Genomic DNA, 55565 nt, shown 5'->3' with positions numbered 1-55565 from the left:
GACCCAGAAGCTGCTGACCTACGGTTTCCGCTTCTTCGAAACCCAGACCTTCTACCAGAAAGGCACCGAGCTGACCCAGGCCCAGGTATGGAAAGGCGCGACCAACCAGGTGAAAGCCGGCCTGGCCAACGACCTGACCATGACCATGCCTAAAGGCCAATTGAAGCGCCTCCAGGCTTCGATGACCATGAACCCGCAACTGACCGCTCCGATCGCCAAAGGTGACGTGATCGGCAAAGTGGAAGTCAAACTGGACGAGAAAGTGATTCACAGCGCTGACCTCATCGCCCTCGACGGCGTGGAGGAAGCTGGTTTCTTCGGCCGTATGTGGGATAGCATCCGCCTGTTCTTCTACGGTTTGTTCAACTGATACGTGACCTGCACGCCCCCGTGAACCAGGCGGGGGCGATGTTGCTGCCACGGCTTACGAGGCCGTTTCCGCCATGAGCGAAGAAGACGTCAAGTCGCACAAGATCGAATTCCCCTGCGAGGATTACCCGATCAAGGTGATCGGCGACACCGTTGTCGGTTTCCGCGACACCGTGATCGAGATCCTCAGCAAGCACGCCAAGGTCGATCTGTCGACCCTGGCCGAGCGCCAGAGCAAGGAAGGCAAGTACACCACGGTGCAACTGCATATCGTTGCCGAGAGCGAGAACCAGCTGCACGACATCAACAGTGCCCTGCGTGCCACCGGCATCGTGAAAATGGTGCTGTGATGTCCGGCGTGCTCGGTATTCGCGATCTTGGCCTGCAGCCCTATGAGCCGGTGCTGGAGGCCATGCGTCGCTTTACCGAGCAACGCGGCCCGGACAGCCAGGACGAAGTCTGGCTGGTCGAGCACCCGCCGGTTTTCACCCAGGGCCAGGCCGGCAAGGCCGAGCACCTGCTGATCCCGGGGGAAATCCCGGTGGTGCAGACCGACCGCGGCGGCCAGGTCACCTACCACGGCCCCGGCCAGCTGGTGGCCTACCTGCTGCTGGATGTGCGGCGCCTGAGCATCGGCGTGCGCGAGCTGGTCAGCCGCATCGAGCAGACGCTCATCGACCTGCTCGCCAGCTACGGCGTGCAGGCGGTGGCCAAGCCCGATGCCCCGGGCGTCTACGTCGATGGCGCGAAGATCGCGTCCCTTGGCCTTCGAATCCGCAACGGTCGTTCCTTCCACGGCCTTGCCCTGAACGTGGACATGGACCTTGCGCCATTCCGCCGAATCAACCCCTGTGGGTATGCGGGGCTGGCCATGACCCAGCTACGCGACCTGGCAGGTCCGATCGAACTCGACGAGGTCAGGACAAGGCTGCGCGGACAGCTGGTCAGGCACCTCGACTATGCTGAGCAGACGACCCTCACGGGCGGAATCGACTGATTATGACAATTGTGCAAGAAGCCGTGCCGAACCTGATCCCCACGCAAGACGTGACCCCACGCCCTGCGCCGAAGAAAGTCGAGGCCGGCGTGAAGCTGCGCGGCGCCGAGAAGGTGGCGCGCATCCCGGTGAAGATCATCCCCACCGAAGAGCTGCCGAAAAAGCCGGACTGGATTCGTGTGCGCATCCCGGTTTCGCCGGAGGTCGACCGCATCAAGCAACTGCTGCGCAAGCACAAGCTGCACAGTGTGTGCGAAGAGGCCTCCTGCCCGAATCTGGGCGAGTGCTTCTCCGGCGGCACCGCGACTTTCATGATCATGGGCGACATCTGCACCCGTCGCTGCCCGTTCTGCGACGTCGGCCACGGTCGTCCGAAGCCACTGGACCTGGACGAGCCGAAGAACCTGGCCATCGCCATCGCCGACCTGCGGCTGAAGTACGTGGTGATTACCTCGGTGGACCGCGACGACCTGCGTGACGGCGGTGCCCAGCACTTCGCCGACTGCATCCGCGAAATTCGCGCGCTGTCGCCGGGTGTCCAGCTGGAGACCTTGGTGCCGGACTACCGTGGGCGCATGGACGTGGCGCTGGAAATCACCGCGCAGACCCCGCCGGACGTGTTCAACCACAACCTCGAGACCGTGCCGCGCCTGTACAAGGCCGCGCGTCCGGGCTCGGACTACGACTGGTCGCTGGACCTGCTGCAGAAGTTCAAGCAGATGGTCCCGCATGTGCCGACCAAGTCCGGCCTGATGCTGGGCCTGGGCGAGACCGACGACGAGGTGATCGAGGTCATGCACCGCATGCGCGAGCACGACATCGACATGCTGACCCTCGGCCAGTACCTGCAGCCGTCGCGCAACCACCTGCCGGTACAGCGCTTCGTGCACCCGGACACCTTCGCCTGGTTCGCCGAGGAAGGTTACAAGATGGGCTTCAAGAACGTCGCCTCCGGCCCGTTGGTGCGTTCGTCGTACCACGCCGACCAGCAGGCTCACGAAGCCAAGATCAAGCTCTGAACCGGGCTTGAGCGGGACATGCCGATGCGCGCCGGAAGGCGGCATCGGCATTTTTTTGAGCTACAAGTTTCAAGCGACAAGCTGCAAGGAGTGGCGCGATGAATTGCCTGGAAACTGCCGAGTACCTGTTGCCCAAGGCCCTGCCTGACAACGCTCGTTTCGCCATCGTTGCCCCGGCTGGGCCGGCGCGTCTGGATACCGACAAGGCCCGTCAGTGGTTCGAAGACCGTGGCCAGCAGTGCCGCATCTACCCTGGGGTGCTGCAGGCGGATGGTTACCTTGCCGGTAGCGACGAGCAGCGCCTGCGCGATCTGCACGATGCATTCAGCGCCCCGGACATCGACGCCATCCTGTGCATGCGCGGCGGTTACGGCAGCATGCGCCTGCTGGACCGCATCGACTTCGAACTGATCCGGCGCCATCCCAAGCCGCTGGTGGGCTACAGCGACATCACCGCCCTGCATTCGGCGCTCAACCGACATGCCGGGATGCTGGCCTTCCATGGCGCAATGCTCAATGCCGACCTGCTGGGGGGCAAGTTCGAGCCCACGGTCAGCTCACTGTTCGCGCAGTTGCGGGGGCGGCTGGGGGCGGGTGATGCGATTGACCATCCTGTCGAGTTCCCGCTCACCAGTGTGGTGCCCGGGATTGCCAGCGGGCGTCTGGTCGGTGGCAACCTGTCGCTGCTAGGCTCCACGCTGGGGACGTTGGCGGAAGTCGACACCCAGGACAGCATCCTGTTCATCGAGGACGTCAACGAGCCACTCTACCGTGTCGACCGGTTGCTGAGCCACCTGCGCCTGGCCGGCAAGCTGGAGGGGGTACGAGGGGTGCTGGTGGGGGACTTTGCCGGGATCACGGTGGCGGCGATGGCGCCGCTGCTGCTGGACATCTTCGGCCCGCTCGGGGTGCCGGTGCTGGCCGGGTGGCGCAGCGGGCATTGTGATCCGAATGTGTGCTTGCCATTGGGGGCTAGCGTGCGACTGGATGCTGAAGAGCAGAGTCTGGTGTTACTGCAGGATCTGTTTAGGGTTTGAGATTGCCGGGGCTGCCTTGCAGCCCTTTCGCGGCACAAGGCCGCTCCTACAGGTGATCGCAATCTCCTGTAGGAGCGGCCTTGTGCCGCGAAAGGGGCGCGAAGCGCCCCCCTGAGCTTTTAGCGACGCAGGCTATCGAGCAACTTGTGCGTCGGATACCCATCCGCCGGCCAGCCCTGGGCCTGCTGCGCATTGCGGATCGCCTTGCGGGTATTGGCGCCGATGATCCCATCCGGATTGCCTGCTTCATGCCCGTTGGCATTGAGCAAGGTCTGCAACTCGATCCGCTCGCTGCGGCTCAGCGGCAGGTCCTCTTTCGGCCAGCTGCCGGCAATGAACCCCCATCCAGAGAAACGATCCCCCAGCAGGCTCACCGCCAGCGCGTAGGACGACGAGTTGTTGTACTTGAGGATGGCGCGGAAGTTGTCCAGCACCAGGAACGCTGGCCCCTTGGCGCCCGCGGGCAGCAGCAGGGCGGCGGACAGCTGGCTGCTGCCGTTTGGCAGCGTGGTGCCGACTGGCAGTTTCACGCCAAGCTGCAGCCACTCGCTGACGCTCTTGCGCTGGCTGCCATCGGCCAGCCAGTAGTCGAAGCCGGCAGGCACCTGCACCTCGAAGCCCCAGGGCTGGCCACGTTTCCAGCCGGACGCCTGCAGGTAGTGCGCGGTTGACGCTAGGGCGTCGGCGGTGCTGTTCCAGATGTCGCGGCGGCCGTCACCGTCGAAGTCCACGGCGTGGGTCAGGTAGGTGGTCGGGATGAACTGGGTCTGGCCCATGGCGCCAGCCCAGGAGCCGCGCATCGCATCGGGCTGGATATCGCCGTTCTGCAGGATCTGCAAGGCGGCGATCAGCTGGTCCTGGGCGAACTGCGGACGGCGGCCCTCATAGGCCAGGGTGGCCAGCGAGCGGATCACCGACTTGCTGCCCTGGAACTGGCCGAAGTTGCTTTCCATGCCCCAGACCGAGACCAGAACCTGGCGATCGACACCGTAGCGCTGTTCGATGCGGGTCAACAGATCGGCGTTCTGCTCGAGCAGTTTCTTGCCGTTGCGCACGCGTAGCGGCGACAGGGCGCCGTCCAGGTACTCCCACACCGGGCGGGCGAACTCGGGCTGGCTGCGGTCGGCCTTGATCACGTCCATGTCCGGGGTGACGCCAAGGAAGGCGCGGTCGAACAGGCTGGCACTGATACCGGCTTGCAGGGCTTGCTGGCGGAAGCCGGCCTGCCATTGGGCGAAGGTCTGCAGGGGCTGGATTTCACCGTTGGCCTCGGGCGCGGTGCCGGGCAGGGTGACGACGGGGGCGGGCTGGGCGGGCGCCAGCGGCAGGGCGTCGGCGGCGGTGGGTTTCTCGGCGCAGGCGACGAGCAGGATGAAGCTTGTGGCCGCGATCAGCTGGCGGGGTTGCCAGCGGAGAGTGAGACGAGAGGGCATGCACAGATCCAGAATTGCAGGTCAGGTGCCGACCATACCATGCCTGCGCATTTCATGCCTTTCATGCCGCCATAAAGCAGGAAGCCTCCCAATCTCTCGATTGGAAGGCTTCGCGGCGGTAGCTGCCTTTGCCTTTTTCCGGTCGTTCCTGGCGGCAGCGGAACAGCGGTTGGGCGATGATGGACTTGGCCTTGTTGGGGCCGTGCTTTTTCGGCTTTTTGCTCATGGTGGATTCCCGGTCTGGGTGGATGGCGGGCGCACTTTAGGCCTGTAGCGCTGCGTGAGCCAATTGATTGTGTTTATGGTGGCGGGCCTCATCGCGGGTCAAGCCCGCTCCCACAGTGCCTTTGGGAGCCCCGCGATGGGTTTTACTCGGCAGGCAGTGCCAATCGCTGTCCGGCCATGAGCAGCGACAAGCGCGCCAGGCTGGTCCAGGGCGAGCCTTCGGCCTGTCCCTTGATCTGCGCATCGATACGCTGGGCATCCTGCAGCAGCATGGCCCAGCGCTGTGCAGAGAGGCGCTGCAAGGCCTTGCTCACCAACGGACGGCGCTTGTCCCACACCGGTGGCCGGGCCTGGCTGAACGCCTTGTCCAGCGGCACCCCCTGGCTGAACTGCTGGGCGAGCCCCGCCAGCAGGCGCAGCTCGCGGGCCAGGGCCCAGAGAATTACCGGTGGTTCGACGCCTTCGCCGCGCAGTCCTTCGAGCATGCGCAGGGCGTGAGCCGCCTCGCCATTGAGAATGGCGTCCACCAGGCCGAAGACATCGAAGCGGGCGCTGTCGGCGACAGCGGCCTGGACGGTCTCCACGGTGATCTGGTTGCCCTCGGCCAGCAGCTTGAGCTTCTCGATTTCCTGGGCGGCGGCCAGCAGGTTGCCCTCGACCCGGGCGGCGATCAGGTCGACGGCGTCGCGCTGGGCCGACAGGCCGGCCTGGGACAGGCGCTGGTTGATCCACTGCGGCAACTGCTGGGCGTCCACCGGCCAGATCTGGATGAACTGGCAGTGCGTGCCTTCGATCAGGGCCTTGCCCCACTTGGTCTTCTGCGCGCTGCCATCGAGCTTGGGCAGGCTGATCAGCAGCAGCGTGTCCTCGGCCGGGTTGGCGCAGTATTCCATCAGTGCGGCGGCGCCCTTGTCGCCGGGTTTGCCCGAGGGCAGGCGCAGTTCCAGCAGGCGGCGCTGGGCGAACAGCGACAGGCTGGCACCGGCCAGCAGCAGGTTGCCCCAGTCGAAGTTGGCATCGGCGCTGAACACCTGGCGTTCGTCGTAGCCTTGCTGGCGAGCAGCGCCGCGGATGGCGTCGGCGGCCTCCTGGCACAGCAGCGGGTCGTCGCCGCTGACGATGTAGACGGGCGCCAGCTGGCCTTGCAGGTGCTTGTTGAGTTGGGCGGGAGCGAGCTTCATGGGGAGAGGCGGGGCACCTCAGGTGCCCCGATAGGCTCAGGGAGCCGGGACTTCCAGTGGCGACTGCTGGGGCGTCTCGTCCTGGATGCGCTGGGCTTCTTGCATGGCCCGTGCTTCGGCTTCGGCGCGCTCGTTGGCCTTGCGCTGCAGATCGTCGAGATGCGCAGGGGTCAGCTGTTGCAGTCTGGCCATCATGCCTTGTACCAGGTCGCGGCGCATTTCTTCGCGAACCTGATTGGCTTCCTGGCTGGAGCCATTGATGTTGTTGCCATCATGAATGTAGTACTTCTGTACTTGCAGTTTGTCTTCCAGCAAAAGGGTGTCGTTCTGGCCCTCCAGTGCATAGTTGAGCACCGTGGTCAGTTCGTACTCCGCCGAACGGCTACCGCCGGTATAGGTCGCAGCGCGTTGGGTTTCCTGCTCGTTGGTGAGAACAAGCTTGTAGGGGGCACCCGAATAGACCTTGACGTTACTGCTTTCCAGGGTGCGGCGCAGTTGCATGACGGTTGGGCCGTACAGATTGCGGGCGCTGAGATCCAGCTCCTTGATGCTCAGCTCATTGGTGCCGGTGCCGCGCAGCTGGAAACCGCAGGCGCTGAGCAGGACAGCCAGGCCCATTACCAGCAGATTGCGTTTGATCATGTGTGTTGCTCCCTCGTGGACCGATTACGCCCGCCTGCAGGGTGTGCAGGCGGGCGTTGCCATCAGTTGGCGACGATGTTGACCAGTTTGCCCGGTACGACGATGACCTTGCGGATGGTCAGGCCGTCGGTGAAGCGCAGGACGTTCTCGTTGTTGCGGGCGGCGGCTTCGATGTCCTCGCGGCTGGCGGCGGCCGGCATTTCGACCTGGCCACGCAGCTTGCCGTTGACCTGAACCACCAGGGTCACGGTGTCCTGTACCAGGGCGCTTTCGTCGACCGTTGGCCAGGCCGCGTCGATCGCTGCCTGGTCGTGGCCCAGCGCCTTCCACAGTTCGTGGGAGATGTGCGGGGTGATCGGTGCCAGCAGCAGGGTGACGGCCTCGAGGCCTTCCTGCAGCAGGGCGCGGTCCTGGGCGGTGGCCTGTGGCGCCTTTTCCAGCACGTTCATCACGGTCATCACCTGGGCGATGGCGGTGTTGAACTTGTGGTACTGGCCCACGTCAGTGCTGGCCTGCTTGATGGCGGCGTGGATGGCGCGGCGGATGACCTTCTGCTCGTCGCTCAGGGCGGCGATGTCCAGCTGGCCCGGCAGGCCTTGGGCCACATGGGCCTGGGCCAGGCGCCAGACACGGCGCAGGAAGCGGCTGGCACCCTCGACGCCGGAGTCGGACCATTCAAGGCTCATGTCGGGCGGCGAGGCGAACATCATGAACAGGCGGCAGGTGTCGGCGCCGTAGGCTTCGATCATCGACTGCGGGTCGACGCCGTTGTTCTTCGATTTCGACATCTTCTCGGTGCCGCCGATTTCCACCGGCAGGCCGTCGGTCTTCAGGCGCGCGCCAATGATCTTGGCCTTGGCGTCACGCTCGATTTCGACATCGGCCGGGTTGAACCAGTCCTTGCCGCCATTGCTGGCGACACGGTAGTAGGTTTCGGCGACGACCATGCCCTGGGTCAACAGGTTCTTGAACGGCTCGTTGGAGGTCACCAGGCCTTCGTCGCGCATCAGCTTGTGGAAGAAGCGGGCGTAAAGCAGGTGCAGGATCGCGTGTTCGATACCGCCGATGTACTGGTCCACCGGCAGCCAGTGGTTGGCGGCTTTCGGATCGACCAGGCCCTTGTCGTAGTTCGGCGAGGCATAGCGGGCGAAGTACCAGGACGATTCGACGAAGGTGTCCATGGTGTCGGTTTCGCGCTTGGCCGCGGTGCCGCATTTCGGGCAGGTGCACTCATAGAACTCGGGCATGCGCGCCAGTGGCGAACCGGCGCCGTCCGGCACCACGTTCTCCGGCAGGGTGACCGGCAGCTGGTCTTCCGGCACCGGCACGTCGCCGCAGGACGGGCAGTGGATGATCGGGATCGGGCAGCCCCAGTAGCGCTGGCGGCTGATGCCCCAGTCGCGCAGGCGGAACTGGGTGCGGGATTTGCCCAGGTCCTTGCGGATCAGTGCGGCCTCGATGGCATCGAAGGCGCCCTGGAAGTCCAGGCCGTCGAACTCGCCGGAGTTGATCAGCTGGCCGTGCTCGCCGTAGGCGGCCAGCCACTCGTTGCCCACTTCGTCGCCGACGCTGGTGCGCACCACCGCCTTGACTGGCAGGTTGTACTTGTGGGCGAACTCGAAGTCGCGCTCGTCATGGGCCGGCACGGCCATTACCGCGCCATCGCCGTAGTGCATCAGCACGTAGTTGGCGACCCATACCGGCAGTTTCTCGCCGGTCAGCGGGTGCTCGACGCACAGGGAAGTGGCCATGCCCTTCTTCTCCTGCGTGGCCATGTCGGCCTCGGCGACGCTGCCGCTCTTGCACTCGTCGATGAACGCCTGCAACGCCGGGTTGCTCTGGGCGGCCTGGGTGGCCAGCGGGTGCTCGGCGGCGACGGCGACGTAGGTCGCGCCCATCAGGGTGTCCGGACGGGTGGTGAAGACTTTCAGGGTGCCTTCATGGCCAATGCTGGCCTGGTCGTACGGGAACTGCACTTCCATGCCGCGGGACTTGCCGATCCAGTTGCGCTGCATGGTCTTGACCTGCTCGGGCCAGCCCGGCAGCTCGTCGAGGCTTTCCAGCAGTTCGTCGGCGTAGTCGGTGATGCGGAAGTAGTACATCGGGATCTCGCGCTTCTCGATCAGCGCGCCCGAACGCCAGCCACGGCCGTCGATGACCTGCTCGTTGGCCAGTACGGTCTGGTCCGCCGGGTCCCAGTTCACGGTGCCGTTCTTGCGGTAGATGATGCCTTTCTCGAACAGGCGGGTGAACAGCCACTGCTCCCAGCGGTAGTAGTCCGGCTTGCAGGTGGTGACTTCACGCGACCAGTCGATGGCCAGACCCAGGCTCTTGAGCTGGGTCTTCATGTAGTCGATGTTCTCGTAGGTCCACTTGGCCGGGGCGACGTTGTTCTTCATCGCGGCGTTTTCCGCCGGCATGCCGAAAGCGTCCCAGCCCATCGGCTGCAGGACGTTCTTGCCCAGCATGCGCTGGTAGCGGGCGATCACGTCACCGATGGTGTAGTTGCGCACGTGGCCCATGTGTAGCTTGCCGCTCGGGTACGGGAACATCGATAGGCAGTAGTACGTGTCTTTGCCTGGCTGTTCGGTGACAGCGAACGATTGTTGCTCGTCCCAGGCATTCTGGGCGGCGGCTTCTACATCACGGGGCGTGTATTGTTCGTGCATGGCTACTTTGTATTGAGAGGAATAAGAGACATGTTCCAGGCAGCTCGACCTCGCTGCGTCCGGCACTCCGGTATCTTATGAGAGTGAACGCCGTAGCATACATGAGCGCCGCGCGTCGTGGGAAACCCTGATTGCATCGCCCGTCGCGCGGGCCGTTGGTCGCGGCATCCGGCCGCTTTTGCGAGTGACGCTAAGCTCATCTGTGGGGGGAGATATTCTTACCTTCAATGAGGTGAACGGATGGGAGAGTCGCAACTAACCGCAAACAAGCCGGAGCTATACGAACGCCTGATCGACCGTCTGGGCCTGGCACTGGAAGTGGCCAGAACCTCGGTGCGATTGCGCGACGAGATGCCTGCCGAACTGGAGTTGCGTGGCCTGAGCCATGCCGAGTTCGAAGTCATCAAGGCCTACCTGGAATCCCTTCCGGAGGGCCGTTTTGCCAGTGCCGGTGCCTACCCGCAACCGGAGCCGTCCTCGGCCAGGATCGTCTGGCTCAAGGACCGCAAGCGCTCCGGTACCCCAGCCAGCTCCAGGACGTTGCCGTCCCGATAGCCGTTCAGGGTTGCAGGCGCGGATCGACGCGCCGGTTTTCGTAATGCACGTATTGATTGGCGCCGGATGCCCTTGAGCTCCGGTGCCGATCCTCTTAGGCTGCATGCCTTCCATGGAGGTGTGCAATGCCGTTTCGCTTTTTCGTCAAACAATGGTTGATGCCGCCCGGCATTCTCTTACTGCTGTTGCTGGCTGCCTGGTGGTGGCGCCGCCGCCGTCCTCGCCTGGCTGCTGTCTGCTTCGCGGTGGGGCTAGGCGGCCTGTGGCTGATGAGTACGCCACTGGCAGTGCAAAGGGGCGCCCAAGCCCTCGAAACCGAGCCGGCACTCGCGACCGAGGGTTGGACGGACCTGGCGGTCCAGGCTGATGCCATCGTCGTACTCGGGGCGGGGCGCGAGCGGGGTGATCCGGCTTGGGATGGCGCTGACCAGCCAAGTTACCTGGCGCTGGAGCGCATGCGCTATGCCGCTCAGTTGGCCAAAGCCTCGGGTTTGCCGGTGCTGACCAGTGGTGGCCTGCACTACGGCGTGCCACCCAGTGAGGCGCAATTGATGGCTGAACGCTTGCAGGCTGATTTTGGTGTGAAGGTCACCTGGAAGGAAGAGGCCAGTCGCACCACTTGGGAAAACGCTGAGTTCAGTGCAAAGATACTTCAGCCGTTGGGCATCAGGCGCGTGGTGGTGGTGACCCAGGCCTGGCACATGCAGCGTTCGCGCTGGAGCTTCGAGCGGGCTGGGTTCGAGGTGGTGCCGGCGCCAGTGGGCTTCCTCGGGCGCGATCATGCCCGACCGTTCGCGGGGTTGCTGCCGGAAAGCCGGGCCATGTGGCAGAGCGGGCAGTTGCTGAACGAGGCGGTGGGGTTGCTGGGGTATCGGTTGTTCTACTGATGTCCTGCGTACACGGCCCCCTGTAGGAGCGGCCTTGTGCCGCGAAAGGGCCGCAAGGCGGCCCCGGGGTATTGGCGTATATGCACAGATCGTGGGGCCGCTTCGCAGCCCTTTCGCGGCACAAGACCGCTCCTACAGGGGGGCTTCGTCGGTCAGACAGTCTTGGCGATCCGCCCGGCCAGCAGTGCCCAGCCCAGCAACAGCACGCAGACAATCGCCAGCGGCCACGAGCGCCATTGCAGGTAAGGCGTCAGCTGCTGCATCGGCACCACCTCGCCATACAGCACGGCCCGCTGGAACTGCGGGATCTGCGCGGTGATCCTGCCGAACGGATCGATCAGCGCCGTCACGCCGTTGTTGGTGGCGCGGATCATCCAGCGACCGGCCTCCAGGGCGCGCATCTGGGCCATCTGCAGGTGCTGCAGCGGACCGATCGAGGTGCCGAACCAGGTGTCGTTGCTGATGGTCAGCAGCAGGTCGCTGCGCGCGGCAAGGCTTGCGGCGAACTCGGGATAGACCACTTCGTAGCAGATGTACGGGGCGACCTGGTAGCCCTTGGCCTGCAGCAGTGGCTGGTCCTCGGGGCCTCGGGCGAAGTCCGACATTGGCAAGTTGAAGAACTCGATCAGGCCGCGCAGCATGTCCTGCAGCGGTACGTACTCGCCGAACGGCACCAGCTTCTGCTTGAGGTAGGTGCCGTCGCCTTCGCCGGCCACGGTGATGCCGTTGTAGTAGCGGCGTTGGTGGTGAACCATCTGCCGCACCGGCACCCCGGTGATCAGCGCCGAATGCCGTTCAGCGGCAAAGGTGCCCATCATGTCGATGTAGCCCTGGGCCTGGTCCTTGAGCACCGGCACGGCGGTTTCCGGCCAGACCAGCAGGTCGGCGGGTTTCGAGCTGAAGCTCATGTCGCGGTACAGCGCCAGTTGCGCATTGACGTGCGCCGGGTCCCATTTCAGGTCCTGCTCGACGTTGCCCTGCAGGGCGGCGACCTTCAGCGGGTCGCCCGCCGGCTTGGTCCAGGCGTGGTCCTTGAGGGCCAGGCCGAGGATCCACGGCGCCACCAGCAACACCACGCCAATGGCCAGGAACGAGCGACGCTCACGCAAGCGGTGCAGGTTGCACAGCAAGGCCGCGCTCAAGGCCAGGACGAAGGACACCAGCCATACGCCGCCCAGCGGAGCGAGGCCGGCGAGCGGGCCGTCAAGTTGGCTGTAGCCGGCGTACAGCCAGGGGAAGCCGGTGAGGAACCAGCCGCGGAAGGCCTCCTGCAGCAACCACAGGGCGGCGAAGCACAGGGCATCGGCCAGTGGCGCTTCGTCGCGGCGCAGCCAGCGTGCCCAGAGCCAGGCGGGCAAGGCGAAGAAGAACGCCAGGCAGGCGAAGAATGCCAGCAGCAGGGCGATCGCCAGCAGCGGCGAGGCGCCGCCGTAGGTGTTCATGCTGACGTAGATCCACCAGGTGCCGGCGCCATAGAGGCCGAAGCCGAAGCACCAGCCACGGCCCAGGGCCTGGCGCGGCGTCAGTTCGCGCAGGCCGGCGTAGAACAGGGCGATGGACAGGATGGCCAGCGGCCAGACGTCGAACGGCGCCAGGGCCAGGAGGGTGGAAGCGCCGGCCGCCATGGCCAGCAGGTTACCGGGCCAGCCGGGGCGGGTGATCCAGCGCATTTTCGTCCTTAACGGTTGATCGGGGTCAGGCGCAGCAAGTGTATCCGCCGGCTGTCGGCGTTGAGAATACGGAAGCGGTAGCCGCCGATTTCGGTGGTTTCGTTACGCTTGGGCAGGTGGCCGAAGGCGCTCATCACCAGGCCGCCGACGGTGTCGAACTCGTCATCGGAGAATTCGCTGTCGAAGAAGCCGTTGAAGTTCTCGATCGGGGTCAGTGCCTTGACCAGGAAGTCGCCACTGGGCAGCGGCTTGATGTAGCTGTCTTCCTCGACATCGTGCTCGTCCTCGATATCGCCGACGATCTGCTCGAGCACGTCCTCGATGGTCACCAGGCCCGCCACGCCGCCGTACTCGTCGATGACGATGGCCATGTGGTTGTGGTTGGCGCGGAACTCGCGCAGCAGCACGTTCAGGCGCTTGGACTCGGGCACGAAGGTGGCCGGGCGCAGCAGGTCCTTGATGTTGAAGCTGTCGCCGTTCTCCTTGAGGATCAGCGGCAGCAGGTCCTTGGCGAGCAGGATGCCGAGCACATCGTCATGGCTTTCGCCGATCACCGGGTAGCGCGAGTGCGCGGCGTCGATCACCGCCGGCAGGAACTCGCGCGGCGACTGGCTGGCCTTGATGCTGATCATCTGCGAGCGCGGCACCATGATATCGCGCACCTGCAGGTCGGCGACCTGGATGGCGCCTTCGACGATGGTCAGCGCTTCGCTGTCGAGCAGCTTGTTCTGATGGGCTTCGCGCAGCAGCTCGAGGAGCTCCTGGCGGTTTTTCGGCTCATGGGCAAAAGCCTGGGTCAGCTTACCCAGCCAGGACTTTTGCCCGTTGCTCGATCGGTCTTCGCTCATGGCGGTTACTCGTGATCCTTGCAGTGTTCAGTGTGTGATTGATTCGGTTTCGTCATCGGCGTACGGGTCCGGATGACCCAGTTCCGCCAGCAATTCTCGTTCCAGCGCTTCCATCTCCTCGGCCTCATCATCTTCGATGTGGTCGTAGCCGAGCAGGTGCAGGCAGCCGTGGATGACCAGGTGCGCCCAGTGCGCCTCGAGGGCCTTGCCCTGTTCGGCGGCCTCGCGCTCGACCACCGGCACGCAGATCACCAGGTCGCCCAGCAGCGGAATGTCGAGCAGGTCGTCGGGTACATCGGCGGGGAAGGACAGCACGTTGGTGGCGTAGTCCTTGTGCCGGTAGGTGTGGTTCAGCTCGCGGCCTTCGGCTTCGTCGACCAGGCGAATGGTCATCTCGGAGTCGGCCGTGCGCTGGCGCAGGGCCAGCTCGCACCAGCGGCGGAAAGCGGCGTCATCGGGGGCAGCGGCGTCCGTGGCCCGTTGCAGGTCGAGTTCAAGCATCTTTGCCGGGTGCCTCGGGCTTGGCCTGACGGGCGTCGAAGCGGTCGTAGGCCTCGACGATGCGCTGCACCAGTGGGTGGCGCACCACATCCTTGGGCTGGAAATGGGTGAAGCTGATGCCCGGGACGTCCTTGAGCACCTCGATCACATGGGCGAGCCCCGACTTGGTGCCACGCGGCAGGTCGACCTGGGTGATGTCGCCAGTGATCACCGCGGTCGAGCCGAAGCCGATGCGGGTGAGGAACATCTTCATCTGCTCGAGGGTGGTGTTCTGACTCTCGTCGAGGATGATGAAGCTGTTGTTCAGGGTGCGGCCGCGCATGTACGCCAGCGGCGCGATCTCGATCACCTGGCGCTCGATGAGCTTGGCCACGTGCTCGAAGCCGAGCATCTCGTAGAGCGCGTCGTAGAGCGGGCGCAGGTACGGGTCGATCTTCTGGGCCAGGTCGCCGGGCAGGAAACCGAGCTTTTCGCCGGCCTCGACCGCCGGGCGCACCAGCAGGATGCGGCGCACCTGTTCGCGCTCCAGCGCATCGACCGCGCAGGCCACGGCCAGGTAGGTCTTGCCGGTACCGGCCGGGCCGATGCCGAAGTTGATGTCGTTGGCCAGGATCTCCTTGACGTAGCGCTGCTGGTTGACGCCGCGTGGGCGGATGTTGCCCTTGCGCGTGCGCAGCGAGACGCTGACTTCGTTGACCGCCGGGTTCTCGAGGGTCTCGACCGTCGACTCCTGGAGATAGAGATGGACCGTTTCCGGCGACAGGTCGGTGGCCTTGGCCTCGCGATAGAGGCGGCGCAGCAACTGTTCGGCGGCGGAGGTGGTCTTGGGTTCGCCAATCAGTTCGAATTGATTGCCGCGGTTGCGGATCTCGATGGCCAGGCGTTGTTCGATCAGGCGCAGGTGCTCGTCGAACTGGCCGCACAGGTTGGCGAAACGATGGGCCTCGAAGGGTTCGAGGATGAAGCGATGGGGTTGTATGGGTGCGTTCAAGGTCGTTTTTAGCCGCTCGACGGCAATGAATGTGAACTCAAGAATAACCCTTGAGTGGCAGTGGCGAAAGCACTGAAACGATCAAGGGTCGGTGCGACGCTTCCGATCCGCGTGCCGATCATGGCAGGGCAAGTTGACGAAACTGTGATGCCGGTGGGCCGTGCAGGGGCCGGGGCGGCTCAGGGCAGGGGCGAGAAGGGCGTGCGACCTTCGGCGTTCTGCAGTTCCAGCAGGTATTTGCGGAAGATCTGGCCGAGCACCTGGGTGGCGTGCTCGAGCTCGTCGCGGGGCATTTGCTCGGTAACTTCGTCGGCCATGTCCAGGGCGTCTTCGGCACCGTTGACCGCGGCGATCTTGAGCAGGATGTAGGCCTGCACGTTGTTGGCCTTGACCCCTTCGCCATGGAAGAACATCGAGCCGAGACGGTACTGGGCCTGGCCCTGGCCCTGCAGCGAGGCCTTCTCGAACCACTTGAGCGCCTTGTCGAGATGGCGCGGCGTGCCGCTGTAGTAGAACTCGCCCAGCTCGTACTGCGCTTCGGCATCCCCGGACTCCGCCGTCTGTTCGCAAGCCTTCAGGGCGTTCTGCAGGTCTTCGGGCGCGGTATCGAGCGTGCAGCGGCCCGTCGTTGGAATCAGCAACGAGTTACCGCCCTCCGCCAGGGCCAGCAGGGGCTGAAGAAGCAACAGGCAGCCCAGGGTCAGGGCGCGGCCGGTGCGGTTCATGGGGATCGACTTACCTCTGCAAAGCTACGGCCAATGTCTCTGGTGGCACATTATGGGATAAGCAGCGCCTACCTTACAAAGTTTTACTCAGATTTCTACAACGCGGTGAGCAGTGCAAGGGTGTGACGCGGTTATCGCTTTGCTCATTTGTCGCCTGTGGCGGCCCCATCGCGGGGCAAGCCCGCTCCCACGCATGTCGTTATGGCGTGGGAGCGGGCTTGCCCCGCGATGGAACACCCTTACTTCAGCTTGGCGAACGCCCGCTCGGCCGCATCCAGGGTAATCTGCAGCTCCTTGTCGCCATGGGCGATGGAGGTGAAGCCGGCCTCGAAGGCGCTTGGTGCCAGGTACACGCCGCCTTCGAGCATCAGGTGGAAGAAGCGCTTGAAGCGCTCGGCGTCGCTGGCCATCACGTCGTCGAAGGTGACGATGTCGTCGGCGCCGCTGAAGTACAGGCCGAACATGGCGCCCGCCTGGGTGGTGACGAACGGGATGCCGGCGGCATCGGCGCGCTGTTGCAGGCCATCGAGCATGCGGCTGGTGAAGGCGCTCAGCTCGTCATGGAAGCCCGGGCGGCTGATCAGCTTCAGGGTGGTCAGGCCCGCGGCCATCGCCAGCGGGTTGCCCGACAGGGTGCCGGCCTGGTAGACCGGGCCCAGCGGGGCGATGCAGCCCATGATCTCGCGCTTGCCGCCGAAGCAGCCGACCGGCATGCCGCCACCGACGATCTTGCCGAAGGTCGACAGGTCCGGGGTGATGCCGTAGTGGCCCTGGGCGCCACCCAGCGACACACGGAAACCGGTCATCACTTCATCGAAGATCAGCACCACGCCATGCTTGTCGCACAGGGTGCGCAGGCCTTCGAGGAAGCCCGGCGCCGGTGGTACGCAGTTCATGTTGCCGGCCACCGGCTCGACGATGATGCAGGCGACGCTCTGGCCAACGTCGGCGAGGGTCTTCTCGACGGCGGCGATATCGTTGAACGGCAGGGTCAAGGTGTGCTTGGCGAAGTCCGCCGGCACCCCGGCCGAACTCGGCACACCCTGGGTCAGCAGGCCGGAGCCGGCCTTGACCAGCAGGCTGTCGGAGTGACCGTGGTAGCAGCCCTCGAACTTGATGATGGCGTCGCGGCCGGTGTAGCCACGGGCCAGGCGAATGGCGCTCATGGTGGCTTCGGTGCCGGAGCTGACCATGCGCACCATCTCCATCGACGGCACGATCGAGCAGACCAGGTCGGCCATCTCGGTTTCCATGGCGGTAGGCGCGCCGTAGGACAGGCCGTGCTCGAGCTGCCGGCGCACGGCATCCAGCACATCGGGGTGGCCGTGGCCGAGGATCATCGGGCCCCAGGAACCGACATAGTCGACATAGCGCTTGTCATCCTCGTCGATGACGTAGGCGCCTTCGGCGTGCTTGAAGAACAGCGGCGTGCCACCGACGCTCTTGAATGCGCGCACCGGCGAGTTGACGCCGCCGGGGATGTGTTTCTGGGCTTGGGCGAACAGGGCTTCGGAACGGGACATGGATCTTCTCTCGAAATCAGGAAACGAACAGGGCGTTGAAGGCGCGGGCGCGGCGGGTGACTTCCTGCGCGCTGTCGGCACCGAACAGGCCGTGGATCACCGCCAGCAGGTCGGCGCCATGGGCGACCAGCGGGGCGGCGTTGTCAAGGGTGATGCCGCCGATCACGGCGATCGGCAGCTTGACCTGGGCGCGGGCCTGCTCCAGCAGTTCGACGTTGGCGGCGGGCGCGCCCGGTTTGGTGACGGAATTGAAGAAGCGACCGAAGGCGACATAGCTGGCGCCTTCGCTGGCGGCCTGTTGCGCGAGGTCGAGGCTGGCGTGGCAGGTCGAGCCGATGATCGCCTGGCGGCCGAGCAGGGCGCGTGCCGGGGTGAGCGGACCGTCGGTCTGGCCCAGGTGCACGCCGACGCCCAGGCGTGCAGCCAGTTCGGCGTCGTCGTTGATGATCAGCTGGGTGCCGTAGCGTTCGCAGAGCTTCGCCAGCGCTTCAGCTTCGCGCAGGCGACGTCCGGCGTCGTCGCTCTTGTCGCGGTACTGCAGCAGGCAGACACCGCCTTTGAGTGCTGCCTCGACATGGCTCAGGAAACGGCCGGCGAGCAGCTGGCTGTCGGTGATGGCATACAGACCGCGGAGCGTCATCGGATGGCCTCGAGTCAGGAACAGAAATCCAGGGGCAGGCGGCGCGGCACGTACTGGCCCTTGCCCAGTTGCTCGGCGTCGCGCAGGGTCCGCCAGGTGTAGTCCAGGGCGCTGCGCACGGCGCTCTCCAGGTGCTCGCCCAGGGCCAGGCGACCGGCCAGGGCGCTGGCCAGGGTGCAGCCCGAGCCGTGGTAGCTGCCCGGCAGGCGCTGGCAGGTCCAGGTGTGTTGCTGGCCGTCGCGGCTGTACAGGCGGTTGTGGATTTCCACTTCGTCGCCGTGACCGCCGGTGATCAGCAGGTGTCTACAGAACGGCAGCAGCTTCTCGGCGCACTCGTCCGCCGTGCCTTCAGGCAGTTCCGCCAGGATACGCGCCTCCGGCAGGTTCGGCGTGGCGATGGTGGCCAGCGGCAGCAGGCGTTCGCGCAGCGCGTAGCCGACCTCGTCCTTGCCCAGGCGACCGCCGCCGCCGGCGCGCAGCACCGGGTCGCAGACCAGTGGCAGGTGCGGATGGGCGGCGAGTAGTTCGGCGATGGTGTCGACCATCTCGATCGAGCCGAGCATGCCCAGCTTCACCGCGGCCACCGTGGAGTCGGCCAGCACGGCGTTGGCCTGGGCCAGGACCCACTCGCGGTCGAGCACGCGGAAGTCGGAAACGTTGACGGTATCCTGCACGGTCAGGGCGGTCACGGCCGGCGCGGCGTGACAGCCCTGGGCGATCAGGGCTTCGATATCTGCCTGCAGCCCGGCGCCACCACTGGGGTCGTGGCCGGAGAGACAGAGGACAACGGGGCGGGAGCTGTAGGTATTCATGGTCGGCGAGCTTATCACCAAACCTTTTTCTGCGGTTCGCTCGCGGCGAGAGAATTGCTGATCAAGTGGTCAGGTTGAACTGGCTGTATATTCTGAAGCATGCGTTCTAGAGCCTCTACATGCAAATTCAAGGTGGCTGCTGGCCAGTGCTGGAGGCTATGCTAGAGTGCTCGGATAACTCGATAAATGGGTTCTGCCGGATCACGTCGTCTCAAAGGGATGGGAGGCAACCGCGACGCGACCGCACAGGCCATGCTGGGGCTGTATGCGCTATTTGCTGATTGTGCTTCTGGGCTGCTTGCCCATGCTGGCCGGAGCGGTCGAATTCGACGACGCCACCGGACGCCTGCCGCTGGGTCGGTACATGCAGGTCTATGAAGACCACGATGGTAGCGCCAGCATTGCCCAGGTCAGTTCCGCGGCGTTCACCGGGCGCTTCCAGGCGCATCAGGAGGAAGTGCTCAATGCCGGCTACTCCACCTCGGTATTCTGGCTGCGGGTCGATCTAGCCTATGCCGCCGTCCCATCGGCCGCGCCACGCCAATGGCTGCTGGAGCTTGCCTACCCGCCGCTGGATCACCTGGAACTCTACCTGCCGGACGCGCAGGGCACCTATCGCCTGGCCCGGCGCACCGGTGACGCGCTGCCCTATGCCAGCCGGGAGATCCGCCAGAACAACTACCTGTTCGAGTTGCCGCTGCAGCCCGGCCAGGCGACCACCGCCTACCTGCGTCTGCACAGCCAGGGCTCGATCCAGGCGCCGCTGACATTGTGGTCGGCCGAGGCCTACCTGGAAGACCAGCCCACCCGGCTTTATGTGCTGGGCATGATCTACGGCGTGCTGCTGGTGATGCTGGTGTACAACCTGTTCATCTACCTCAGCGTGCGTGATGTCAGCTACCTGTACTACATCCTTTATATCGCTTCGTTCGGTCTCTACCAGGTCTCGGTCAACGGCGCCGGCATTGCCTATTTCTGGCCGGACAGCCCGTGGTGGGCCAACGCCGCCACCCCGCTGTTCATCGGTGCCGCCGGGCTGTTCGGCTGCCAGTTCGCCCGCCACTTCCTGCAACTTGGCAGCCTCAGCCGGGGCTTCGACCGCCTGCTCAAGGGCTTGATGGCTGGCGGCGCGCTGGTAATGGTGCTGGCAGTGACCTTGCGCTACGGTGTGGCGCTGCGCATGGCCACGGTGCTGGCGCTGCTGTTCACCGTCAGTATCTTCAGCGCCGGGCTCTATGCCTGGTGGCGCGGATTGCGCGTGGCGCGCTGGTTCATCATCGCCTGGACCGCCTTCCTCGCTGGCGGGCTGGTCAACACGCTGATGGTGCTGGGTTACCTGCCCAACGTGTTCATCACCATGTATGCCAGCCAGTTGGGCTCGGCCCTGGAAGTGGCGTTGCTGTCGCTGGCCCTGGCCGACCGTATCAACAGCCTGCGCGAGCAGCAGGCGCAGACCCTGCGCGAAACCGGGCGCACGCTGGAGCAACTGAACCTGCAGCTGGCGCGCAGCAACCGGCTCAAGGACGAGTTCCTGGCCACCGTGACCCATGAACTGCGCACGCCGATGAACGGTGTGATCGGTTCGCTGGAGCTGCTGCACACCCTGCCCATGAGCGCCGAGCAGGCCCAGTACCACCGCACCGCCACCGGCTCTGCCCAGGACATGATGTCGATGGTCGACGACATCCTCATCCTTACCGAATTGCAGGCCGGGCGCCTGCGCAACCAGGGCATGGCGTTCAGCCTGCGACGCCTGCTTCAGGAACTGCGTGCCGGCTATGCCAGCCAGGCGCTGGCCAAGGGCCTGTACCTGAGCCTGGACATCCCCGCCGACCTGCCCGACAGTCTGGTCGGTGATGCGCAGAAGCTTGCCCGCTGCCTCGCCTGCCTGGTGGACAACGGGCTGAAGTTCACCCACCAGGGGGGCGTCACCGTGCAGGCCCGTGGCCGGCGCACCGGGCCGGACAGCCTGGTCCTGAGCCTCACGGTCAGTGACAGCGGCATCGGCTTCGATGACCTGGACCAGGCGGTGCTGTGCCAGCGCTTCTTCCAGGTGGACGGCTCGATGACCCGGCGCTACGGCGGGCTGGGCATCGGCCTGTCGATCTGCCGGCAGCTGGGTGAGTTGATCGGTGCGCAGCTGTCCCACGAGTCGACGCCGGGCCTGGGCAGCCGCTTCGAGCTGACTCTGGCCCTTGCCGTGGCGCAGGTGCAGGTACCACCGGCGCGTGCAGCCTCGGGGCTGGAGCGCTTCTGACGGACCCGTCGCGGTACCCGTGGGAGCGGGCTTGCCCCACGATCAGGGCGCGAAGCGCCCCCATGTAGTCCGTTTTGTCACTTTGACTCGAGGGCCTGCGGTGCTTCACTGGGTTATCCAGGCATGACCGGATCCAGGAGGCCGCCGATGAACCTGCACCAGTTCGCTGAAACCCACGAAGTCACCAACCAGCCGCCGTCCCTGGACGGCGCCAACCTGTATCGCCTCGACCAGCCCCTGCAGGAGTGGTCACGGCGGTTCGGCGCCGGCTGGGCCGAGTCGCGGATCGACGCCTACGGTGCCCTGGCCGGTGGTCCGTTGATGGCCGCGGGTTTCCTGGCCAATGCCCACAAGCCCGAGTTCAGCAGCCATGACCGCTACGGCCACCGCATCGACCTGGTGGAGTTTCATCCCGCCTATCACCAGTTGATGCGCACCGCCGTCGAGCACGGCCTGCCTTCGCTGCCCTGGGCCGAGCCACGGGACGGCGCCCACGTGGCGCGGGCCTCGATGACCTACCTGCACAGCCAGGCCGAAGCCGGCACCGGCTGCCCGCTGACCATGACCTTCGCCGCCGTGCCGGCCCTGCGCCTGCAACCCGAGCTTGCTGGCTACTGGCTGCCGAAGATCCTGGCTCGCGAATACGACCCGCGCAACGTCGGTGACCGACACAAGGCCGGTGTCACCATCGGCATGGCCATGACCGAAAAGCAGGGCGGCACCGATGTTCGCGCCAACACCACCCGCGCCTACCCGGTGGGCACGCCCGGCCCGGGCCAGCCCTATGAGCTGGTGGGGCACAAGTGGTTCTGTTCGGCGCCCATGTGCGACGCCTTCCTCACCCTGGCCCAGACCGACAAGGGCCTGAGCTGCTTCCTGCTGCCGCGCCACCGGCCCGATGACAACCGCAACCAGTTCTACATCCAGCGCCTGAAGAACAAGCTGGGCAACTGTTCCAACGCCTCCAGCGAGGTGGAGTTCCGCGGTGCCCTGGCCTGGATGATCGGCGAGGAGGGGCGCGGCGTGCCGACCATCATCGAGATGGTGGCCATGACCCGCTTCGACTGCATGGTCGGCTCCAGCGCCCTGATGCGCCAGGCCCTGACCCAGGCCGCGCACCACTGCGCCCACCGCAAGGTCGGCGGGCGCGTGCTGGCCGAGCAGCCGCTGATGCAGAACGTGCTCGCCGACCTGGCCCTGGAAAGCGAGGCGGCCCTGGCCCTGAGCTTGCGCATGGGCCAGGCCCTGGACCGCCTCGATGACCCTCAGCAGGCACACTTCGCCCGGCTGGTCACGGCCGTGGGCAAGTACTGGATCTGCAAGCGCGCCCCCGGGATGATCAACGAGGCCGCCGAGTGCCTGGGCGGCGCCGGTTACGTCGAGGACAGCATCCTGCCGCGGCTGTACCGCGAGGCGCCGGTCAACTCCACCTGGGAGGGCTCGGGCAACGTGCAGTGCCTGGACGTGCTGCGCGCGTTGTCGAAGGAGCCGGGCGTGCTCGAGGCGCTGTTCTGTGAGTTGGGAGACGGCCATGGGGATCCGCGGCTGGCGGCGTTCATCGGTAACCTCAAGGGTGCCTTCGCCGATACCGGCGATATCCAGTACCGCGCCCGGCAGCTGACCGAGGACATCGCCGTGGCGCTGCAGGCCAAGCTGCTGCTTGAGGCGGGCAACGCCACGGTGAGCGATGCGTTTATCGGCAGCCGGCTGGGCGGCGGCGGGCGGGTGTATGGCGCATTGCCGCGCGGGGTGGATGTCGAGGCGCTGGTGGCCAGGGCCACGCCTGCCTGGGCCGGATAATGCCATCGCGGGGCAAGCCCGCTCCCACGCCCCGTCACGTATGTTGCGTGGGAGCGGGCTTGCCCCGCGAAAGGCTCAGTGCCGATTCTCGGGGGTGTTTTTACCCAGCAACGCAGGCAAGATGGTTGTCATGCATTCCATAAGACAGGAAGCCCAGCGTGAGCCAAGCGTTTGTAGTCGTTGATACCCCCGAACAGGCCGTCGACCGTCTGGCGGCCTTGCATGAACAGGCCACCGGGGCCCTGAGCCAGGCCCTCAAGCGCTATCTCAAGGACCGTACCGAGCCGGGTGACGAGGAACGCGCGTTGTTCCGCTACCCGGCCCTGCGCCTAACCTACTCCAGCCAAGGCGAAGTCGCCGCCACCACCCGCGCCTACGCCAAGGTCCAGGTGGACGGCACCTACAGCGTCACCGTCACCCAGCCGGCAGCGTTCCGTGGCTACCTGCTCGAGCAACTGCGCCCGTTGATGCACGACTACACCGTGACCGTGGAAGTCGGCGTCAGCGAGCAGAACATCCCGTACCCCTATGTGGTCGACCAGGGCGATGAGCTGGCGGGCAGCGGCATCACCGCCGCGCAGCTGGCGCGGGTGTTCCCCAGCACCGACCTGTCGGCGGCCACCGATAACACCGCCGATGGCCTCTACGACTGGGAAAGTGCCGAGACCCTGCCGCTGGCGCTGTTCGACGCCGCCCGTGTGGACTTCTCCCTGCGCCGCCTGGTGCACTACACCGGCAGCGACTGGCGGCACATGCAGCCGTGGATCCTTCTCACCAACTACCACCGCTACGTCGACCAGTTCATCGCCCATGGCCTTGAGCAGCTGCGCGAGGACCCACGCTTCGTGCGCATGGTCCTGCCGGGCAACGTGGTCATCGAGAAGGGCATGGACAACGGCGAGGCCCAGGCCCTGGTCGCCAGCGTGGTCTGGCACCGCTACCAGATGCCGGCCTACCACCTGATCGCCGCCGACGGCGATGGCGTGACCCTGGTCAATATCGGCGTCGGCCCGTCCAACGCCAAGAACATCACCGACCACCTGGCGGTGCTGCGCCCGCACTGCTGGCTGATGATCGGCCACTGCGGCGGCCTGCGCCAGTCGCAGACCATCGGCGACTACGTGCTGGCCCACGCCTACATGCGCCGCGACGGCATCCTAGACCGCGTGGTGCCGCCGAACATCCCGATCCCGGCCCTGGCCGAGGTGCAGCTGGCGTTGCAGGAGGCGGCCGCGCAGGTCACCGGCGAGCGCGGCGAGCAGCTCAAGAAGCGCCTGCGCACCGGCACCGTGCTCACCTATGACGACCGCAACTGGGAACTGCGCTGGGCCCAGGAACGTCCGTTGATCAACCTGTCCCGCGCCGTGGCGGTGGACATGGAGAGCGGCACCATCGCGGCCCAGGGCTACCGCCTGCGCGTGCCGTACGGCACCTTGCTGTGTGTCTCCGACAAGCCACTGCACAGCGAGATCAAGCTGCCCGGCTCGGCCAACGCCTTCTACAACCGCGCGGTCAGCCAGCACCTGAAGATCGGCATCGCCGCCCTCGACCTGCTGCGCACCGAGCTCAACTCGCTGCACTCGCGTAAACTGCGCAGCTTCGATGAGCCGCCGTTCCGCTGAGGATCCATGCCCCTGCCACCCCGTAGCACACCGCGCCGCCCTGCGGCGCGGCCCACCGGCCCGCGTCGCCAGCCCAAGGCGCCGCCGGCCGAACCGCGCCTGATCCTGTTCAACAAGCCGTTCGATGTGCTCACCCAGTTCAGCGACGGCGAGGGGCGGGCCACGCTCAAGGACTTCATCGACATTCCCGGCATCTATCCGGCCGGGCGCCTGGACCGCGACAGCGAAGGCCTGCTGTTGCTGACCAACGACGGGCGCCTGCAGGCGCGTATCGCCGACCCGAAGCACAAGCTGGCCAAGACCTACTGGGTACAGGTTGAGGGAGAGCCGAGCGAAGAGCAGCTAAAGCGCCTGCGTGACGGCGTCGAGCTCAACGACGGGCTGACGTTGCCGGCCCAGGCGCGCCTGCTTGAGGAGCCCGAGCTGTGGCCGCGCAATCCGCCTGTGCGTTTTCGCAAGAGCGTGCCGACTGCCTGGCTGGAGCTGGTGATCCGTGAAGGTCGCAATCGCCAGGTGCGGCGGATGACGGCGGCGGTTGGCTTGCCGACTTTGCGCCTGGTGCGGGTTCGGATCGGTGACTGGACAATCGAAGGGCTGGAGCAGGGCTGCTGGCGCGAAGTGCCGGCGAAGCTTTGAGCCGCACGCGTCCCCCTGTAGGAGCGGCCTTGTGCCGCGAAAGGGCCGCGTAGCGGCCCCGGGAATTTCTGCCTTGATGCTGAAATCTGGGGCTGCTTTGCAGCCCTTTCGCGGCACAAGGCCGCTCCTACAAGGAAGTAGAGTTGCAGGCCGCTACACCCCTTCGAGAAACCCCACCACCACGCTCTTGATGATGAACGCCAGCACGCCCAGGCCCAGCACAAAGAACAGGATCAGCGTGCCAAAGCGCCCGGCCTTGGACTTCTTCGCCAGGTCCCAGACGATGAAGCCCATGAAACCGATCAGCACGGTGACCAGGACGATCATCATCCATTCTTCGAATACTGCGGGATCCATCAGTTCACTCCAGGCAGATTGAGCCCCCGATCATACGCCGCACGTGCAAGGATTCAACGCAGGTGGGTCAATGGCAGCTCGGTGCTGGCCAGCACCTGGTTGAGCACGAAGCTCGAGCGCACGCTGGTCACCCCTTCGATACGGGTCAGGCTGCCCAGCAGCAGCTTCTGGTAGTGGTCCATGTCCGGCACCACCACCTTGAGCTGGTAGTCGGCGTCCATCCCGGTGACCAGGCTGCACTCGAGCACCTGGGGCAGGCTGCGGATCGCCGCCTCGAAGGTCTCGAAGCGCTCGGGCGTGTGCCGGTCCATGCCGATCAGCACATAGGCGGTCAGGCTCAGGCCGAGCTTCTTGCGATCCAGCAGGGCCACCTGGCGCGAGATGTAGCCGTCGTCCTCGAGCTGCTTGACCCGACGTGAGCATGGGGAAGGCGACAGGCCGATGCGTTCGGCCAGTTCCTGGTTGGAGATGCGCGCATCGCGCTGCAATTCGGCGAGGATGCTCAGGTCGTAGCGGTCGAGCTTGCTCATGGAAAGGGCCTTTTCTGTTCAGATTGCTGCGAATTATCGATCCTGAGTGAAAAATTGCGCAAGCGCTATTTATCAGAGCAATCTTCGCAATCCTCTGCCCCGGCGGCTGGCCTATCTTTATCACCAGAATCACTGCCCGGACATCAGTCCACGGCGACGCGCCCTAGGCGGGCGGTCGCGGCCAGCCATCCAACAGGATCCGCCAGGCCCCCGGGCTACGCACTGTCCAGAAGACGGCGCGAGGTGAGCCGGTGCCACAAGCGCCGAGCACGGACGACAATTCCCAAAGGGAGGCCGCAAGGCCTCCCTTTTTTATTGCGCCGCAGGCTGAATGAGTGAGGCCTTGCGGCGGCCAACCACTGCCAGCGCCGCCAGCAGCACCAGCAGCCCGCCCGCCACGGCAATCACGAATCCGCTGCGCGCTGTCGTGGCGTCCACCCACTGGCCGGCGCCTGCCGCGCCGATGGCCACGCCGACATTCAGGCCGGCCAGCAGCCAGGTCAGGCCCTCGGTCAGCTGGCGCTCGGGCACGTTGCGCTCCACCAGGGCCATGGCCACTATCATGGTCGGGGCGAAGAACACCCCGGCCAGCAACACTGCCGCGGCCAGCAGGGCGAGGTTGTCGACCATGAGCAACGGCAGGGTAGCGAGCAGGGTGGCCAGTGCGCCGAGCAGCAACTGGCGGGGCAGCGGCAGTCGCCAGCGCAGGGTGCCGAACAGCAGCCCCGAGGCACAGGAACCCAAAGCATAGGCCGACAGCACCAGGCTGGCGGCGGCCGGCTGCCCTTGTTCGCTGGCGAAGGCGACAGTGGCGATGTCCACCGTGCCGACAATCATGCCCATTGCCACCATCAGCAAGGTCAGTTGACGCACGGTCGGCAGCCGCCATACCGGCAGGCCACTTGCCAACGGTGCGTCGACAGCTGCCGGTGGTGGTTCGCTGGCGGTCTGCATCGCCAGTGCCGCAGTGCCCAGCAACAGCAGCGCGGCGGCGGCCAGCAGCCCGGCCTGAGGGCATAGCGCCACGCTAAGCCCGACCGCCAGGGGTGGCCCGGCGATGAAGCTGACTTCGTCGAGCACGGTTTCCAGCGAGTAGGCGGTCTGCAGTTGGGGTTGGCCGCGATACAGGTGGGTCCAGCGGGCGCGGACCATGGCCGACATGCTGGGCATGCACCCGGCCAGCAGGGCGGCGACGAACAGCAGCCAGTCGGGGCCGCGCAGCCAGGCGCAGGCCGCCATCAACAGCAGTCCGAGCACGCTCAGCAGGCCGGCCAGCGGCAGCACCCGGCGCTGGCCCAGGCGGTCCACCAGGCGCGAGACCTGCGGCGACAGCAGGGCATAGGTCAGCACGAAGCAGGCCGACACCGCTCCGGCCAGGGCATAGTTGCCGCGCCATTGCGCGAGCAGGGTGATGATGCCGATCCCGGTCATCGGCAATGGCAGCCGTGCCAGCAGCCCGGCCAGGGTAAAGGCGCGGGTACCTGCGGGGATGAACAACTGGGCGTAGGGGTTGGACATGCTGCTTCCTCCTTGAGGCGGCCCGCTTGCCGCTGGCTGGGCGGGGCGTGAATAATACGTACAGTGCGTATGATTAAATATTCATACGCGGTGAATGTAAATATTCATACGAAGTGTACGTAAAGGAGAGGCCATGGTTCGCCGCACCCGCGCCGAAATGGAAGAAACCCGTGCCGCCTTGCTGGCGATGGCTCGTCAAGTGCTAGGCGAGCAGGGTTACGCACAGACGTCCATGGACGATCTGACCGCCCGCGCCGGGCTGACCCGCGGCGCGCTGTACCACCATTTCGGCGACAAACAGGGCCTGCTGGCGGCCGTGGTGGCGCAGATCGACGGTGAGATGGATGCGCGCCTGCTGGCCATCTCCGAATCCAGCGATGACCCTTGGCAAGGCTTCTGTCAGCGCTGCCAGGCGTACCTGCGCATGGCCCGCGAGCCGGAGATCCAGCGCATCGTCCTGCGCGATGCGCGGGCCGTGCTGGGCGCCGCTTCGCCCGAGGCGCAGCAGTATTGCATCGCGTCGTTGCAGCGGATGCTGGCGAGGCTGGTCCAACAGGGCGTGGTAGCCGAGGCCGATCCTTGGGCGCTGGCGGCGCTGGTGCATGGCAGCCTGTCGGAAGCGGCATTCTGGATCGCCCAAGGCGAGGACGGTGACGCGCGGCTCGGTCAGGCACTGGGTGCGCTAGAGCTGCTGCTGCGCGGCCTGTTGGCGCGCTAGGCTGTCGGCTATTTCATCTGCCGGTCGCGGTCCGCGGAGTAGACTGCGAATGGTAAAGGCGAGCGTTTTCATCGAGAGGAACAACATGAGTTCGCGCATCTGGCGATTGGCAGGTGTTGGTTTGCTGGGCCTGGGCATCAGCCTGGGCGCCCTGGCCGAAGGGCCTGGAGAAGGGCATGGCGGTCAGCAGGAGCAAGGCGGTGGCGAACGGCGTGGATCGCCGCTCAATTCACGTGACGAAGTGCGCCAGACGCAACCGCCACGCCAGGGCTACTACCAGGACATTCCCCGTCGCTACGGCGACAACCGTTACTGGGAAGCGGGCGGTCCGGGTCAGCGCCCCGGTGGCGACTGGTCAGGCCGGCCCGATGGGCATGGCAATGGCTGGGGGCCAGGGCCGCAGTACCACCCCGGGCATACCGTCGACCGCTTCCCGGATCGCTACTGGAAAGTGCCGTACCGCGGGCAGGACTATTTCTACTCTGGTGGCTACTGGTACCGGCCCCATCGCGGCGGCTACGTGGTAGTCACGCCGCCCTACGGTGTGCGGGTCGGCTACCTGCCGCCCTATGCCCGTGAGGTGTGGTTGAGCGGTGCGCTGTTCTTCCTGGTGGCCGACACGTATTACCAGTACCAGGCCGACAGCCGCGAGTACGTGGTGGTCAATCCGCCCACGGTGGCGCCGGCGCCAATGCCGCAGCAGGGCAGCGGCTACGATGTGATCGCCTATCCGATGTACGGCCAGGGGCCGGAGCAGCAGGAGCAGGACCGCTATCAATGCCATCGCTGGGCGGTGAGCCAGTCGGGCTTCGATCCGGCGACCGCCAGCTATGCGCCGCCGGCCAATGTGACGGACAACTATCGAAGGGCGTTGGGCGCTTGCCTGAGCGGGCGCGGCTACAGCGTCAATTGACGGGGCATTCGCGATAACGGGCTACACCGGGTCGGCGTGAACCATTACATCGGCCCGTGGATAGCGCTGGCGAATGACCTGCGAGGCCTGCACGCACAGCTCATGGGCGGCATGTAGCGGCATGTCGCCGGGCAGCTCCAGATGCAGTTGGACGAACCACTGGCTGCCGGATACCCGCGTGCGCAGGTCATGCACCCCCTTCACCCCGGGAATCGCCAGCACCACTTCGAGCATGCGCTCGCCGATATCGGCGGGCAGCTCCTTGTCCATCAGGATCGCCGTGCTCTCGCGGGCGATCTGTAGCGCGCTCCACAGGATGTACAGGGCAATCCCCAGGCCGAACAGGGCGTCGAGCTGCGGCCAGCCGAAGCGGGCGAGCAGCAGCGCCAGCAGGATGCTGGCGTTGAGCAGCAGGTCGGAGCGGTAGTGCAGCGAGTCCGCGCGCACGGCGGTGGAGCCGGTCAGGCGGATGACCTTGCGCTGGAACGCCAGCAGCGCCACGGTCAGCGCCAATGACAGCAGCATCACCGCGATGCCGGCGGCAGTGTCGCCCAAGGGCTCCGGCGACTTCAGCCGCTCCACCGCCTGCACCCCGATCAGCACCGCGCTGACCCCTATGAACAGCGCCTGGGCCATGCCGGCCAGGGCTTCGGCCTTGCCGTGGCCGAAGCGGTGGTCGTCATCGGCCGGGCGCAGCGCGTAATGCACCGCCAGCAGGTTGAGGAAGGAGGCGGCGGCATCCAGCGCCGAGTCGGTCAGCCCGGCCAGCAGGCTGACCGAGCCGCTCAGCCACCAGGCCACGGCCTTGCTCAGCACCAGGATGCAGGCGACGCTCAGCGAGGCGCGAGTGGCCAGGCGCAACAGGCGTTGGTGTTCGGCGGTGGCGGTCATGCGCAGGAGATCGTCCGAATCAGGTCAGGCAGCGGGTACCAGGCCGTAGCTGGCCAGTTGCTCGACGCTGCCGCGGTGCTGGATCAGCCGCGGGTCGTTCAGCGGCAGGCGCTGGCCCAGTTCGCTTTCAAGGATAGCCTGCAGCTTGGTCCGGTCGACCTGGCCATCGGCATTGATCGCCGGCTTGAGCTTGGCCGGGTCGACATGGGCCGTGGTGCCCCCGGGGTAGTAGATGGCGCCGGTGGCGAAGTCGATGCCGAAGGCGATCAGGCCGGGAATGACATAGAACAGGATACCGATGGCATCCAACGCTGCGACCACCGGATCGATCTTGCCTTCGATCTGGCCGCGACGGTCGGGGTAGAACAGGGTGCCGCAGGCCGTCAACTGGGTCAGCAGGGTGGCGATGAGGGCGCCACCGATGACGCGGGAAGGGATGCGCATGTGAATCTCCGGAAGAAAACGACGAACAACGGCGCGGCAATGGCCTGCGCCTGAGCTTAAGACCATGATAGGGCAGCCTCGGTTCGCCGTTATACTCGGTCGATTGTTCGAGGACCACCATGATTTCATTACCGATCGATGCCGTACTGTCCGACCTGCGCCAGGCCCTGGCCGAACGTGACGAAGCGGTGCTCGAGGCGCCGCCCGGCGCCGGCAAGACCACCCGCGTGCCACTGGCCTTGCTCGCTGAGCCCTGGCTGCAAGGACAGACCATCCTCATGCTCGAGCCCCGGCGCCTGGCCGCCCGCGCCGCCGCCGAACGCCTGGCCAGCGAACTGGGCGAGAAGGTCGGCGAAACCGTGGGCTACCGCATCCGCCTGGACAGCAAGGTCGGCCCGAACTCGCGCATCGAAGTGGTCACCGAGGGCATCCTCACCCGCCGCCTGCAGGCGGATCCTGCGCTGGATGGCGTGGGGCTGCTGATCTTCGACGAGTTCCACGAACGCAGTCTGGATGCCGACCTGGCCCTGGCCCTGAGCCTCAACGGCCGGGCGCTGTTGCGCGACGAGTCGCCACTGAAGATCCTGCTGATGTCGGCGACGCTGGAGGGCGAGCGGCTGTCGCGCCTGCTCGACGACGCGCCGATCATCAGCAGTCAGGGGCGCATGCATCCGGTGGAGATCCGCTGGAGCCGGCCCTGGCAGCCTGGCGAGTTCGTCGAGCCGCGCGTGGTCGACTGCGTGCTCCAGGCCTTGGCCGACGAGTCCGGCAGCCTGCTGGTGTTCCTCCCCGGGCAGGCCGAGATCCGCCGTGTGCACCAGGCGCTGCAGGAGGCCGTGGGCGTGCGTCCGGACGTCCTGCTCTGCCCGCTGCACGGCGAGCTTGACCTGAGCGCCCAGCGAGCCGCCATCGAGCCGGCGCCCAAGGGCCAGCGTAAGGTGGTGCTGGCCACCAATATCGCCGAAACCAGCCTGACCATCGACGGTGTGCGCGTGGTGATCGACGCAGGTCTGGCGCGGGTGCCGCGCTTCGATCCCGGCAGTGGCATGACCCGCCTGGACACCCAGCGCATTTCCCGCGCCAGCGCCACCCAGCGTGCCGGACGAGCCGGGCGCCTCGAGCCCGGCGTGTGCTATCGACTGTGGTCCGAGGCGCAACACGATCAGTTGGCGGCCCATGGCAGCGCCGAGATCCTCCAGGCCGACCTGGCCGGGCTGGCCCTGCAACTGGCACGCTGGGGCGTGCCGCCGGAGCAGCTCAGCTGGCTCGACCAGCCACCGGCGGCCGCCTACGGCCAGGCTCAGGACCTGCTGGCCCGGCTCGGTGCCTTCAAGCCCGGCTGCCGCGACAACCTGAGCGTCCATGGCCAGGCCATGGCCGAGTTGCCTGCGCATCCGCGCATCGCCCATCTGCTGCTGCGCGGGCAGGACCTCGGATTGGCCGACATGGCCTGCGATGTCGCCGCGTTGCTGGGCGAGCGCGACATCCTGCGCGGCGGCGGTGCCGACCTGCACAGCCGGCTGGCGCTGCTCAGCGGTGAAAGCCGTGCCTCCCGTGGCGGGCAGGGCGGCGTGCAGCGCGCCCGGCAACTGGCCCGGCAGTATCGCGGCCAGTTGCGTGGCAAACCGCGCAGCCCAGTCGCCGACCCCGATCATCCCCGCTGGCTGGGCGCCGTGCTGGCGCTGGCCTACCCCGACCGGGTGGCGCAGCAGCGTCGCGAAGGCGGCGCCGAGTACCGCCTGGCCAATGGCCGGGCGGCGCTGTTCGCCGAAGCTGATGCTCTGATGAAAAGCCCGTGGCTGGTGATCGCCGACCTCGGCAGCCGCCAGGGGCAGCGCGAGGAGCGCATCTACCTGGCCGCCGAGTTCGATCCGGCGCTGTTCGACGGTGTGCTGGCCGAGCAGGTAGAGCAGCTCGACCTGCTCGACTGGGACGAACGTGAACAGGTGCTGCGCGCCGAGCGTCAGCGCAAGGTCGGTGAACTGGTGCTTAGCCGCGAGCCGCTGCCGGGGCTGGATGACGACGCACGGGCCAGGGCATTGTTGGGGCTGGTGCGGCGCAAGGGCCTGAACCTGCTGACCTGGACCCCGGAACTGCGCCAGTGGCAGGCCCGTGTCGCCCTGTTGCGTCAGCTGGACCTGGAAAAGGACGGCCACAGCGAATGGCCCGACCTTGGCGACGACGCCTTGCTCGCCAGCCTGGAGGACTGGTTGCAACCTTATCTGGGCAAGGTGTCGCGCCTGAGTCATTTCGCCAACCTGGACCTGCCTTCGATGCTGCGCAACCTGCTGCCCTGGCCGCTGCCCCAGCGTCTGGACGAGATGGCGCCATCGCACCTGGCCGTGCCCTCGGGCTCCAGCATTCGCCTGGACTACAGCGAGCAGCCACCGATCCTTGCCGTGCGCCTGCAGGAGCTGTTCGGCCTGGCCGACACCCCGCGCATTGCCAATGGCCGCCAGCAGGTCAAACTGCACCTGCTGTCACCGGCGCGCCGGCCGGTGCAGGTGACCCAGGACCTGGCCAACTTCTGGCGCACCACCTATGCCGAGGTGAAGAAGGACCTGAAAGGGCGCTATCCCAAGCACTACTGGCCGGACGATCCACTGGTTGCCGAAGCCACGGCCAGGGCCAAGCCCAGGAAAGCCTGACCCGTGCATTCGCTCGGGGGAATGCCGGCCTCAGGCGCCGGCTTCACCCTCGAGCAGCATGAACAGGCGGTACAGCACCACGGTGCTGAACAGCTGCAGGAAGCCGCTGAGGCTGTCCAGGGCCAGTTGCACGCCGGGCTGCGGCTCGGGGAACAGCTGCAGCAGCAGGCCGTCGATCAGCCACAGCGGCGCCAGCACCGACAGCATGCAGACCATGATGCGCAGGAAGTGCCCGGTGGTCATGCGCGCACTGGTGCGCATCGACTCGATCACCGGCAGGCCGCGCAGCACCAGCAGGTACTCGGCGAACACCAGGTTCACCATGATCCATACGCCGGGGAAGATGAGCAGCGCCAGGCCCGCCATGATCAGCAGCGAACTGATCACGATCAGCAGGGCCAGCATCGGCCACAACTGCAGGGCGCGGGCGAACAGGGCGCGCTTGGCGATGTCCTGGCCGTTGCTACGGGTGTCGAGGTAGAGGATCAGCGCGGCGCTGTACAGCGGGTAGAACAGCAGGCTGACGAGCATGCCATAGGCCGGCGAGGCCTGCTCGCCCAGCTGGCTGTAGAGCAGCTGTGTGCCGAGGGCCTCGAGTACCACCAAGGGCAGGCACAGCTGGAGGATGCTCGTCAGGTGACGGCGGAAGAAGTACAGGGAGTCGCGCAGAACGCTCAGCGGATTCATCGGTCAACATCGCATGGCAGAAAAAGCAGGGCGTAACTTTAGCCCAGTCGGCCCGCTTGCTGAAAAAAGTTTCATGGCCCGGACAATTGAATCGTTCCGCCCGGGCCTCCATCTTTGACGCTGTCCGATGTCCTGTTCAGCGCACGAGGTTGCCCCGATGAACACTGAAGAACAAACCCTGATCGATGGCCTGTTCGGCCGTCTCAAGCAAGCCGAGGACCCGGCCCAGCCGCGCGATGCCCAGGCTCAGGCGCGCATCGAGGAGCACCTGCGCCAGCAGCCGGCGGCGCCTTACTACATGGCTCAGGCGATCCTGGTCCAGGAGGCGGCGCTCAAGCGCCTGGACGAGCAGAACAAGCAGCTCGAGGCCGAGCTGCGCCAGGCGCGCGCGCAAGTGGATGCGAGCCGACCCAGCGGTGGTGGTGGTTTCCTCTCCAGCATCTTCGGCGCGGGAGCCCGCCATCCAGAGCCGCAGCGCCCGGTCGCGCCGCCGCCGACTTCCTCGGGAGGCTGGCGTGAACCGGCGCCCCAGGCCTACGCCCCGCCACCACCGCAGCAGGGCTTCGGCGCGGCGCCCGCCCCGGCGCGCAGCGGCGCCAGCAGCTTCCTCGGCGGTGCCATGCAGACCGCCGCGGGTGTGGCCGGTGGCGTGTTGCTGGCCCAGGGCATCAGCAGCCTGTTCAACCATCATTCGCAGCCTGAAGAAATCGTCGAGGTGATCAAGGAAGAGCCGGCGCCGGCCAGCGACGCTGGCGGCTGGAACGACCAGGACAGCCAGCGCCAGGTGGCGGACAACGGTGGCTGGGGCAATGACCAGGGCGGTTATGCCGATGCCGATTACAGCGGTGACGATGGCGGCTTCTTCTCGGACGACGACTACGTCTGAGGGCTCTGGCATACTGCTGCTTCCTATCGCGGGGCAAGCCCGCTCCCAGGCTTTGGTGGGAGCGGGCTTGCCCCGCGATCGTTTGCCACTGCCAGTAAGAGGCTTCAGGTGAAGAAAATCGCGCTGTTCGCCGATGTGCAGAACCTCTACTACACGGTTCGCCAAGGTCATGGCTGTCATTTCAACTACGCCGCGCTGTGGGCCGAGGTCAGCCGCGAAGGGCAGATCGTCGAGGCGGTGGCCTATGCCATCGACCGTGGTGACAGCAAGCAGCAGCAGTTCCAGCAGATCCTGCGCAACCTTGGGTTCGACGTGCGCCTCAAGCCTTTCATCCAGCGCGCCGATGGCTCGGCCAAGGGCGACTGGGATGTGGGCATCACCCTTGATGTCATCGAGGCGGCGGCGCGGGTCGACCAGGTGGTGCTGGCCTCGGGCGACGGTGATTTCGACTTGTTGCTGGAGCGGGCGATGCAACGCCATGGCGTGGAAACCGTCGTGTACGGTGTGCCGGGGTTGACCGCGTTGTCGGTGATCCGCGCCGCAAGCCGCTACGTGCCTATCGAGGGCCGGCTGCTGCTGCGCCACTGACCTGTCATGCTGCGGGCAGGAAGCGGATGTGGGAGGGCTTCAGCCTTTCTTGCCATTGCCTTCCAGATGCCCCAGCGGCACCCGTCGCGCCACCGCGCTCGACAGGATGATCGACGTCTTGGTGAAGCCCAGTTGCGACACGCGGTTGATCAGTGCTTCCAGTTCACCCATCGAAGTGACGGCCGCCTGCATGATCACGCACGGGTCGCCGGTCACCCGATGGCATTCGGTGAGTTCGGGGATCTTCTCCAAATCCTCGTAGGCCTGCTGGTTGCCATGACTGGCCAGGCGCAGTTCCATCACGCACTGGATCGGCAGGCCGATCTTCTCCAGGTCGACCTTGGCCGTGTAGCCGCTGATCACCCCGCTGGCTTCCAGCTTGGCCACCCGCTCGGCCACCGCCGGGGCCGAAAGATTGACCTGGCGCGCCAGTTGCGCGTAGGTGGCCCGGCCATTTTCCAGCAGGGCGGCGAGGAGCATGCGGTCGTACTTGTCCATGGTGACTCCTGCTGACTTTGCAATCGATTGGAAAGGCACTGCATAACCATGCTTTGCAAAGTGTTTCGGTGTTTTAAACGTGTTTTGTAACTTAAGTTTGCGCCTGGGCCTTTCTAAACTAATCCACCCGTAAACGGATTTCGAGCCCTTGCCATGTCCTCCTCCCGTCGCTTCCCGTTGTTGCTTGTCGGCGCCTTTCTCGCCCTGTACCTGGTCTGGGGCTCGACCTACCTGTTTATTCGCATCGGCGTGGAGTCCTGGCCGCCGATGCTGATGGCCGGGGTGCGGTTCGTGATTGCCGGCAGCCTGCTGTATGGCTTCCTGCGCTGGCGCGGCGTGCCGGCGCCTACCTGGCCCCAGTGGCGCGCGGCCGGGGCGATCGGTTTCCTGCTGCTCAGTTGCGGCAATGGTGGGGTGACCCTGGCCGAGCATGCCGGGGTCGCCTCGGGCGTGGCGGCGTTGGCGGTGGCCACGGTGCCGCTGTTCACCCTGGTGTTCGGCCTGTTCTTCGGCCATCGCAATTCGCGCCTGGAGTGGGCGGGGATCGCCCTCGGGCTGGTCGGTATCGGCATGCTCAACATGGGTTCGAACCTGCAGGCCAGCCCCATGGGCGCGGCGCTGATCCTGTTCGCCGCGGCGGCCTGGGCCTTCGGATCGGTGTGGAGCAAGAGCCTGCCGCTGCCCCAGGGGGCGATGGCCAGTGCCGCGGAAATGCTGGTGGGCGGCGCTGCGTTGCTGATCGGCAGTGCCGTCAGCGGCGAGCGCCTGACCCAGATGCCCACCGCTGCCGGTTGGGGGGCGCTGGCCTACCTGGTGTTCTTCGGCTCGATCCTGGCGTTCAGTTCCTACATGTACCTGCTCAAGCACGTGCGCCCGGCGGCAGCCACCAGCTATGCCTACGTCAATCCTGCGGTGGCGGTGCTGCTGGGGATCGTCTTCGCCGGCGAGCAGATCGGCGCCGAGGAGTGCGTGGCCATGGCGGTGATCATCGGCGCGGTGGTGCTGATCGGCCTGCCGCAGTGGCGCAAGTCGCCGGAGCAGCCCGTGCCGCTTAAAGAAGGGGTATGCAAGTAAATACCGGCCATCGTGGCACTGGGGTAAACTTGCCGCCTTCGCTGAACCCCCTGACGGTATTGCCATGAATTTCGCCCAACTCGGCCTGATCGAACCGCTGCTGCGCACCTTGCAGACGCTGGACTACACCACGCCCACCCCGGTCCAGGCCAAGGCCATCCCTGCGGTGCTCGCCGGCCGCGACCTGATGGCCGCTGCCCAGACCGGCACCGGCAAGACCGCCGGCTTCGCCCTGCCGGTGCTGCAGCGCCTGGCGCTGGAAGGGGAGAAGGTCGCCAGCAACTCGGTGCGCGCGCTGGTGCTGGTGCCGACCCGCGAGCTGGCCGAGCAGGTTCACGCCAACGTGCGTGAGTACGCCGAGAACCTGCCGCTGTCCACCTACGCGGTATACGGTGGCGTCAGCATCAACCCGCAGATGATGCGCCTGCGCCGCGGCGTCGACCTGCTGGTGGCCACCCCGGGCCGTCTGCTCGACCTGTTCCGCCAGAACGCCATCAAGTTCGGCCAGGTGCAGACCCTGGTGCTCGACGAAGCCGACCGCATGCTCGACCTGGGTTTCGCCGAGGAGCTGCAGGCGGTGTACGCAGCGTTGCCGCGCAAGCGCCAGACGTTGCTGTTCTCCGCCACCTTCTCTGACCAGATCCGTATGCTCGCGGGTCTGGCGCTGAACGACCCGCTGAGCATCGAGGTCAGCCCGCGAAATGCCGCTGCCAACACGGTCAAGCAATGGCTGGTGCCGGTGGACAAGAAGCGCAAGGCCGACCTGTTCTGCCACCTGCTGCGCAAGCAGCGCTGGAAGCAGGTGCTGGTGTTCGCCAAGACCCGCAATGGCGTGGATCAGCTGGTCGAGCGTCTGCTGGCCGAGGGCGTGAACGCCGACGGTATCCACGGCGATCGCCCGCAGGCCACCCGCCAGCGCGCCCTGGACAGCTTCAAGGCGCGTGAGGTCCAGGTGCTGGTGGCCACCGATGTGGCCGCCCGCGGCCTGGATATCGATGACCTGCCGCTGGTGGTCAACCTCGATCTGCCGATCGTCGCCGAGGACTATGTGCACCGTATTGGCCGTACCGGTCGCGCGGGCAACAAGGGCGAGGCGATCTCGCTGGTGTGCGCCGACGAGGTGCAACTGCTGGCGTCGATCGAGACGCTGATCCGTCAGGTGCTGCCGCGCCACGAGGAGCCGGACTTCATCCCCGACCACCGGGTGCCGGTGACCGACGCCAGTGGCCAGGTGCTGAAGAAGCCGAAGAAGCCCAAGAAGCCGAAAGAGAACAGCGCCAAGCGTGGCCTGGGGCGCTGGATGGACAGCGAGGAGGCGGGGACTTCGGCGCCGGCGGTCAAGGCCGTGCGCAAGGTGCCGAGCTTTGGGGGCAAGCCGCGTAAGCGTTAAATGGCCTGTAGCCGAAGCACCCTCCGTGGGAGCGGGCTTGACCCGCGATCACCGGCAACGCCGGTGCCATGCGCCGCATCGCGGGGCAAGCCCGCTCCCACGAGTCACATTTGAACCAGTGGATCATGTTTTGTGCATTGAGTGCCTGTTCAGGCTGTCCACGCCAGCCAATCCGCCGCCGCGCTCCCAGCCCGGAATCCACTGGCGAAACACGCCGTCAGCAAGTACCCGCCAGTCGGTGCCTCCCAATCCAGCATCTCCCCCGCGCAGAACACCCCAGGCAGGTTGCGCACCATCAGCCCCTCATCCAACCCTTCGAAGCGCACGCCACCGGCACTGCTGATCGCCTCATCCAGCGGCCGGGTCCTCACCAGCACGATCGGCAATGACTTGATCGCCGCCGCCAGGCGCTCGGGGTCGGCAAAGGTCGCCTGGTCGGTCAGCTCGCGCAACAAGGCCGCCTTCACCCCGTCGATCCCGAGCTGGCCGTGCAGGTGCTTAGCCATCGAGCGTGAGCCCCTGGGCTTGGCAAGGGCCTGGGCAATCTTGTCCACAGGCCGGTCCGGCAGCAGGTCGAGCAGCAGCGTCGCCCGCCCGTCGCGGTCGATCGCTTCACGCAGCGCCGCCGACCAGGCATACACCAGGCTACCCTCCACCCCTTGGGCGGTGAGGATGAATTCGCCCTTGCGCGAGGCGGTGCCAGGCACCCCGAGGGCGATGTTCTTCAGCGGGGCGCCGGCGAACTTGTCCTTGAGCAGATCGCTCCAGCCCTCGACCTCGAAACCGCAGTTGCTCGCCCGCAGCGCAGAGATATCCACACCGCGTTCGGCCAGCAGTGACACCCAGGCGCCGTCCGAGCCCAGGCGCGCCCAGCTGCCGCCACCCAGGGCCAGTACCACGGCATCGGCCCGTACCTGCAACTCGCCTTGTGGATAACTCATCCGCAGGGCGCCATCGGCTGTCCAGCCCAGCCAGCGGTGCCGGGTGTGGATAACCACGCCGGACTCACGCAGGCGCTTGAGCCAGGCACGCAGCAGCGGCGCGGCCTTCATGTCGCGAGGGAACACGCGGCCCGAGGTACCGACGAAGGTTTCGATGCCCAGGGCGTGAATCCATTGGCGCAGGGCTTCGCCGTCGAAGTCGCGCAGCAGCGTGTCGACCTCGACCTGGCGTGCGCCGTAACGGCCGATGAAGGCGGGGTAGGGCTCGGAATGGGTGATGTTCATGCCGCCGACGCCGGCCAGCAGGAACTTGCGGCCCACCGAAGGCATGGCGTCGAACACTTCGACTGCCATCCCGCGCCGGGCCAGGGTCTCGGCGGCCATCAGGCCGGCGGGGCCGCCGCCGATCACGGCGACGAGGGGGCGGGAGGCGGGGCGGGGATCGTTCATGGCGGGCGACAGGCTGTGGAAAAGACCGCGCATTCTACCTCAGCGGGGCCTGCCACGACACTGCTCAAAAAACGACCAACTCTTTGCAGCTCAGGCAGTTAAAGGGCTGGAGCGGCTTTCCCGCAGGTTATCCACAAGCGGTTCCACAGTCATTGTGAACAACCGAGCACCCGCGCCGCGCTGTGGTGGAGGATGCCGTGGCGCCGGGCCAGGGCTTCGCGGTCCTTGCTGTAGCCGCCGCCGATCACGCCCACCACCGGGATGTCGCGGCCCAGGCACTGGCGCAACACGTGTTCGTCGCGGGCGGCCAGGCCTGCGTCGGTCAGTTGCAGGTAGCCCAGGGCGTCGTCCTTGTGCACATCGACGCCGGCGTCGTACAGCACCAGGTCGGGCTGGTACAGCGGCAGCAGGTAATTCAGCGCGTCTTCGACCACCTTGAGGTAGGCATCGTCGTGCATGCCGCGGGGCAGGGGGATGTCCCAGTCGCTCTGGGCCTTGCGTGCCGGGAAGTTCTGCTCGCAGTGCAGCGACACGGTGATCGCCTCCGGCGTGTCGTGGAGCATGCGCGCGGTGCCATCGCCCTGGTGCACGTCGCAGTCGAAGATCAGCACCCGGTGCACGCGACCGGCCTCCAGCAGGTAGCGGCTGATCACCGCCAGGTCGTTGAAGATGCAGAAACCGGCCGGGTGATCGTAGTGGGCGTGATGGGTGCCGCCGGCCAGGTGGCAGGCGATGCCGTGTTGCAGCGCCTGCTCGGCGGTCAGCAGCGAACCGCCCACGGCGCGCACGGTGCGCCGGGCCAGGGCTTCGCTCCAGGGCAGGCCGAGGCGGCGCTGGTCCTCGCGGGACAGTTCGCCGTTCATGTAGCGCTCGATGTAGTCGCGGTCATGGGCCAGGGCGAGGATGTCGTTGGGGCAGATCTCGGGGCGCAGCAGGGCGGCGTCGGTGGTCAGGCCGCTGTCCACCAGGTGATCGCGCAACAGGCGGAACTTGTCCATCGGGAAACGATGGTCCGGTGGGAACTCGGGGCTGTAGTCGTCGTGGTAGATCAGCGGCAGGGGCATGGTGTCGGCGCGGTAGGGGCGAGCACCGATCTTGCCAGCTTTGGTGGCTTCTGTGGGAGCGGGTTCACCCGCGATCACCCGCGTAGCGGGTGCCAGAGACCGCGCTGGCTGCTTCGCGGGTAAACCCGCTCCCACAGGGGCTGGCGAATTGCCGATAGCCGATCACTTGTCGGCCGAGGCCAGTACCCTTTGCCAGTCCGGTTCGTTCATCCGTCCAAGGATTCGCGCCTTGCCGTTGCCATCCACCGACACGAACAGCGCGCTGGCATAACCGCTCTCGCGCTCGCCGCCCGGTACATGCTGCTGGCGGGCGAAGTGATCGATGCAACCGTTGTGGGTCACCAGCACCAGGTTGTGCCCGGGCCGCTTGCGGGCCATGGCCTCGGCCGGGAACGGGTGGTCGCAGCGCTCCAGCCAGTCTTCACTGGTCACGGCCTGGCCGAGGATGAAGTGCGCGGTCTGGCGGGTGCGCAGCTTCGGGCTGCTGAGCAGGTCGGCGCCGGCCAGCCCCAGTTGCTGCAGGCCCTGGCCGACCCGTTGCGCCGCCTGGCTGCCGGACAGGGTGATGCCGGTCGGATCGTCCAGGCACGGCCCCGGGGCACTGTCGCAGCGTTCGGCATGGCGAATCATCACGATCACCGCGCCTTCCTTCCAGTCCTGCAGCAGGCCGCTGTCGCTCAACTGTTGCTCGTTGCCAAGGTTCACGATGTGCGTCCTCGTCGCTAGCCAGGTGCTGGCCCCGACCAGTGCCAGGAGCAGGCCGATGGCAGCGCTGATCGTGGTGCGCGAGCGGCGGCGTTTGCGGGGGGCCAGCAGGGCCGGGTTGTGCAGGGTGTTGCTGGGGTGCATGCGTCACTCCGATGGCAATGCGGCGTCGACGAAGGCCGCGGTAGTGTCGGCATTGTGCGAAGCGGTCTGTCGGGGGGCGGTGAAGCCGATGTGAAAAAAGCATCGGCTGGCCGATGCGCGCGGCCTACGCTGTACACTGCCAGACCGTGATTTCGGAGCCGTGCCGATGACCCCCCTCCTGGAACTGGAAAGCCCGCGCCTGGTCTTGCGCCAATGGCAGGATGACGACCTGCGCGAGTTCGCCGCCCTGTGCGCCGACCCGCAGGTGATGCGCTATTTCCCCGCGCCGATGACCCGGGTCGAGGCGGCGGCGCTGATCGGCCGCATCCGTGGCCATTTCAACGAGTACGGCTTCGGCCTGTGGGCCCTGGAGCGCAAGGACAGCGGCGCCTTCATCGGCATGACCGGCCTGCTCAACGTCAACTTCGACGCCCCGTTCGGCCCGGCGGTGGAGATCGGCTGGCGCCTGGCCCGTCGCCACTGGGGTCTGGGCTTCGCCAGCGAGGCGGCCTGGGCCTGCCTGCGCTGTGCCTTCGCCCAGCTGCACCTGGACGAGGTGGTGTCGTTCACCACCGAGGCCAACCTGCCGTCGCAGAAGGTGATGCAGGCCATCGGCATGGTCCAGGACCTGGCGGGCAGCTTCGAGCACCCGCGCCTGCCCGTCGGCGACCCGCTGCGCCCCCATGTGCTGTACCGCATCGACCGCGAGCGTTGGCAACAGAACCTGCGCGGCTGAATAGGTCGCCATTCGTACGACGGGACGAACGGCAAAACCCTGTATCATTCGCCGGTATAACCGCGCCGTATTGCCTTGCCAGGAGAACCCCATGAGCCACGTACTCGACGATCTGGTCGACTTGCTGAGCCTCGAGTCCATCGAGGAGAACCTGTTCCGCGGACGCAGCCAGGACCTGGGCTTCCGCCAGCTGTACGGTGGCCAGGTGCTCGGCCAGTCGCTGTCGGCGGCCAGCCAGACGGTCGAGGACGCCCGCCACGTGCATTCGCTGCACGGGTACTTCCTGCGCCCGGGCGATGCCAGCATGCCGGTGGTCTATTCGGTGGACCGCGTGCGCGACGGCGGCAGCTTCAGCACCCGGCGGGTCACGGCGATCCAGAAGGGCCAGCCGATCTTCACCTGCAGCGCCTCGTTTCAGTACGACGAGGATGGTTTCGAGCACCAGGCGCAGATGCCGGACGTGGTCGGCCCGGAAAACCTGCCCAGCGAAGTCGAGCTGGCCAGTGCCATGGCCGACAAGCTGCCCGAGCGCATCCGCGAAAAGGTGCTGTGCGCCAAGCCCATCGAGATCCGCCCGATCACCGAGCGTGATCCGTTCGACCCCAAGCCGGGCGAGCCAATCAAGTACGCCTGGTTCCGCGCCGATGGCAACCTCCCGGACATCCCGGCGCTGCACAAGTACCTGCTGGCCTATGCCTCGGACTTCGGCCTGCTGACCACATCCTTGCTGCCCCATGGCAAGTCGGTGTGGCGCAAGGACATGCAGATCGCCAGCCTCGACCATTCGCTGTGGTTCCACCGTGACCTGCGCGCCGACGAGTGGCTGCTGTACGCCACCGACAGCCCCTGGGCCGGCAATGCCCGCGGCTTCTGCCGTGGCAGCATCTTCAACCGCGCCGGGCAGCTGGTGGCCTCGTCCACCCAGGAAGGCCTGATCCGCCATCGCAAGGACTGGGCATGAACCTGGGGGACATTCGCCACTGGGTGTTCGACATGGATGGCACCCTGACGGTCGCCGTGCATGACTTCGCGGCCATCCGCGAGGCGCTCGACATTCCGTCCGACCACGACATCCTCACCCACCTGGCTGCCTTGCCGGCGGCGGAAGCGGCGGCCAAGCATGCCTGGCTGCTGGAACACGAGCGCGACCTGGCGATTGCCTCGAAGGCCGCGGACGGCGCGGTGGAGCTGGTGCGTGAGCTGGCCGGGCGTGACTGCCGGCTGGCCATCCTCACCCGCAATGCCCGCGAACTGGCCCATGTCACCCTCGAGGCCATCGGCCTGGCCGACTGCTTCCCGGTCGAGCACATCCTCGGGCGCGACGAGGCGGCGCCCAAGCCCAGCCCTGACGGGCTGCTGCAGATCGCCCGGGCCTGGGACGTGAGCCCAGCTGAAATGGTGATGGTCGGTGACTACCGCTTCGACCTCGACTGTGGCCGGGCCGCAGGCACCCGCACCGTATTGGTCAACCTGCCGGACAACCCATGGCCGCATCTGGCCGACTGGCATGCGGCCGATTGCTGGGCGTTGAGGGCGTTGCTCGGCTGACGGCCCACGATCCACTGTAGGAGCGGCCTTGTGCCGCGAAAGGGCCGCGCAGCGGCCCCAGCTATCTTGGCTCTAACATCAAGCCGGGGCTGCTTCGCAGCCCTTTCGCGACACAAGGCCGCTCCTACAGGGGAATGGTGTCACCTTGGCGATGGCTTGCCCCCGCGATCACCCAGACCTGTCTAAGCTGCACTGCACCTTTTCCCACGATGGAGACCCACCCATGACCACCAAGGCCCTCTACGTCCTGCCCGGCGGCGGCTACGACAAGGTCCAGGCCGGCACCTGCGAAACCGCCGCGCCCAAGGCCGGCGAGATCACCGTGCGCCTGCACGCCAGTTCCCTCAACTATCACGATTTCGCCGTGGTCAGCGGCATGTGGGGGCCGAGCGAGCGGCGCATCCCCATGGCCGACGGCGCTGGCGAGGTGATTGCGGTGGGCGCCGGGGTCAGCGAGTTCCAGGTCGGTGATACGGTGGTCAGCACCTTCTTCCCCGACTGGCTCGATGGGCAGGCCCAGGCCGAGGGCTTTGCCAGCGTGCCGGGTGACGGCATCGACGGCTATGCCCGTGAACAGGTAACCGCCCGGGCCACCTCTTTCACCTTCGCGCCCAAGGGCTACAGCCATGCCGAGTCGGCGACCCTGACCACCGCCGGCCTCACCGCCTGGCGCGCCCTGATGAGCGATGACCACCTCAAACCTGGCGACAGCGTGCTGGTGCAGGGCACCGGTGGCGTGTCGATCTTCGCCCTGCAATTCGCCAAGCTGGCCGGCGCCACGGTGATCGCCACCTCGTCCAGCGATGCCAAGCTGGAGCGTCTCAAGGCGCTTGGCGCAGATCACCTGATCAACTACAAGACCACGCCCGTCTGGGGCGAAAAGGTCCGTGCGCTGACCGACGGACGCGGCGTGGACCATGTGATCGAAGTCGGTGGCCCGGCCACGCTGGAGCAGTCGATGATCGCCGCGCGCATCGGTGGGCATGTGTCGCTGATCGGCATCCTCACCGGCGTGGCCGGGCAGCTGCCGCTGGTGCAGGCACTGGTGCGGCAGATCCGCCTGCAGGGCGTGCTGGTGGGCAGCCGCGCCCAGCAGCAGGCGATGGTCCGCGCCATCGACGCCAATGGCCTGCGGCCGGTGGTGGACAAGCATTTCGAGCTGGAGCAGATGGTCGAGGCCTTCAAGTACCAGGAGAGCAACAAGCATTTCGGCAAGATCTGCCTGACCTGGTGACGTGGGAGCAGGCTTGCCCCGCGACTCAGGTATGCGAGAGCAATGGAAACATCAGCACCTGCCCATCGACACGGGTAGGTGCCGCTCCCCAGACGAACAGCGCATCATCGTTATCCACAACACGCGCCGCGAAGCCTTCGCAGTTCAGCGGCGCGAACCCCAGCACCACCTCCCGCGTGGTTGAGGTGACCAGCTCGGCCAGCACATCGGCCAGCGCCAGTTCGCGTTCGCAGAACACGTCCACCAGCACCATCCGCTCGCCATCCTGTTCCATCACCACATAGGCCTCGTGCGCTGAGGAATGGAACACGGCCTCCCGGTATGGCCCATCGCAATAGAACATCGTCAGCGGCACATTCGGCATCAGGCTCAATCGCGCCTGTGGACAACTCTTTTCCACCGCATCGATGAAGCGTTGGCGTTGATCGCCATCATCCAGGTTCACCAGGTGGAAGGTCGTGGCCCGTGGTTGCGCCGACCAGGGCTGGTAGTACTCGTGTTCGACCACTCGGCGAAAACCGAACCTGGGATAGAGATCCAGCACCGTGCTGTTGGCGAACAGGTACAGCAGGTCGCAGTTACCTGCCCAGCGCTCCACCAGCACCTCCATCAGGTAACGGCTGTAGCCACGTCCCTGTGCTTCGGGCGCGGTCATTACCGTACCGATCTGGACGCAACGCAGGGGCTGGCCATCCAGGGTGAAGTCGAGCAGGTTGGCCGAGGCGTTGGCCAGCATCTTCCCGTCGCGAACCAGCGAGCACGGCTGGTTGTCGGCTTGCCAGAAGCCGGCCTGGTACCAGGCTTCGAAGTCGAAGCCGTAGGTCTGGCGGGTGAGGGTGTTGAGTTCGGCGCGCAGGTGCGGGTCGTCGCGGTAGTGCTCGACCTGCGTGAGTGCGGGGTCGTCGAGGAGGGGGGCCATGGCGTCCATACCTGTCCGTGAAGTGAGGGTGAACGTTAACCGCAGCGTGGATGAAAAGTTGTAAGGGTTTGTACCCGGACGCGGCGCGGTCTTCACTCCGGCACCAGCCGATCCCGGCTGTTGGACAGATGCAGGCACATGGCTGCCCGCGCCGCGTCCGGGTCCTGCCGGCGGATGGCGTTGAGGATCGCCTCGTGCTCCAGGTTCGCCAGGTACGCGTGCCTGGCCAGCCTGGCCCCGGCGCGTTCGGCCTGGGCGATACGATTGCGGGGAATCAGCGCCGTCCCCAGGTGCGCCATCATCTCGCCGAAATACAGGTTGCCGGTGGCCTCGGCGATCAGCAAGTGAAAGCGCCGGTCGGCTTCGATGCAGCTATCACCGGCGGCGGCCAGGTCCTGGTAGTCGTCCAGCGCCTGGCGCATCTGCGCCAGCTGGCGCTCGTCGCGACGCAGGGCGGCGAGGGCGGCGGCCTGGCCTTCCAGGCCGAGGCGCAACTCCAGCAGGTCGCGCACGCTGGCCGCGCTTTCCGGACCCACCCGCAGCCCGGACTGGGCCTGGCGCTCGATGACGAAGGTGCCGATGCCGTGGCGTGTTTCCACCAGGCCCGAGGCCTGAAGTTTCGATAGTGCCTCGCGGACCACGGTGCGGCTGATGGCGTGGTCGCGCACCAGGGTGTTTTCCGAGGGAAGTCGGTCGCCCGGTGCGTAGGTGCCGAGGAGGATCTGCTGGGTCAGGCGGGAGACCAGGTCGTGGGCGCGGGACATCAGAGGTTCTCAGGTGATGTGAGCTTGCCTGGCGATTGCCATGGAGGCTGCATGAGCATCGTCAATCTACTTGTATGACAAGTTGGGCGCAAAGATTTTTTTGATCTGGAAATTGGCTACCTATTGTCAGCGTCAGTGTTCTAATTTTTGGATATTTAACCGATCTTATCCATTAAATAGCTTGTATTTTGCGATTTATCTGAAAAAATGCCGTTGTCGTACAACTTCCTCGGGAATATGCTTTCTCTCACCTGGAGGTCAGACAACTCGCTGTCCACCACCAGCCCCCCAATAAAAACAATGAGTGGGAGCCCCCATGAACGACACCCCAGATCCGTCTGCGCACGCGCTCGCCAGCGCCGTGGCCAAGGTCAAGCGCCATGTCCTGCCGCTGTTCGTCATCATGTTCATCGTCAACTACCTGGACCGCGTCAACATCGGCTTCGTCCGCCCGCACCTGGAAAGCGACCTGGGCATCAGCGCGGCGGCCTACGGCTTCGGCGCCGGCCTGTTCTTCATCGGCTATGCGCTGTTCGAAGTGCCGTCGAACATGCTCCTGCAGCGGGTCGGCGCGCGCCTGTGGCTGACCCGCATCATGTTTACCTGGGGGCTGGTGGCCACGGCCATGGCTTTCGTGCAGACCGAAACCCAGTTCTACGTGCTGCGTTTTCTGCTTGGAGTGGCAGAGGCCGGGTTCTTCCCCGGGGTGATCTACTACTTCACCCGCTGGCTGCCGGCCGCCGAGCGTGGCAAGGCCATCGCCATCTTCCTCAGCGGCTCGGCCTTCGCCTCGCTGATCTCCGGGCCTCTGGCCGGGGCGCTGATGCAGATCCAGGGCATGGGGATGCACGGTTGGCAATGGATGCTGTTCATCGAAGGCATGGCCTCGGTTTTGCTGTGCTTCTTCGTGTTCTTCTGGCTCGACTCCAAGCCCCATGACGCCAAATGGCTGAGCCGCGAAGAGCAAGACGCGCTGGTGGCCGCCATCGACTTGGAGCAACGCGAACGCGAGGCCGGCGGCATGACCAAGGTCTCGGCCTGGCGCCTGCTCAAGGACCGCCAGATCGTGCTGTTCTGCCTGATCTACTTCTGCATCCAGCTGACCATCTACGCCGCGACCTTCTGGCTGCCGAGCATCATCAAGCGCATGGGCGATTTGAGTGATCTGCAGGTTGGCTTTTTCAACTCGATCCCCTGGCTGATCTCGATCATCGCCATGTACGCCTTCGCCGCCTGTGCCAAGCGCTGGAAGTTCCAGCAGGCCTGGGTCGCTGCGGCACTGCTGGTGGCGGCTTGCGGCATGTTCATGTCCACCACCGGTGGTCCGGTGTTCGCCTTCGTCGCGGTGTGCTTCGCCGCCATCGGCTTCAAGGCCGCCTCGTCACTGTTCTGGCCGATCCCCCAAGGCTACCTGGATGCACGCATCGCCGCGGCGGTCATCGCCCTGATCAACTCGGTGGGCAACCTCGGCGGCTTTGTCGCGCCGACCACCTTCGGTTTGCTCGAGCAACAGACCGGCTCGATCCAGGGCGGCCTGTACGGCCTGGCGGTGACCTCTGTGCTGGCCGCCATTGCCGTGTTCTTCGTGCGCATGCGTCCCAAGGGCGCGGCTTCCCCTGACCTCAAGGCCGCTTCGGCCAACTGACCCCGAGAGAGATCTCCATGAACATGCAGACAACCCCCCAGGCTCACCTCGGCACGCCAGTGGTCACCGACCTGCGGGTGATTCCGGTGGCCGGACACGACAGCATGCTGCTCAACCTCAGTGGCGCCCATGGCCCGTTCTTCACCCGCAATGTCGTGGTGCTGCGCGACAGCGCCGGCAACACCGGGCTGGGCGAGGTGCCCGGCGGCGAGAAGATCCGCCAGACCCTCGAGGATGCCCGCGCCCTGGTGGTCGGCCAGCCTATCGGGCACTACCAGCGCGTGCTCAACGCCATGCGCCAGGTTTTTGCCAACCGTGATGCGGGTGGCCGCGGGTTGCAGACCTTCGATCTGCGCATCACCGTGCACGCCGTCACCGCCATCGAGTCGGCCCTGCTCGACCTGCTTGGGCAGCACCTGGGCGTGCCCATGGCCGCCCTGTTGGGCGAAGGCCAGCAGCGCGAGGCGGTCAAGATGCTGGGGTACCTGTTCTACATCGGTGATCGTCGGCGTACTGACCTTGCGTATCGCAACGAGGCCGATGCCGACGACGCCTGGTTCAGGCTGCGCCATGAGCAGGCCCTGACCCCGGAAACAGTGGTGCGCCTGGCCGAGGCGGCCCAGGCCCGCTATGGCTTCAACGACTTCAAGCTCAAGGGCGGCGTGCTGCGCGGCGAGGAGGAGATGGAGGCGGTCACGGCGCTGGCCGAGCGCTTCCCCGAGGCGCGCATCACCCTTGATCCCAATGGCGCCTGGTCACTCAAGGAGGCCATCGCCCTGTGCCGCGACAAGCACGCCGTGCTGGCCTATGCCGAGGACCCATGCGGTGCCGAGAACGGCTATTCCGGGCGTGAGGTCATGGCCGAGTTCCGTCGCGCCACTGGCCTGCCCACCGCCACCAACATGATCGCCACCGACTGGCGGCAGATGGGCCATGCGATCCAGTCCCAGGCGGTGGACATCCCTCTGGCCGACCCGCATTTCTGGACCTTGCAGGGATCGGTGCGGGTGGCGCAGATGTGCCATGACTGGGGACTGACCTGGGGCTCGCATTCGAACAATCACTTCGACATCTCACTGGCGATGTTCACCCAGGTGGCGGCAGCTGCGCCCGGCGAGATCACCGCAATCGACACCCACTGGATCTGGCAGGACGGCCAGCGCCTGACCCGCGAACCGCTGCGCATCATCGATGGCCATGTGCGTGTGCCGGAGCGTCCGGGGCTCGGAGTCGAACTGGACGAGGACCAGTTGGCCAAGGCCCATGAGTGCTATCGCAACATGGGACTGGGGGCTCGGGATGACAGCGTGGCCATGCAGTACCTGATCCCGGGGTGGACTTTCGATAACAAGCGGCCGTGCCTGGTGCGCTGATCGAACACGTACCGGCCTTGTCGCGGGGCAAGCCCGCTCTCACGAGCAATGCGTGGCGTGGGAGCGGGCTTGCCCCGCGATAGGGCCGGTAGGGACCCTGCAAACATTTCCTGCTGCCACCGGTGTTTCCGGTCGGGCGTAGGCAGACGCCCGTGCAGCACCGCCCCGGCCCGCCGGGGCTTTTTTCGTTTACGCCGCCTTTGCGTACACCACCACCGCCGCCCGCAACTTGCGCCCGCCGAACAGGCTCATGCGCTGGAACTCCTGGTGGCTGACCGGCAGGTGCTGGCAGTCCAGGGCCTGGCGGTGGCGAGCGTGGTCGGTGTCGGGGTCGTGCAGGTAGACGAAGTCGTCGTCGCAGGCGGTGACCAGCACCCAGTGCGGCGCCTTGCTGCCGGTCAACCGGTAGTTGCTGATCAGCACCAGCGCCAGGCCGCCTTCGGCCAGCACCCGGGGCAGATTCGGCGCCTGCCGGGCGATGACCACGTCGCTTTCCTGCAGCTCGGCGCAGAAGTCCTCATGGACCAGGCGCATGACCTCCTTCTTGCCGGGCTGGCGCACGCCATCGAGAAACAGCGGCCCCTCGGTATTGAGCCGTAGTTGCACGCGAAACCCCCGGCGCCAGGCGGCCAGCGCCAGCCCGTGAGGGCTGCAGCCGCCGTGGCCGGAGGTCATGAACACAGTGGTCGCCTCGCGCCACAGGCGCAGTTCCTCGCGACGGCTCGGCGGGCGCTGCGGTTGCAGCGCGGCCATGGCCATCAGCAGGCAGGCCGGGCCGCAGGTGAAGTCGGTGGTCTGGGCGTAGTAGGGGACCGGTCGCGTCTCGCCCGCCGGGTGCTGGAGGATGCGCTTCTCGTAACGCAGGGCGCTGGTGTGGTCCTCGTAGTAGTCGTCGACCTGGGCGAAGCGCCGGTAGCCATGGCGTTCGTACAGGGCAATGGCCTTGGGATTGTCGGTGCGCACCTCAAGCCGCAGGTAGGCGCGCTCGTGCTCCAGGGCGCAGCGCTCGGCCTGTTCCAGCAGACGGGCGCCAAGGCCATGGCCACGCGCCTGTTCGGCAATGGCGATGGAATACAGCCGGGCCAGCGAGGTGCCGCGGTGGAACAGCAGCAATGCATAGCCCATCAGCTGGCCGTCGCGTTGCGCCACCAGCAGGCTGGCATTGGCGTGGGACAGCATCCAGCGAAAGCTGCGCGGGGTCAGCCGGTCGAGGGCGAAGCACTGGTTCTCCAGCGCCAGCAGGGCCGGCAGGTCGTCAACAGTTGCCAGGCGAAATTCGATGTGCATAGGGCCGCCGTAAAAGTTGCGTAATGAAACGGGACATTCGAAAAACTTCGTGCTTAATAGAAACCGTGTCTACCCAACACAGGGCTTCAAACATGTCATCGTTTCAGGAACCCTTACCTGGCCGGCCCGGGGAAAGTTCACACTCAAGTACAACTGGTGTTATTTATCCACTGACCCTGGATAACAAGTCAAGTCAGCTGGTGATCATCGTGGAGCGGCGTGAAGACTGGGCTTCTTACCTGCCCAGCGAGGATGTCGTGACGGCCCAGGAGTACCTGGAAGAGCCACGCGAGGCCGATAACGGCAAGCGTGTCCAGGTCATAAATCTATGTCGTAATTATAAATATCTAGGTCACGGTTATTATTGTTCGTTATTGGCCGAGGCGCGCGGGCATAAAGTCATTCCCTCGGTCAGAAGTATCAGTGAGTTGACCCGCAAGTCGTTATACGGATTGGCCCTCGACGACATGGCGCGCAGCCTCGAGAGTGCCCTGGCCAATCACCCCTACGGCGAAACCGAAGGGTTCACCCTGACCCTGTATTTCGGCCGTACCGATCTGGAACCGCTGCAGGACATCGCCCGCCAGCTGTTCGAAAGTTTCCCGTGCCCGATCCTGCTGGTGGAGTTCCGCAAGACCAGCGCCTGGCATATCGCCGGGGTCAAGGCCGGCGCGCTGCACAAGTTGCGTGAAGACCAGCAGGACCCCTTCGCCAACGCCCTCGATGGCTTCAGCCGCCGGATCTGGCGCCAGCCTCGCTCGCGGCGGGTGGCGCGTTACGACCTGGCGATCCTCCACGACCCCGATGAGGCGTTGCCGCCATCCAACCCCAAGGCGCTGGAGCACTTCATTCGTGCCGGTCGCCAACTGGGGGTCGACGTCGAGCTGATCGGCAAGAAGGACTACGCCCGCCTGGCCGAATACGACGCGCTGTTGATCCGCGAGACCACCAGCGTCGACAACCACACCTATCGCTTCGCCAAGAAGGCCGAGAGCGAAGGGCTGGTGGTGATGGACGACCCGGCTTCGATCCTGCGCTGCACCAACAAGGTCTACCTGACCGACCTGCTGCGCAGCCATCGCCTGGCCATGCCGGCCAGCGAGATCCTCTACCGCGACAACCCCCAGGCGCTGGAAGGCATCGGCGAGCGGCTGGGCTTTCCGCTGGTGCTGAAGATTCCCGACGGCTGTTTCTCCCGGGGCGTGATCAAGGTCAAGGACCCCGCCGAACTCCAGGCCGCCACTGCCGAACTGTTCGAGCACTCGGTGCTGCTGCTGGCCCAGGAATACCTCTACACCGAATACGACTGGCGTATCGGCGTGCTCAACCGCAAGCCGATCTTCGCCTGCCAGTACTTCATGTCCAAGGGCCACTGGCAAATCTTCAACCACCAGGCCCAGCGCGACGAGGTCAACGGCGAGTGCCGCACCCTGGCCGTGCACGAGGCGCCGCGTGCGGTGGTGGAGCTGGCGGTGAAGGCCGCCAACCTGATCGGCGATGGCCTGTACGGCGTCGACCTCAAGCAGGTCGGTGATCGGGTGGTGGTGATCGAGGTCAACGACAACCCCAACCTCGATGCCGGCATCGAAGACGCCTACCTGCACGACGACCTCTACACCCTGGTGCTGGAGGAATTCATCCGCCGCCTGGAGCAGAAGCGCCGGGGGCAAGCCTGGTAACGAGGTGCTGGCATGATCGAAAGCTACAGCCTGGCCCATGGTCAGTTGCGCAAGCGCGAGGGGCTCGATTGCGAGGTGCTGCTGTTCGTCGAACCGGACAGTGCCGAGCGTGAACTGTTGCAGGCGTGGTTCCACCTGGATGCCCACGCCCTGGCTTCGGCGCTGGACCCGGACGAGGTGTCGCGCATCGAACTGCACCGCGATGGCCTGTTCCTGATCTGGAAGCGCCCGGAGAGCTACACCGGGGGAGACAGCTTCGCCTTCCAGGTGTCTTCGTTCGGCATGCTGATGGTCGACGGCCACCTGGTGCTGATCGCCCCGGACGCCTCCCTGCTCGACGGCCTCGGGCAGCGCCATGCGCTGCACGATCCGATGGATGTGTTGTTGGCCATCCTGCTGGACAACCTGCACCACTACCTGGGACACCTGAAGGTGATCAAGATGGTTGCCCGCGAACTGCAGCAACGCTTCGAGCAGTCGCTGGAGAACCACCACCTGATGCAGATGTTCAACCTCAGCGAGAGCCTGATCCACTACATCAACGCCATCCACAGCAATGGCGCGGTGCTCTCGCGCCTGCGCGCCCATGGCGAGAAGCGTCATTTCAACCCCGAGGTGCTGGCGCTGATCGACGACCTGGTCATCGAGAACAACCAGTGCCACAAGCAGGCCGAGATCTACTCGACGGTGTTCGCCGGCTTGATGGACGCCCGTGGCAACCTGGCCAACAACGCGATGAACGAGACCCTGCGCAAGCTCACCCTGATCAACGTGGTGTTCCTGCCGCTGAACCTGATCGCCAGTATTGGCGGCATGTCCGAGTTCAGCATGATGACCGCGGGCGTGCCGTGGTGGCTGGCGTATGCCTTGCTGGTGCTGGCGATGATGCTGTTGGGCGTGTTCATGGTGCTGGCGCTCAAGCGCCTGGCCCGTGGGCGTCGTCCTGTCGTGACCCCTGCGCAAACCGAGCGCCCCGTTGCGCGGCCGAGCCCCTCATTCCCTGGTATCGCCAATTGGAGAACGCCATGAGCAACCTGCAGATCGGCCTGATGATCGTCACGGTGATCGTGGTGTTCGCGGTGGTGAACTTCTACTGGGACTACCTGCGTGACCGCGACTGACGCAAACAGGCATGCCGAGGGGCTTGACTGACGTGCATGGGTACGCGGTGTCGTGATCGAACAGTTGTCTGACGTTTTCGAGCATTTTGCTCGCGCCGCGCCCGGCTTAAAGTGAAGCCCGCATCCCCACGGTGCGTTGCCCGGGCGCTTGAGAAGGCCGTAACAGAGCGTGCGCAACGTACTCCACCCTTAGCCGAGGAGACCGTTTCGCCCGCGCCTGCCCGTCCCTTCCTTGTGTCAGCAAAAAGAGAACAAGACCAATGAACACCGTGGGAACTGATGGCAACCTTGCTCAAGGTTTCAAGCCACGTCACGTAACGATGCTGTCCATTGCCGGCATCATCGGCGCGGGGCTCTTCGTCGGCTCCGGGCACGCCATCTCGGCGGCCGGTCCGGCCACCATCCTCTCCTATTTCGTGGCCGGCACCTTGGTGGTGCTGGTCATGCGCATGCTCGGCGAAATGGCCGTGGCCCACCCCGACACCGGCTCGTTCTCCACCTACGCCGACCAGGCCATCGGCCGCTGGGCCGGCTACACCATCGGCTGGCTGTACTGGTGGTTCTGGGTGCTGGTGATCCCCATCGAGGCACTGGCTGCCGGGCACGTGCTCAACGCCTGGTTCCCCCAGGTGGACAGCTGGATCTTCGCCCTGGCCTCGGTACTGCTGCTGGCCTGCACCAACCTGTTCAGCGTGGCCAAGTACGGTGAATTCGAGTTCTGGTTCGCCATTCTCAAGGTCACCGCCATTCTCGGCTTCATCGGCCTGGGCTTCGCCGCGCTGGCGGGCTGGTTGCCGGAGCGCGAGGTCAGTGGGCTGAGCACGCTGGTGGACGAGCACGGCGGCTTCGCGCCCAAGGGCTGGTCCGCGGTGGTCGGCGCCTTCATCACCGTGATGTTCAGCTTCATCGGCACCGAGGCAGTGACCATCGCCGCCTCCGAGTCCAGCGACCCGGCGCGCAATATCGCCAAGGCCACCCGCTCGGTGATCTGGCGCATCAGCACCTTCTATATATTGTCGATCTTCGTGATCATCTCGGTGGTGCCGTGGAATGACCCGCAGTTGGCGGTGGTGGGTTCCTACCAGCGCGCGCTGGAAATCATGAACATCCCCAACGCGGCGCTGATGGTCGACTTCGTGGTGCTGATCGCGGTAACCAGCTGCATGAACTCTTCTATCTATATCGCCTCGCGGATGATGTACTCGCTGGCCAAGCGGGGTGATGCGCCGGCCTTGCTGAAGAACACTTCCAAGGTGGGTGTCCCGCGCGCCGCGGTGTTCGGCAGCACCCTGATCGGCGCGGCCATCGCCATCCTCAACTACTTCGCGCCCAAGGGCGTGTTCGAGTTCCTGCTGGCCAGTTCCGGGGCCATCGCCCTGCTGGTGTACCTGGTGATCGCCATTTCGCAACTGCGCATGCGTGGGCGGCTGGAGCGCGAGAACGCCAACCTCAAGTTCCGCATGTGGCTGTTCCCCTGGCTGACCTGGGCAGTGATCCTGTTCATCAGTGGCGCCCTGGCCGTGATGATGTTCACCGAGGAGCACCGCGCTGAGGTGACTGCCACCCTGAGCCTGGCGATCGTGATCTCGTTCCTGGGGATCGTCACCACGCGCGGCCATTCCCGCAGGGCAGTAGAGGTGCGTTCGGCAGGATAACCAGTGGCGCCCACGCCGAAACCGCGTCGAACCAACAAGACGGACCAGGAGGGATTGGCCCGAAACAGATGTAGGAGCGGCCTTGTGCCGCGATGCGCCGCGCGGGCGGCGCTCGATCT

53 protein-coding genes (1 of these 53 running past the window's edge) are annotated in these 55565 nt (G+C 65.8%); 27 read left to right on the top strand and 26 right to left on the bottom strand.

The window, feature by feature from the left end; genetic code table 11:
* The 5 genes from K2O50_RS23730 to K2O50_RS23710 all read left to right on the top strand — a co-directional run.
* Positions 1–370, top strand: the end of a protein-coding gene (locus K2O50_RS23730; RefSeq protein WP_050707061.1) for a D-alanyl-D-alanine carboxypeptidase family protein. 791 nt of this gene lie to the left of the window's left edge; 370 of the gene's 1161 nt are visible here — the last part of the coding sequence; its start codon lies off the left edge, out of view; it ends in the stop codon at positions 368–370.
* A gap of 73 nt (positions 371–443) precedes the next feature.
* On the top strand, positions 444–719 hold the full coding sequence (locus K2O50_RS23725; protein ID WP_011535839.1) for a DUF493 domain-containing protein: 276 nt from the start codon (positions 444–446) through the stop codon (positions 717–719).
* On the top strand, positions 719–1366 hold the full coding sequence (gene lipB, locus K2O50_RS23720) for a lipoyl(octanoyl) transferase LipB (RefSeq protein WP_050707060.1): 648 nt from the start codon (positions 719–721) through the stop codon (positions 1364–1366). Before K2O50_RS23725 ends, lipB begins: the two co-directional genes overlap by 1 nt.
* Positions 1367–1368: 2 nt before the next feature.
* The gene (lipA, locus tag K2O50_RS23715) at positions 1369–2385 is read left to right on the top strand and encodes a lipoyl synthase (protein ID WP_050707059.1); all 1017 of its coding nucleotides are present in this window, start codon (positions 1369–1371) and stop codon (positions 2383–2385) included.
* 98 nt (positions 2386–2483) lie between these two features.
* A complete protein-coding gene (locus tag K2O50_RS23710; RefSeq protein WP_050707058.1) occupies positions 2484–3422 on the top strand; it encodes an LD-carboxypeptidase in 939 nt (312 codons plus the stop codon).
* 119 nt (positions 3423–3541) lie between these two features.
* Here K2O50_RS23710 and K2O50_RS23705 read toward each other — a convergent pair whose 3' ends face one another.
* From K2O50_RS23705 to leuS, 5 genes are all read right to left on the bottom strand, one after another.
* Positions 3542–4855 (bottom strand): lytic murein transglycosylase, encoded by a 1314-nt coding sequence (locus K2O50_RS23705; RefSeq protein ID WP_220689946.1) that lies wholly within the window; start codon positions 4853–4855, stop codon positions 3542–3544.
* A gap of 61 nt (positions 4856–4916) precedes the next feature.
* A complete protein-coding gene (arfA, locus tag K2O50_RS23700; RefSeq protein WP_050707056.1) occupies positions 4917–5081 on the bottom strand; it encodes an alternative ribosome rescue factor ArfA in 165 nt (54 codons plus the stop codon).
* Positions 5082–5223: 142 nt separating this feature from the next.
* A complete protein-coding gene (gene holA, locus K2O50_RS23695) occupies positions 5224–6261 on the bottom strand; it encodes a DNA polymerase III subunit delta (protein WP_050707055.1) in 1038 nt (345 codons plus the stop codon).
* Positions 6262–6297: 36 nt separating this feature from the next.
* The gene (gene lptE / locus K2O50_RS23690; RefSeq protein ID WP_050707054.1) at positions 6298–6903 is read right to left on the bottom strand and encodes an LPS assembly lipoprotein LptE; all 606 of its coding nucleotides are present in this window, start codon (positions 6901–6903) and stop codon (positions 6298–6300) included.
* A gap of 62 nt (positions 6904–6965) precedes the next feature.
* Entirely contained in the window at positions 6966–9572 is a 2607-nt protein-coding gene (leuS, locus tag K2O50_RS23685) for a leucine--tRNA ligase (protein WP_050707053.1), read from the bottom strand.
* A gap of 240 nt (positions 9573–9812) precedes the next feature.
* Between leuS and K2O50_RS23680 the strand changes: the two genes are divergently transcribed.
* Both K2O50_RS23680 and K2O50_RS23675 read left to right on the top strand, forming a co-directional pair.
* Positions 9813–10127 (top strand): hypothetical protein, encoded by a 315-nt coding sequence (locus tag K2O50_RS23680; RefSeq protein ID WP_050707052.1) that lies wholly within the window; start codon positions 9813–9815, stop codon positions 10125–10127.
* Between the two features lie 125 nt (positions 10128–10252).
* Positions 10253–11014 carry a YdcF family protein gene (locus tag K2O50_RS23675; protein WP_050707051.1) on the top strand — a complete coding sequence of 254 codons (762 nt, stop codon included), beginning with the start codon at positions 10253–10255 and terminating at the stop codon, positions 11012–11014.
* A 152-nt stretch (positions 11015–11166) separates the two neighbouring features.
* Here K2O50_RS23675 and lnt read toward each other — a convergent pair whose 3' ends face one another.
* The 8 genes from lnt to K2O50_RS23635 all read right to left on the bottom strand — a co-directional run bounded on the left by lnt (position 11167) and on the right by K2O50_RS23635 (position 18724).
* Positions 11167–12684, bottom strand: a complete 1518-nt coding sequence (gene lnt, locus K2O50_RS23670; protein ID WP_050707050.1) for an apolipoprotein N-acyltransferase — start codon at positions 12682–12684, stop codon at positions 11167–11169.
* An 8-nt stretch (positions 12685–12692) separates the two neighbouring features.
* Positions 12693–13532, bottom strand: a complete 840-nt coding sequence (locus K2O50_RS23665; protein ID WP_050707049.1) for an HlyC/CorC family transporter — start codon at positions 13530–13532, stop codon at positions 12693–12695.
* A 27-nt stretch (positions 13533–13559) separates the two neighbouring features.
* A complete protein-coding gene (gene ybeY, locus K2O50_RS23660) occupies positions 13560–14033 on the bottom strand; it encodes an rRNA maturation RNase YbeY (protein ID WP_050707048.1) in 474 nt (157 codons plus the stop codon).
* The gene (locus tag K2O50_RS23655) at positions 14026–15024 is read right to left on the bottom strand and encodes a PhoH family protein (RefSeq protein ID WP_050707047.1); all 999 of its coding nucleotides are present in this window, start codon (positions 15022–15024) and stop codon (positions 14026–14028) included. The genes ybeY and K2O50_RS23655 overlap by 8 nt, the downstream gene beginning before the upstream one ends.
* Before the next feature lie 179 nt (positions 15025–15203).
* Positions 15204–15749 carry a tetratricopeptide repeat protein gene (locus K2O50_RS23650; protein ID WP_050707046.1) on the bottom strand — a complete coding sequence of 182 codons (546 nt, stop codon included), beginning with the start codon at positions 15747–15749 and terminating at the stop codon, positions 15204–15206.
* 239 nt (positions 15750–15988) lie between these two features.
* Positions 15989–17272, bottom strand: coding sequence for a glutamate-1-semialdehyde 2,1-aminomutase (gene hemL / locus K2O50_RS23645; RefSeq protein ID WP_050707045.1), 1284 nt, complete (start codon positions 17270–17272; stop codon positions 15989–15991).
* A 16-nt stretch (positions 17273–17288) separates the two neighbouring features.
* Positions 17289–17912, bottom strand: coding sequence for a thiamine phosphate synthase (gene thiE / locus K2O50_RS23640; protein ID WP_050707044.1), 624 nt, complete (start codon positions 17910–17912; stop codon positions 17289–17291).
* 14 nt (positions 17913–17926) lie between these two features.
* A complete protein-coding gene (locus tag K2O50_RS23635; RefSeq protein ID WP_050707043.1) occupies positions 17927–18724 on the bottom strand; it encodes a hydroxymethylpyrimidine/phosphomethylpyrimidine kinase in 798 nt (265 codons plus the stop codon).
* A gap of 265 nt (positions 18725–18989) precedes the next feature.
* Here K2O50_RS23635 and K2O50_RS23630 point away from each other — a divergent pair, with 265 nt between their 5' ends.
* The 4 genes from K2O50_RS23630 (at position 18990) to K2O50_RS23615 (ending at position 25039) form a co-directional block, all read left to right on the top strand.
* A complete protein-coding gene (locus K2O50_RS23630) occupies positions 18990–20981 on the top strand; it encodes a hybrid sensor histidine kinase/response regulator (protein WP_050707042.1) in 1992 nt (663 codons plus the stop codon).
* A gap of 147 nt (positions 20982–21128) precedes the next feature.
* The gene (locus K2O50_RS23625; protein ID WP_050707041.1) at positions 21129–22781 is read left to right on the top strand and encodes an acyl-CoA dehydrogenase family protein; all 1653 of its coding nucleotides are present in this window, start codon (positions 21129–21131) and stop codon (positions 22779–22781) included.
* A 158-nt stretch (positions 22782–22939) separates the two neighbouring features.
* The gene (gene amn / locus K2O50_RS23620) at positions 22940–24403 is read left to right on the top strand and encodes an AMP nucleosidase (protein WP_050707040.1); all 1464 of its coding nucleotides are present in this window, start codon (positions 22940–22942) and stop codon (positions 24401–24403) included.
* A 6-nt stretch (positions 24404–24409) separates the two neighbouring features.
* Positions 24410–25039: a pseudouridine synthase gene (locus K2O50_RS23615; protein ID WP_050707039.1), complete on the top strand. Its 630-nt coding sequence runs from the start codon at positions 24410–24412 to the stop codon at positions 25037–25039.
* Positions 25040–25192: 153 nt separating this feature from the next.
* Here the strand turns inward: K2O50_RS23615 and K2O50_RS23610 are convergent, their stop codons facing one another.
* The 3 genes from K2O50_RS23610 to K2O50_RS23600 form a co-directional block, all read right to left on the bottom strand.
* Positions 25193–25396: a DUF2788 domain-containing protein gene (locus K2O50_RS23610; protein ID WP_023378567.1), complete on the bottom strand. Its 204-nt coding sequence runs from the start codon at positions 25394–25396 to the stop codon at positions 25193–25195.
* 53 nt (positions 25397–25449) lie between these two features.
* Positions 25450–25926 (bottom strand): Lrp/AsnC family transcriptional regulator, encoded by a 477-nt coding sequence (locus K2O50_RS23605; RefSeq protein ID WP_011535815.1) that lies wholly within the window; start codon positions 25924–25926, stop codon positions 25450–25452.
* 312 nt (positions 25927–26238) lie between these two features.
* Positions 26239–27444, bottom strand: coding sequence for an MFS transporter (locus K2O50_RS23600; protein ID WP_050707038.1), 1206 nt, complete (start codon positions 27442–27444; stop codon positions 26239–26241).
* 133 nt (positions 27445–27577) lie between these two features.
* Here K2O50_RS23600 and K2O50_RS23595 point away from each other — a divergent pair, with 133 nt between their 5' ends.
* Positions 27578–28162 (top strand): TetR/AcrR family transcriptional regulator, encoded by a 585-nt coding sequence (locus tag K2O50_RS23595; protein ID WP_050707037.1) that lies wholly within the window; start codon positions 27578–27580, stop codon positions 28160–28162.
* Positions 28163–28247: 85 nt separating this feature from the next.
* Positions 28248–29075, top strand: a complete 828-nt coding sequence (locus tag K2O50_RS23590) for a DUF6515 family protein (protein WP_050707036.1) — start codon at positions 28248–28250, stop codon at positions 29073–29075.
* Between the two features lie 21 nt (positions 29076–29096).
* Here the strand turns inward: K2O50_RS23590 and K2O50_RS23585 are convergent, their stop codons facing one another.
* Together K2O50_RS23585 and K2O50_RS23580 are read right to left on the bottom strand one after the other, a co-directional pair.
* Positions 29097–29966 (bottom strand): cation diffusion facilitator family transporter, encoded by an 870-nt coding sequence (locus K2O50_RS23585; protein WP_050707035.1) that lies wholly within the window; start codon positions 29964–29966, stop codon positions 29097–29099.
* A 24-nt stretch (positions 29967–29990) separates the two neighbouring features.
* Positions 29991–30410, bottom strand: coding sequence for a hypothetical protein (locus K2O50_RS23580; RefSeq protein WP_050707034.1), 420 nt, complete (start codon positions 30408–30410; stop codon positions 29991–29993).
* 119 nt (positions 30411–30529) lie between these two features.
* Between K2O50_RS23580 and hrpB the strand changes: the two genes are divergently transcribed.
* Positions 30530–33058, top strand: coding sequence for an ATP-dependent helicase HrpB (gene hrpB, locus K2O50_RS23575; protein ID WP_050707033.1), 2529 nt, complete (start codon positions 30530–30532; stop codon positions 33056–33058).
* A 30-nt stretch (positions 33059–33088) separates the two neighbouring features.
* Here the strand turns inward: hrpB and K2O50_RS23570 are convergent, their stop codons facing one another.
* A complete protein-coding gene (locus tag K2O50_RS23570; RefSeq protein ID WP_050707032.1) occupies positions 33089–33745 on the bottom strand; it encodes a YciC family protein in 657 nt (218 codons plus the stop codon).
* A gap of 157 nt (positions 33746–33902) precedes the next feature.
* Between K2O50_RS23570 and K2O50_RS23565 the strand changes: the two genes are divergently transcribed.
* Both K2O50_RS23565 and K2O50_RS23560 read left to right on the top strand, forming a co-directional pair.
* On the top strand, positions 33903–34631 hold the full coding sequence (locus K2O50_RS23565) for a DUF2076 domain-containing protein (RefSeq protein ID WP_050707031.1): 729 nt from the start codon (positions 33903–33905) through the stop codon (positions 34629–34631).
* 108 nt (positions 34632–34739) lie between these two features.
* A complete protein-coding gene (locus K2O50_RS23560; protein ID WP_050707030.1) occupies positions 34740–35219 on the top strand; it encodes an NYN domain-containing protein in 480 nt (159 codons plus the stop codon).
* Positions 35220–35258: 39 nt separating this feature from the next.
* Here K2O50_RS23560 and K2O50_RS23555 read toward each other — a convergent pair whose 3' ends face one another.
* On the bottom strand, positions 35259–35717 hold the full coding sequence (locus K2O50_RS23555) for an Lrp/AsnC family transcriptional regulator (protein WP_050707029.1): 459 nt from the start codon (positions 35715–35717) through the stop codon (positions 35259–35261).
* Between the two features lie 153 nt (positions 35718–35870).
* Between K2O50_RS23555 and yedA the strand changes: the two genes are divergently transcribed.
* Entirely contained in the window at positions 35871–36791 is a 921-nt protein-coding gene (yedA, locus tag K2O50_RS23550) for a drug/metabolite exporter YedA (protein ID WP_050707028.1), read from the top strand.
* Between the two features lie 64 nt (positions 36792–36855).
* Positions 36856–38181 (top strand): DEAD/DEAH box helicase, encoded by a 1326-nt coding sequence (locus K2O50_RS23545; RefSeq protein WP_050707027.1) that lies wholly within the window; start codon positions 36856–36858, stop codon positions 38179–38181.
* 149 nt (positions 38182–38330) lie between these two features.
* Here the strand turns inward: K2O50_RS23545 and K2O50_RS23540 are convergent, their stop codons facing one another.
* The 3 genes from K2O50_RS23540 to K2O50_RS23530 form a co-directional block, all read right to left on the bottom strand.
* Positions 38331–39572: a TIGR03862 family flavoprotein gene (locus tag K2O50_RS23540; protein WP_220689945.1), complete on the bottom strand. Its 1242-nt coding sequence runs from the start codon at positions 39570–39572 to the stop codon at positions 38331–38333.
* Positions 39573–39721: 149 nt separating this feature from the next.
* Positions 39722–40636: a histone deacetylase gene (locus K2O50_RS23535; protein ID WP_050707024.1), complete on the bottom strand. Its 915-nt coding sequence runs from the start codon at positions 40634–40636 to the stop codon at positions 39722–39724.
* Between the two features lie 162 nt (positions 40637–40798).
* On the bottom strand, positions 40799–41485 hold the full coding sequence (locus tag K2O50_RS23530; protein WP_050707023.1) for a histidine phosphatase family protein: 687 nt from the start codon (positions 41483–41485) through the stop codon (positions 40799–40801).
* A gap of 166 nt (positions 41486–41651) precedes the next feature.
* Between K2O50_RS23530 and K2O50_RS23525 the strand changes: the two genes are divergently transcribed.
* The 4 genes from K2O50_RS23525 (at position 41652) to K2O50_RS23510 (ending at position 45003) form a co-directional block, all read left to right on the top strand.
* Complete coding sequence (locus tag K2O50_RS23525; protein ID WP_050707022.1) at positions 41652–42221, top strand: GNAT family N-acetyltransferase; 570 nt, start codon at positions 41652–41654, stop codon at positions 42219–42221.
* A gap of 91 nt (positions 42222–42312) precedes the next feature.
* The gene (tesB, locus tag K2O50_RS23520) at positions 42313–43182 is read left to right on the top strand and encodes an acyl-CoA thioesterase II (protein ID WP_050707021.1); all 870 of its coding nucleotides are present in this window, start codon (positions 42313–42315) and stop codon (positions 43180–43182) included.
* Positions 43179–43769, top strand: a complete 591-nt coding sequence (locus tag K2O50_RS23515) for an HAD family hydrolase (protein ID WP_050707020.1) — start codon at positions 43179–43181, stop codon at positions 43767–43769. The genes tesB and K2O50_RS23515 overlap by 4 nt, the downstream gene beginning before the upstream one ends.
* A 223-nt stretch (positions 43770–43992) precedes the next feature.
* The gene (locus tag K2O50_RS23510) at positions 43993–45003 is read left to right on the top strand and encodes an NAD(P)-dependent alcohol dehydrogenase (RefSeq protein WP_050707019.1); all 1011 of its coding nucleotides are present in this window, start codon (positions 43993–43995) and stop codon (positions 45001–45003) included.
* A gap of 25 nt (positions 45004–45028) precedes the next feature.
* On the opposite strand, the gene K2O50_RS23505 is transcribed toward K2O50_RS23510, so the two are convergent.
* Entirely contained in the window at positions 45029–45922 is an 894-nt protein-coding gene (locus K2O50_RS23505) for a GNAT family N-acetyltransferase (protein WP_162232983.1), read from the bottom strand.
* A gap of 92 nt (positions 45923–46014) precedes the next feature.
* Positions 46015–46686 carry a FadR/GntR family transcriptional regulator gene (locus tag K2O50_RS23500; protein ID WP_050707017.1) on the bottom strand — a complete coding sequence of 224 codons (672 nt, stop codon included), beginning with the start codon at positions 46684–46686 and terminating at the stop codon, positions 46015–46017.
* Between the two features lie 316 nt (positions 46687–47002).
* On the opposite strand from K2O50_RS23500, the gene K2O50_RS23495 reads away from it, so the two are divergent.
* Together K2O50_RS23495 and gudD are read left to right on the top strand one after the other, a co-directional pair.
* The gene (locus K2O50_RS23495) at positions 47003–48331 is read left to right on the top strand and encodes an MFS transporter (protein ID WP_050707016.1); all 1329 of its coding nucleotides are present in this window, start codon (positions 47003–47005) and stop codon (positions 48329–48331) included.
* A 17-nt stretch (positions 48332–48348) separates the two neighbouring features.
* Positions 48349–49704 (top strand): glucarate dehydratase, encoded by a 1356-nt coding sequence (gudD, locus tag K2O50_RS23490; RefSeq protein ID WP_050707015.1) that lies wholly within the window; start codon positions 48349–48351, stop codon positions 49702–49704.
* A 189-nt stretch (positions 49705–49893) separates the two neighbouring features.
* On the opposite strand, the gene K2O50_RS23485 is transcribed toward gudD, so the two are convergent.
* Positions 49894–50991 (bottom strand): peptidase C39 family protein, encoded by a 1098-nt coding sequence (locus K2O50_RS23485; protein ID WP_050707014.1) that lies wholly within the window; start codon positions 50989–50991, stop codon positions 49894–49896.
* Between the two features lie 92 nt (positions 50992–51083).
* Between K2O50_RS23485 and K2O50_RS23480 the strand changes: the two genes are divergently transcribed.
* The 3 genes from K2O50_RS23480 (at position 51084) to gabP (ending at position 55446) form a co-directional block, all read left to right on the top strand.
* Positions 51084–52670 (top strand): RimK family protein, encoded by a 1587-nt coding sequence (locus K2O50_RS23480; protein ID WP_082337823.1) that lies wholly within the window; start codon positions 51084–51086, stop codon positions 52668–52670.
* Positions 52671–52682: 12 nt separating this feature from the next.
* Entirely contained in the window at positions 52683–53699 is a 1017-nt protein-coding gene (locus K2O50_RS23475; RefSeq protein ID WP_050707013.1) for a magnesium transporter CorA family protein, read from the top strand.
* Between the two features lie 352 nt (positions 53700–54051).
* Complete coding sequence (gene gabP / locus K2O50_RS23470) at positions 54052–55446, top strand: GABA permease (RefSeq protein WP_050707012.1); 1395 nt, start codon at positions 54052–54054, stop codon at positions 55444–55446.
* Positions 55447–55565: the final 119 nt, after the last annotated feature.

Source organism: Pseudomonas sp. 2hn (assembly GCF_019646095.1).
Taxonomy (GTDB): Bacteria; Pseudomonadota; Gammaproteobacteria; order Pseudomonadales; family Pseudomonadaceae; genus Aquipseudomonas; species Aquipseudomonas peradeniyensis.
Note: the sequence above shows the minus strand (reverse complement) of the source record. Positions and strands in the feature narration are given on the sequence as shown.

Bases quoted from the DNA above. Each gene is read 5' to 3' on its own strand.
- K2O50_RS23530 (WP_050707023.1), bottom strand. From the start codon at position 41,485: ATGCACCCCAGCAACACCCTGCACAACCCGGCCCTGCTGGCCCCCCGC.
- K2O50_RS23485 (WP_050707014.1), bottom strand. From the start codon at position 50,991: ATGCACATCGAATTTCGCCTGGCAACTGTTGACGACCTGCCGGCCCTG.
- gabP (WP_050707012.1), top strand. From the start codon at position 54,052: ATGAACACCGTGGGAACTGATGGCAACCTTGCTCAAGGTTTCAAGCCA.
- hrpB (WP_050707033.1), top strand. From the start codon at position 30,530: ATGATTTCATTACCGATCGATGCCGTACTGTCCGACCTGCGCCAGGCC.
- K2O50_RS23600 (WP_050707038.1), bottom strand. From the start codon at position 27,444: ATGTCCAACCCCTACGCCCAGTTGTTCATCCCCGCAGGTACCCGCGCC.
- lptE (WP_050707054.1), bottom strand. From the start codon at position 6,903: ATGATCAAACGCAATCTGCTGGTAATGGGCCTGGCTGTCCTGCTCAGC.
- K2O50_RS23580 (WP_050707034.1), bottom strand. From the start codon at position 30,410: ATGCGCATCCCTTCCCGCGTCATCGGTGGCGCCCTCATCGCCACCCTG.
- K2O50_RS23475 (WP_050707013.1), top strand. From the start codon at position 52,683: ATGATCGAAAGCTACAGCCTGGCCCATGGTCAGTTGCGCAAGCGCGAG.
- hemL (WP_050707045.1), bottom strand. From the start codon at position 17,272: ATGTCCCGTTCCGAAGCCCTGTTCGCCCAAGCCCAGAAACACATCCCC.
- K2O50_RS23495 (WP_050707016.1), top strand. From the start codon at position 47,003: ATGAACGACACCCCAGATCCGTCTGCGCACGCGCTCGCCAGCGCCGTG.
- lnt (WP_050707050.1), bottom strand. From the start codon at position 12,684: ATGCGCTGGATCACCCGCCCCGGCTGGCCCGGTAACCTGCTGGCCATG.
- K2O50_RS23585 (WP_050707035.1), bottom strand. From the start codon at position 29,966: ATGACCGCCACCGCCGAACACCAACGCCTGTTGCGCCTGGCCACTCGC.
- K2O50_RS23570 (WP_050707032.1), bottom strand. From the start codon at position 33,745: ATGAATCCGCTGAGCGTTCTGCGCGACTCCCTGTACTTCTTCCGCCGT.
- K2O50_RS23610 (WP_023378567.1), bottom strand. From the start codon at position 25,396: ATGGATCCCGCAGTATTCGAAGAATGGATGATGATCGTCCTGGTCACC.
- leuS (WP_050707053.1), bottom strand. From the start codon at position 9,572: ATGCACGAACAATACACGCCCCGTGATGTAGAAGCCGCCGCCCAGAAT.
- gudD (WP_050707015.1), top strand. From the start codon at position 48,349: ATGAACATGCAGACAACCCCCCAGGCTCACCTCGGCACGCCAGTGGTC.
- K2O50_RS23505 (WP_162232983.1), bottom strand. From the start codon at position 45,922: ATGGCCCCCCTCCTCGACGACCCCGCACTCACGCAGGTCGAGCACTAC.
- K2O50_RS23710 (WP_050707058.1), top strand. From the start codon at position 2,484: ATGAATTGCCTGGAAACTGCCGAGTACCTGTTGCCCAAGGCCCTGCCT.
- K2O50_RS23605 (WP_011535815.1), bottom strand. From the start codon at position 25,926: ATGAGCAAGCTCGACCGCTACGACCTGAGCATCCTCGCCGAATTGCAG.
- K2O50_RS23705 (WP_220689946.1), bottom strand. From the start codon at position 4,855: ATGCCCTCTCGTCTCACTCTCCGCTGGCAACCCCGCCAGCTGATCGCG.
- arfA (WP_050707056.1), bottom strand. From the start codon at position 5,081: ATGAGCAAAAAGCCGAAAAAGCACGGCCCCAACAAGGCCAAGTCCATC.
- thiE (WP_050707044.1), bottom strand. From the start codon at position 17,912: ATGACGCTCCGCGGTCTGTATGCCATCACCGACAGCCAGCTGCTCGCC.
- K2O50_RS23615 (WP_050707039.1), top strand. From the start codon at position 24,410: ATGCCCCTGCCACCCCGTAGCACACCGCGCCGCCCTGCGGCGCGGCCC.
- K2O50_RS23675 (WP_050707051.1), top strand. From the start codon at position 10,253: ATGCCGTTTCGCTTTTTCGTCAAACAATGGTTGATGCCGCCCGGCATT.
- K2O50_RS23555 (WP_050707029.1), bottom strand. From the start codon at position 35,717: ATGGACAAGTACGACCGCATGCTCCTCGCCGCCCTGCTGGAAAATGGC.
- K2O50_RS23595 (WP_050707037.1), top strand. From the start codon at position 27,578: ATGGTTCGCCGCACCCGCGCCGAAATGGAAGAAACCCGTGCCGCCTTG.
- K2O50_RS23630 (WP_050707042.1), top strand. From the start codon at position 18,990: ATGCGCTATTTGCTGATTGTGCTTCTGGGCTGCTTGCCCATGCTGGCC.
- K2O50_RS23665 (WP_050707049.1), bottom strand. From the start codon at position 13,532: ATGAGCGAAGACCGATCGAGCAACGGGCAAAAGTCCTGGCTGGGTAAG.
- lipA (WP_050707059.1), top strand. From the start codon at position 1,369: ATGACAATTGTGCAAGAAGCCGTGCCGAACCTGATCCCCACGCAAGAC.
- K2O50_RS23500 (WP_050707017.1), bottom strand. From the start codon at position 46,686: ATGTCCCGCGCCCACGACCTGGTCTCCCGCCTGACCCAGCAGATCCTC.
- K2O50_RS23725 (WP_011535839.1), top strand. From the start codon at position 444: ATGAGCGAAGAAGACGTCAAGTCGCACAAGATCGAATTCCCCTGCGAG.
- holA (WP_050707055.1), bottom strand. From the start codon at position 6,261: ATGAAGCTCGCTCCCGCCCAACTCAACAAGCACCTGCAAGGCCAGCTG.
- K2O50_RS23510 (WP_050707019.1), top strand. From the start codon at position 43,993: ATGACCACCAAGGCCCTCTACGTCCTGCCCGGCGGCGGCTACGACAAG.
- K2O50_RS23650 (WP_050707046.1), bottom strand. From the start codon at position 15,749: ATGAACCGCACCGGCCGCGCCCTGACCCTGGGCTGCCTGTTGCTTCTT.
- K2O50_RS23540 (WP_220689945.1), bottom strand. From the start codon at position 39,572: ATGAACGATCCCCGCCCCGCCTCCCGCCCCCTCGTCGCCGTGATCGGC.
- K2O50_RS23590 (WP_050707036.1), top strand. From the start codon at position 28,248: ATGAGTTCGCGCATCTGGCGATTGGCAGGTGTTGGTTTGCTGGGCCTG.
- K2O50_RS23535 (WP_050707024.1), bottom strand. From the start codon at position 40,636: ATGCCCCTGCCGCTGATCTACCACGACGACTACAGCCCCGAGTTCCCA.
- K2O50_RS23480 (WP_082337823.1), top strand. From the start codon at position 51,084: ATGTCATCGTTTCAGGAACCCTTACCTGGCCGGCCCGGGGAAAGTTCA.
- lipB (WP_050707060.1), top strand. From the start codon at position 719: ATGTCCGGCGTGCTCGGTATTCGCGATCTTGGCCTGCAGCCCTATGAG.
- ybeY (WP_050707048.1), bottom strand. From the start codon at position 14,033: ATGCTTGAACTCGACCTGCAACGGGCCACGGACGCCGCTGCCCCCGAT.
- yedA (WP_050707028.1), top strand. From the start codon at position 35,871: ATGTCCTCCTCCCGTCGCTTCCCGTTGTTGCTTGTCGGCGCCTTTCTC.
- tesB (WP_050707021.1), top strand. From the start codon at position 42,313: ATGAGCCACGTACTCGACGATCTGGTCGACTTGCTGAGCCTCGAGTCC.
- K2O50_RS23545 (WP_050707027.1), top strand. From the start codon at position 36,856: ATGAATTTCGCCCAACTCGGCCTGATCGAACCGCTGCTGCGCACCTTG.
- K2O50_RS23625 (WP_050707041.1), top strand. From the start codon at position 21,129: ATGAACCTGCACCAGTTCGCTGAAACCCACGAAGTCACCAACCAGCCG.
- K2O50_RS23635 (WP_050707043.1), bottom strand. From the start codon at position 18,724: ATGAATACCTACAGCTCCCGCCCCGTTGTCCTCTGTCTCTCCGGCCAC.
- K2O50_RS23680 (WP_050707052.1), top strand. From the start codon at position 9,813: ATGGGAGAGTCGCAACTAACCGCAAACAAGCCGGAGCTATACGAACGC.
- K2O50_RS23525 (WP_050707022.1), top strand. From the start codon at position 41,652: ATGACCCCCCTCCTGGAACTGGAAAGCCCGCGCCTGGTCTTGCGCCAA.
- K2O50_RS23565 (WP_050707031.1), top strand. From the start codon at position 33,903: ATGAACACTGAAGAACAAACCCTGATCGATGGCCTGTTCGGCCGTCTC.
- K2O50_RS23515 (WP_050707020.1), top strand. From the start codon at position 43,179: ATGAACCTGGGGGACATTCGCCACTGGGTGTTCGACATGGATGGCACC.